The sequence below is a fragment of the Blautia sp. MSK20_18 genome (assembly GCF_020553125.1).
Classification (GTDB): domain Bacteria; phylum Bacillota; class Clostridia; order Lachnospirales; family Lachnospiraceae; genus Blautia_A; species Blautia_A fusiformis.
The window spans coordinates 115,344-173,014 of the sequence record NZ_JAJCGR010000003.1 but is presented as its reverse complement, the minus strand read 5'-3'; the positions used below and the strand labels follow the sequence as shown (position 1 = coordinate 173,014).

General features: G+C 48.0%; 57 protein-coding genes (2 of these 57 cut by a window edge). 53 read left to right on the top strand and 4 right to left on the bottom strand.

What is annotated here, in order from left to right:
* The 14 genes from LI091_RS03370 to LI091_RS03305 form a co-directional block, all read left to right on the top strand.
* Positions 1–329, top strand: the 3' end of a protein-coding gene (locus LI091_RS03370; protein ID WP_118753098.1) for an AAA family ATPase. The gene continues 931 nt to the left of window position 1, outside the view; 329 of the gene's 1,260 nt are visible here — the last part of the coding sequence; its start codon lies off the left edge, out of view; the stop codon is at positions 327–329.
* Entirely contained in the window at positions 323–1,138 is an 816-nt protein-coding gene (locus LI091_RS03365) for a hypothetical protein (protein WP_265190799.1), read from the top strand. The genes LI091_RS03370 and LI091_RS03365 overlap by 7 nt, the downstream gene beginning before the upstream one ends.
* Before the next feature lie 211 nt (positions 1,139–1,349).
* The gene (locus LI091_RS03360; protein WP_265190798.1) at positions 1,350–2,690 is read left to right on the top strand and encodes an MATE family efflux transporter; all 1,341 of its coding nucleotides are present in this window, start codon (positions 1,350–1,352) and stop codon (positions 2,688–2,690) included.
* A gap of 19 nt (positions 2,691–2,709) precedes the next feature.
* Complete coding sequence (gene cbiD, locus LI091_RS03355; RefSeq protein WP_265190797.1) at positions 2,710–3,939, top strand: cobalt-precorrin-5B (C(1))-methyltransferase CbiD; 1,230 nt, start codon at positions 2,710–2,712, stop codon at positions 3,937–3,939.
* 94 nt (positions 3,940–4,033) lie between these two features.
* The gene (gene cobI / locus LI091_RS03350; RefSeq protein ID WP_015524809.1) at positions 4,034–4,735 is read left to right on the top strand and encodes a precorrin-2 C(20)-methyltransferase; all 702 of its coding nucleotides are present in this window, start codon (positions 4,034–4,036) and stop codon (positions 4,733–4,735) included.
* 3 nt (positions 4,736–4,738) lie between these two features.
* The gene (gene cobM, locus LI091_RS03345) at positions 4,739–5,497 is read left to right on the top strand and encodes a precorrin-4 C(11)-methyltransferase (RefSeq protein ID WP_265190796.1); all 759 of its coding nucleotides are present in this window, start codon (positions 4,739–4,741) and stop codon (positions 5,495–5,497) included.
* A 3-nt stretch (positions 5,498–5,500) separates the two neighbouring features.
* Entirely contained in the window at positions 5,501–6,589 is a 1,089-nt protein-coding gene (locus tag LI091_RS03340) for a cobalt-precorrin 5A hydrolase (RefSeq protein WP_265190795.1), read from the top strand.
* Positions 6,582–7,313 (top strand): precorrin-3B C(17)-methyltransferase, encoded by a 732-nt coding sequence (gene cobJ, locus LI091_RS03335; protein WP_021650567.1) that lies wholly within the window; start codon positions 6,582–6,584, stop codon positions 7,311–7,313. The genes LI091_RS03340 and cobJ overlap by 8 nt, the downstream gene beginning before the upstream one ends.
* Positions 7,306–9,279: a precorrin-6A reductase gene (cobK, locus tag LI091_RS03330; protein ID WP_265190794.1), complete on the top strand. Its 1,974-nt coding sequence runs from the start codon at positions 7,306–7,308 to the stop codon at positions 9,277–9,279. Before cobJ ends, cobK begins: the two co-directional genes overlap by 8 nt.
* Complete coding sequence (locus tag LI091_RS03325) at positions 9,280–10,683, top strand: cobyrinate a,c-diamide synthase (protein ID WP_265190793.1); 1,404 nt, start codon at positions 9,280–9,282, stop codon at positions 10,681–10,683.
* Positions 10,670–11,647 carry an adenosylcobinamide-phosphate synthase CbiB gene (cbiB, locus tag LI091_RS03320; protein WP_015524814.1) on the top strand — a complete coding sequence of 326 codons (978 nt, stop codon included), beginning with the start codon at positions 10,670–10,672 and terminating at the stop codon, positions 11,645–11,647. The genes LI091_RS03325 and cbiB overlap by 14 nt, the downstream gene beginning before the upstream one ends.
* Before the next feature lie 27 nt (positions 11,648–11,674).
* Complete coding sequence (cobD, locus tag LI091_RS03315; RefSeq protein ID WP_110102259.1) at positions 11,675–12,727, top strand: threonine-phosphate decarboxylase CobD; 1,053 nt, start codon at positions 11,675–11,677, stop codon at positions 12,725–12,727.
* Positions 12,712–14,232 (top strand): cobyric acid synthase, encoded by a 1,521-nt coding sequence (locus tag LI091_RS03310; RefSeq protein WP_021650563.1) that lies wholly within the window; start codon positions 12,712–12,714, stop codon positions 14,230–14,232. Before cobD ends, LI091_RS03310 begins: the two co-directional genes overlap by 16 nt.
* 2 nt (positions 14,233–14,234) lie before the next feature.
* Complete coding sequence (locus tag LI091_RS03305) at positions 14,235–14,876, top strand: precorrin-8X methylmutase (protein ID WP_015524817.1); 642 nt, start codon at positions 14,235–14,237, stop codon at positions 14,874–14,876.
* Here LI091_RS03305 and pdxR read toward each other — a convergent pair.
* The gene (gene pdxR, locus LI091_RS03300; protein ID WP_022426793.1) at positions 14,873–16,189 is read right to left on the bottom strand and encodes a MocR-like pyridoxine biosynthesis transcription factor PdxR; all 1,317 of its coding nucleotides are present in this window, start codon (positions 16,187–16,189) and stop codon (positions 14,873–14,875) included. The two genes, LI091_RS03305 and pdxR, sit on opposite strands and share 4 nt — an antisense overlap.
* A 92-nt stretch (positions 16,190–16,281) precedes the next feature.
* Here pdxR and LI091_RS03295 point away from each other — a divergent pair, with 92 nt between their 5' ends.
* A complete protein-coding gene (locus LI091_RS03295) occupies positions 16,282–17,148 on the top strand; it encodes a pyridoxamine kinase (RefSeq protein ID WP_265190792.1) in 867 nt (288 codons plus the stop codon).
* A gap of 30 nt (positions 17,149–17,178) precedes the next feature.
* Here the strand turns inward: LI091_RS03295 and abc-f are convergent, their stop codons facing one another.
* Positions 17,179–19,095: a ribosomal protection-like ABC-F family protein gene (abc-f, locus tag LI091_RS03290; RefSeq protein ID WP_022426792.1), complete on the bottom strand. Its 1,917-nt coding sequence runs from the start codon at positions 19,093–19,095 to the stop codon at positions 17,179–17,181.
* A gap of 214 nt (positions 19,096–19,309) precedes the next feature.
* Here abc-f and LI091_RS03285 point away from each other — a divergent pair, with 214 nt between their 5' ends.
* The 33 genes from LI091_RS03285 to LI091_RS03130 all read left to right on the top strand — a co-directional run bounded on the left by LI091_RS03285 (position 19,310) and on the right by LI091_RS03130 (position 52,337).
* The gene (locus LI091_RS03285; RefSeq protein ID WP_021650558.1) at positions 19,310–19,957 is read left to right on the top strand and encodes a redox-sensing transcriptional repressor Rex; all 648 of its coding nucleotides are present in this window, start codon (positions 19,310–19,312) and stop codon (positions 19,955–19,957) included.
* Positions 19,958–20,018: 61 nt separating this feature from the next.
* Entirely contained in the window at positions 20,019–21,536 is a 1,518-nt protein-coding gene (locus LI091_RS03280; protein WP_265190791.1) for an NAD(P)H-hydrate dehydratase, read from the top strand.
* Positions 21,533–22,702, top strand: a complete 1,170-nt coding sequence (gene alr / locus LI091_RS03275) for an alanine racemase (RefSeq protein ID WP_265190790.1) — start codon at positions 21,533–21,535, stop codon at positions 22,700–22,702. The genes LI091_RS03280 and alr overlap by 4 nt, the downstream gene beginning before the upstream one ends.
* 156 nt (positions 22,703–22,858) lie before the next feature.
* Positions 22,859–23,206: a type II toxin-antitoxin system PemK/MazF family toxin gene (locus LI091_RS03270; protein ID WP_021650556.1), complete on the top strand. Its 348-nt coding sequence runs from the start codon at positions 22,859–22,861 to the stop codon at positions 23,204–23,206.
* A gap of 153 nt (positions 23,207–23,359) precedes the next feature.
* Entirely contained in the window at positions 23,360–24,103 is a 744-nt protein-coding gene (locus tag LI091_RS03265; RefSeq protein ID WP_110102267.1) for a YebC/PmpR family DNA-binding transcriptional regulator, read from the top strand.
* Positions 24,104–24,171: 68 nt separating this feature from the next.
* Positions 24,172–24,885 carry a ClpP family protease gene (locus LI091_RS03260; protein WP_022426789.1) on the top strand — a complete coding sequence of 238 codons (714 nt, stop codon included), beginning with the start codon at positions 24,172–24,174 and terminating at the stop codon, positions 24,883–24,885.
* 165 nt (positions 24,886–25,050) lie between these two features.
* Positions 25,051–25,938, top strand: coding sequence for a sulfide/dihydroorotate dehydrogenase-like FAD/NAD-binding protein (locus tag LI091_RS03255; protein ID WP_015524825.1), 888 nt, complete (start codon positions 25,051–25,053; stop codon positions 25,936–25,938).
* On the top strand, positions 25,938–27,332 hold the full coding sequence (gene gltA / locus LI091_RS03250; protein WP_021650554.1) for an NADPH-dependent glutamate synthase: 1,395 nt from the start codon (positions 25,938–25,940) through the stop codon (positions 27,330–27,332). Before LI091_RS03255 ends, gltA begins: the two co-directional genes overlap by 1 nt.
* A 180-nt stretch (positions 27,333–27,512) precedes the next feature.
* A complete protein-coding gene (locus tag LI091_RS03245) occupies positions 27,513–28,388 on the top strand; it encodes an undecaprenyl-diphosphate phosphatase (RefSeq protein WP_015524826.1) in 876 nt (291 codons plus the stop codon).
* 23 nt (positions 28,389–28,411) lie between these two features.
* On the top strand, positions 28,412–31,159 hold the full coding sequence (locus LI091_RS03240; protein ID WP_265190789.1) for an FtsK/SpoIIIE family DNA translocase: 2,748 nt from the start codon (positions 28,412–28,414) through the stop codon (positions 31,157–31,159).
* Positions 31,156–31,635: a 23S rRNA (pseudouridine(1915)-N(3))-methyltransferase RlmH gene (gene rlmH, locus LI091_RS03235; RefSeq protein ID WP_021650552.1), complete on the top strand. Its 480-nt coding sequence runs from the start codon at positions 31,156–31,158 to the stop codon at positions 31,633–31,635. Before LI091_RS03240 ends, rlmH begins: the two co-directional genes overlap by 4 nt.
* A gap of 115 nt (positions 31,636–31,750) precedes the next feature.
* The gene (groES, locus tag LI091_RS03230; protein WP_044960825.1) at positions 31,751–32,038 is read left to right on the top strand and encodes a co-chaperone GroES; all 288 of its coding nucleotides are present in this window, start codon (positions 31,751–31,753) and stop codon (positions 32,036–32,038) included.
* Entirely contained in the window at positions 32,038–32,532 is a 495-nt protein-coding gene (locus LI091_RS03225; RefSeq protein WP_320442564.1) for an MATE family efflux transporter, read from the top strand. Before groES ends, LI091_RS03225 begins: the two co-directional genes overlap by 1 nt.
* Before the next feature lie 29 nt (positions 32,533–32,561).
* Positions 32,562–32,717 carry a hypothetical protein gene (locus tag LI091_RS18440; RefSeq protein WP_320442563.1) on the top strand — a complete coding sequence of 52 codons (156 nt, stop codon included), beginning with the start codon at positions 32,562–32,564 and terminating at the stop codon, positions 32,715–32,717.
* Between the two features lie 283 nt (positions 32,718–33,000).
* Positions 33,001–34,572: an ABC transporter substrate-binding protein gene (locus LI091_RS03220; protein ID WP_022426786.1), complete on the top strand. Its 1,572-nt coding sequence runs from the start codon at positions 33,001–33,003 to the stop codon at positions 34,570–34,572.
* Between the two features lie 98 nt (positions 34,573–34,670).
* Positions 34,671–35,621: an ABC transporter permease gene (locus tag LI091_RS03215; protein WP_192925790.1), complete on the top strand. Its 951-nt coding sequence runs from the start codon at positions 34,671–34,673 to the stop codon at positions 35,619–35,621.
* A 13-nt stretch (positions 35,622–35,634) separates the two neighbouring features.
* Positions 35,635–36,468 carry an ABC transporter permease gene (locus tag LI091_RS03210; RefSeq protein ID WP_015524834.1) on the top strand — a complete coding sequence of 278 codons (834 nt, stop codon included), beginning with the start codon at positions 35,635–35,637 and terminating at the stop codon, positions 36,466–36,468.
* A 15-nt stretch (positions 36,469–36,483) separates the two neighbouring features.
* Complete coding sequence (locus tag LI091_RS03205) at positions 36,484–37,443, top strand: ABC transporter ATP-binding protein (RefSeq protein ID WP_022426783.1); 960 nt, start codon at positions 36,484–36,486, stop codon at positions 37,441–37,443.
* The gene (locus tag LI091_RS03200) at positions 37,440–38,417 is read left to right on the top strand and encodes an ABC transporter ATP-binding protein (RefSeq protein WP_265190788.1); all 978 of its coding nucleotides are present in this window, start codon (positions 37,440–37,442) and stop codon (positions 38,415–38,417) included. Before LI091_RS03205 ends, LI091_RS03200 begins: the two co-directional genes overlap by 4 nt.
* Before the next feature lie 77 nt (positions 38,418–38,494).
* Positions 38,495–39,715, top strand: coding sequence for an L-cysteine desulfidase family protein (locus tag LI091_RS03195; protein ID WP_173758753.1), 1,221 nt, complete (start codon positions 38,495–38,497; stop codon positions 39,713–39,715).
* Between the two features lie 44 nt (positions 39,716–39,759).
* A complete protein-coding gene (locus LI091_RS03190; RefSeq protein ID WP_022426781.1) occupies positions 39,760–40,551 on the top strand; it encodes an NYN domain-containing protein in 792 nt (263 codons plus the stop codon).
* Complete coding sequence (locus tag LI091_RS03185) at positions 40,548–41,510, top strand: tRNA dihydrouridine synthase (RefSeq protein WP_265190787.1); 963 nt, start codon at positions 40,548–40,550, stop codon at positions 41,508–41,510. The genes LI091_RS03190 and LI091_RS03185 overlap by 4 nt, the downstream gene beginning before the upstream one ends.
* Positions 41,507–42,052, top strand: a complete 546-nt coding sequence (locus LI091_RS03180; RefSeq protein WP_015524841.1) for a DUF2284 domain-containing protein — start codon at positions 41,507–41,509, stop codon at positions 42,050–42,052. The genes LI091_RS03185 and LI091_RS03180 overlap by 4 nt, the downstream gene beginning before the upstream one ends.
* 84 nt (positions 42,053–42,136) lie before the next feature.
* Positions 42,137–42,400 carry a YabP/YqfC family sporulation protein gene (locus tag LI091_RS03175; RefSeq protein ID WP_021650540.1) on the top strand — a complete coding sequence of 88 codons (264 nt, stop codon included), beginning with the start codon at positions 42,137–42,139 and terminating at the stop codon, positions 42,398–42,400.
* The gene (locus LI091_RS03170) at positions 42,400–43,605 is read left to right on the top strand and encodes a sporulation protein YqfD (RefSeq protein ID WP_173733553.1); all 1,206 of its coding nucleotides are present in this window, start codon (positions 42,400–42,402) and stop codon (positions 43,603–43,605) included. The genes LI091_RS03175 and LI091_RS03170 overlap by 1 nt, the downstream gene beginning before the upstream one ends.
* On the top strand, positions 43,598–44,623 hold the full coding sequence (locus LI091_RS03165) for a PhoH family protein (protein ID WP_022426778.1): 1,026 nt from the start codon (positions 43,598–43,600) through the stop codon (positions 44,621–44,623). Before LI091_RS03170 ends, LI091_RS03165 begins: the two co-directional genes overlap by 8 nt.
* Positions 44,620–45,114, top strand: a complete 495-nt coding sequence (gene ybeY, locus LI091_RS03160; RefSeq protein WP_015524845.1) for an rRNA maturation RNase YbeY — start codon at positions 44,620–44,622, stop codon at positions 45,112–45,114. The genes LI091_RS03165 and ybeY overlap by 4 nt, the downstream gene beginning before the upstream one ends.
* A gap of 63 nt (positions 45,115–45,177) precedes the next feature.
* Positions 45,178–46,227 (top strand): DUF3048 domain-containing protein, encoded by a 1,050-nt coding sequence (locus tag LI091_RS03155; protein WP_243238971.1) that lies wholly within the window; start codon positions 45,178–45,180, stop codon positions 46,225–46,227.
* Positions 46,228–46,261: 34 nt separating this feature from the next.
* Positions 46,262–47,125, top strand: coding sequence for a glutamate 5-kinase (proB, locus tag LI091_RS03150; RefSeq protein WP_044960851.1), 864 nt, complete (start codon positions 46,262–46,264; stop codon positions 47,123–47,125).
* Positions 47,126–47,141: 16 nt separating this feature from the next.
* Positions 47,142–47,363 (top strand): DUF896 domain-containing protein, encoded by a 222-nt coding sequence (locus tag LI091_RS03145; protein ID WP_044960849.1) that lies wholly within the window; start codon positions 47,142–47,144, stop codon positions 47,361–47,363.
* Entirely contained in the window at positions 47,341–47,901 is a 561-nt protein-coding gene (locus LI091_RS03140) for a 5-formyltetrahydrofolate cyclo-ligase (protein ID WP_022426775.1), read from the top strand. The genes LI091_RS03145 and LI091_RS03140 overlap by 23 nt, the downstream gene beginning before the upstream one ends.
* Before the next feature lie 43 nt (positions 47,902–47,944).
* Entirely contained in the window at positions 47,945–49,195 is a 1,251-nt protein-coding gene (locus LI091_RS03135; RefSeq protein ID WP_118623909.1) for a glutamate-5-semialdehyde dehydrogenase, read from the top strand.
* Positions 49,196–49,307: 112 nt separating this feature from the next.
* Complete coding sequence (locus LI091_RS03130) at positions 49,308–52,337, top strand: hypothetical protein (RefSeq protein ID WP_195273461.1); 3,030 nt, start codon at positions 49,308–49,310, stop codon at positions 52,335–52,337.
* Between the two features lie 91 nt (positions 52,338–52,428).
* Here LI091_RS03130 and LI091_RS03125 read toward each other — a convergent pair whose 3' ends face one another.
* Positions 52,429–53,160 carry an ABC transporter permease gene (locus LI091_RS03125; protein ID WP_021650531.1) on the bottom strand — a complete coding sequence of 244 codons (732 nt, stop codon included), beginning with the start codon at positions 53,158–53,160 and terminating at the stop codon, positions 52,429–52,431.
* A gap of 54 nt (positions 53,161–53,214) precedes the next feature.
* Positions 53,215–54,057, bottom strand: a complete 843-nt coding sequence (locus tag LI091_RS03120; protein ID WP_021650530.1) for an ABC transporter ATP-binding protein — start codon at positions 54,055–54,057, stop codon at positions 53,215–53,217.
* Positions 54,058–54,206: 149 nt separating this feature from the next.
* Here LI091_RS03120 and LI091_RS03115 point away from each other — a divergent pair, with 149 nt between their 5' ends.
* The 5 genes from LI091_RS03115 to LI091_RS03095 all read left to right on the top strand — a co-directional run.
* Complete coding sequence (locus tag LI091_RS03115; protein ID WP_235812344.1) at positions 54,207–54,740, top strand: hypothetical protein; 534 nt, start codon at positions 54,207–54,209, stop codon at positions 54,738–54,740.
* A gap of 77 nt (positions 54,741–54,817) precedes the next feature.
* Positions 54,818–55,711 (top strand): M14 family zinc carboxypeptidase, encoded by an 894-nt coding sequence (locus LI091_RS03110; protein ID WP_195273459.1) that lies wholly within the window; start codon positions 54,818–54,820, stop codon positions 55,709–55,711.
* Between the two features lie 482 nt (positions 55,712–56,193).
* The gene (locus LI091_RS03105; RefSeq protein ID WP_021650528.1) at positions 56,194–56,673 is read left to right on the top strand and encodes a signal peptidase I; all 480 of its coding nucleotides are present in this window, start codon (positions 56,194–56,196) and stop codon (positions 56,671–56,673) included.
* Positions 56,674–56,675: 2 nt separating this feature from the next.
* On the top strand, positions 56,676–57,323 hold the full coding sequence (locus LI091_RS03100) for a TasA family protein (protein WP_195273457.1): 648 nt from the start codon (positions 56,676–56,678) through the stop codon (positions 57,321–57,323).
* A protein-coding gene (locus tag LI091_RS03095; protein WP_021650527.1) for a hypothetical protein crosses the window boundary here: on the top strand, positions 57,320–57,671 show its 5' portion. It continues 233 nt past the right edge of the window; only the first 352 of its 585 coding nucleotides appear in the window; its start codon is at positions 57,320–57,322; its stop codon lies off the right edge, out of view. Before LI091_RS03100 ends, LI091_RS03095 begins: the two co-directional genes overlap by 4 nt.

Here is a 57,671-nt window from a genome sequence, read left to right as displayed (position 1 = left end):
TGATCAATATGCCGATGAACAGAGAACGAGCATTGCTTGCGATTGATGAACCGGAAACGAATTTACATCCTGCCTGGCAGAAGGTGGTTGGAAACTGGATTCAGACGGCGGGTACTTTTAAGCAGTGTTTTATAAGTACGCATTCACCGGATTTTTTGGATGTATTTACAGAAGAATTCATACATGGAAATGTTGCAGTATTTGTATTTCGTGATAAAGAAAAAATAAAAAAAATAACATATGCTGATATAGCGGAGGACCTTGGTGACTGGGAACTGGGAGATCTATACAGGACGAATGATCCGGCACTTGGAGGATGGCCATGGTAGATGTAATAGCGTGTTTTCTGACATGTGGATATACAGAAGCGGGAGCTATGCAGTTTTTTTTGAAAAAAATTAATGATAGATATGAATATAGACAGTGCCTTCCTAATAAGACCATAAAGAAAAAGGGAATGCCAAAGAAAATAGACGATAAAATGAGTGGACGGACAGGTGAGGCATTGCTGGAAAAGGTTTATGAGCTTATAGAAAAACACAGAGATGAGTATTCTCAATGCAGAGCAATTTTGGTGGAAGATGATCTTGATGGTAGATTTGCCGGATATTCGCAGAAAGAGGTTGGAGAATATAACCGGAAGATCATAGAGAAGATTCAAGATAAACTGGGGAAGAAATTGCCTGTTTTTGTGTTGTATGCTTCACCGGAGGCGGAGAGCTGGTTTATTGCCGACTGGGAGAACGGATATAAATATTTGTATTGCGATAGAGGTATCGTAGATGATGTAGAAAATGATGCCAGACAGTTTTTTGTATATCATCTGAAAGAATATATAGATAATGAGATTCTAAAGGAATATAAAGATAACATTGAAGAGTATGGCTATTTTGATGGTAAATATATCAAAATCAGTGATGAAATCATTGATGCAGTTCAGAGTGGTGTAAAAGAAAAAATCGGACAGCTTCCCAGAGCAAATAAAGATTATGTGGATCAGATCCGGAATTCAAGAAAGCTTTATTATTCCAAGAAACTTCATGGTCAGCGGATGCTGAAAAATATTCATCCGGATATTGTTGCTGACAAATGCAAACGCTTTTTCGGTGATACATATAAAGATTTATCCGAATTCTAAGAAGTCTGGATGCTACATAAAAAACACAAAATACAAAGACTGCCGCAGGTTTCACGCCTGCGGCATTTTGCAGTTTGTACAAAAAACACAGAAAATATATTGGAAAAAGAGCGGGAAAAGGGTATAATGTCAGAGAAAGTGTGATTGATAAAATACAGACGTTTTTTTCTGCTTTGTCAGGTCATAAATAAGTGAGGCGGGGGATGTAACAATGGAACAGCAGCATATGTTTACCAACCGGATGATCCGTAATCTTCTGGTGCCGGTAGTGCTGGAACAGATTTTGAATTCGATAATGGGAACCGCAGATACCATGATGGTCAGCAATGTGGGATCTGCGGCTCTTTCGGCGGTATCGCTGGTGGATTCCATCAATGTGCTTCTGATCCAGGCTTTTTCGGCGCTGGCAGCGGGAGGCGCCATTGTCTGCGCCCAGTATATCGGACAGAGGAATTATGAGAAGGCGAATATGTCTGCCAGGCAGGTGCTTTTTATCATCACAGCGATCTCTGTAGTGGTGTCTGCAGTCTGTCTGATCTTTCAGAAGCCGCTTTTGAGGCTGATCTTCGGTGCAGTGGATGCGGATGTTATGCGTGCATCGGAAACCTATTTCTTTTTCACGGCACTGTCATTCCCCTTTATTGCGGCTTATGATTCTGCGGCTTCGATCTTTCGTGCCCAGGAGAATACCAAGGGGCCTATGGCCATCTCCATGATCTCCAATATCATGAACATTGGCGGAAACGCGGTTCTGATCTGGGTTTTCCATCTTGGTGTTGCAGGAGCGGCGATCTCCACACTGGTTTCCCGTATTTTCTGTGCAGTGGTTGTTCTCTGGCAGCTGCGTAAGGATCGTCAGCCTGTCATTGTGAAAGATTACCTGAAGATCCGTCCGGACTGGAGCATGATCGGACGTATCCTGGGACTTGGGATCCCTTCGGGAATTGAGAACAGTATGTTTCAGCTTGGAAAGCTTGCCATCCAGTCTACGGTTTCCACACTGGGAACAGCAGCCATCGCAGCGCAGGCAATGACCAATATCCTTGAGAACCTGAATGGTATCGCGGCCATCGGAGTAGGTGTGGGCCTGATGACCATCGTAGGCCAGTGTCTTGGTGCCGGCCGCAAGGATGAGGCGGTCTATTACATAAAAAAACTCTGCGTCATTGCAGAGGCAGTTATTATCGTAAGCTGTCTGATCGTGTATATTTTGGTCAGACCGGTGACGATCCTTGGCGGAATGGAGAGTACCAGTGCGGAAATGTGCATCCACATGATCACATGGATCACCATCGTAAAGCCTGTGGTATGGACAATGGCGTTCGTGCCGGGGTATGGTCTTCGTGCAGCCGGTGACGTGAAGTTTTCCATGATCACCTCCTGCTGTACCATGTGGGCGTGCAGGTTCTGTCTCTGTGTTTTCCTGATCCGTGTCCTGGGCTTCGGGCCTATGGGTGTCTGGATCGGAATGTTTGCAGACTGGACTGTCCGTGGGATCATTTTTACCTGGCGTTTCCACAGCCGCAAATGGCTGGAGCACAAGGTAATCTGAAAAGGAGGGCATCGTATATATGAAGAATGGACTGGAAGACCAGTATGTCATAAAAAACAACAAGCGCCTCCGTTATGGCTACACAACAGGCTCCTGTGCAGCCGGGGCAGCCAGGGGTGCAGTCCGGATGCTGCTTTCGGGAGAGACTCTTTCCGAGGTAGAGCTTGATACCCCAAAGGGGATCACCCTCACATTACAGCTTCACGATATTACCCGGGGCGAAACCTATGTCTCCTGTGCGGTACAGAAGGATGCAGGGGATGATCCGGATACCACCAACGGGATCCTGGTCTATGTAAAAGCGGAGAAGTTTTCTATCTCAGCGGCAGAACAGGCCGGGCAGCAGCAGAAAGCAGAGAAATCCCGGCCTCAGATCATCCTGGACGGTGGGATCGGTGTGGGGCGTGTCACCAAGCCGGGACTTTCCCAGAACGTGGGCGAGGCGGCGATCAATCCGGTTCCCAGAGCCATGATCCTGCGGGAAGCCGAAGAGGCGGCCCAGGAATATGACTACGAGGGCGGTCTGAAGCTTACCGTATCCGTCCCTCAGGGGGAGGAGATTGCGAAGAAAACCTTTAATCCCCGTCTTGGCATTCTTGGCGGGATCTCCATACTTGGAACCAGCGGGATCGTAGAGCCCATGAGTGAGAAGGCTCTGATCGAAAGCATCCATGTGGAGATGAAGCAGCATTTCTGCCAGGGAGAAGATTTTATCCTGGTGACACCGGGGAATTACGGTGCGGATTATCTCAGGGAGCATATGTCCATTCCCTTTGAGAACAATATCAAGTGCAGCAATTATGTAGGAGAGACCATTGACATGGCCATTGATATGGGCGTAAAGGGCATTCTTTTTGTGGCTCATATCGGTAAGTTTGTAAAGGTTGCCGCCGGGATCATGAATACCCATTCCCACTGTGCTGATGGAAGGATGGAGGTTCTCTGTGCAAGTGCCATCCGTGCAGGGGGCTCTCTGGAATGTGCCAGAGAGATCCTGGAGGCGGGGACTACGGATGAGGCGCTGGCTGTTCTTGACAGCTATGGTATCCTAAAAGAGACTATGGCTGTGGTCATGGAGAAGATTCAGTTTTATCTGGACCACAGATCCTATGAGCAGATCCTTCTGGGTGCTGTGGTGTTTTCCAATGTATACGGACTGCTGGGGCAGACCCGGGATGCAGAGGAGCTGATCCATAAGATACAGGAGCAGGCAGTCGGGGTGGATGATATTTCATGCGTGAAACCCTGATCCGGATGGAGATTTTTGATCCGGGGACAAAATTTGATATAAATAACAGACAGGTTTTATCCTGTCTGGAAAATATAGTTAGGAGGAAAGAAATATGGCAGGTAAATTATATGGTGTAGGTGTAGGACCGGGAGATCCGGAGCTTCTTACCTTAAAAGCACTTCGTCTTGTAAAGGAGGCAGAGGTGATCGCACTTCCGGGACAGGTTCCGGAGGATACGGTAGCGTTTAAGATCGTGGAGGGGGCTTATCCGGAGCTTGGAAAGAAGGAGCTTCTTGCAGTTCCTTTTCCAATGTCCAAGGATCCTGAGGTGCTGAAGAGCTATCACGATGCAGGAGCAGATAAAGTCAAGGCTGTCCTGGACCAGGGGAAAGATGTGGTATTTCTCACACTGGGAGATCCTACCGTGTATTCCACATATCTCTATATCCATCACAGACTTGTGGCTCAGGGCTATGAGACGGAGATCGTCTGTGGCATCACATCCTTCTGTGCAGTTTCCGCCCGTCTGAACACCGGACTTGTGGAGAAGGCAGAGCCTCTTCATGTGATCCCGGCTTCCTATCAGATCGAGGATGCGCTGAAGCTTTCCGGTACCAAGGTCCTTATGAAGGCCGGAAAGAAGATGAAGGATGTGAAGGCGGAGCTGCTTTCCCAGGGGGCAGAGGCCATGATGATCGAAAACTGCGGAATGCCGGATGAAAAGATCTACCGGACCGTGGAGGAGATCCCTGAGGATGCAGGATATTATTCCCTGATCATTATCAAAGAAAACAAAGACAGAAGAGAGGAATAGATTATGGTACATTTTGTAGGAGCAGGTCCGGGAGCATCGGATCTTATTACAGTAAGAGGTAAACAGTATCTGGAAGAGGCAGATGTGATCATCTATGCGGGATCTCTTGTAAATCCCCAGCTTCTGGAGTATTCCAAGGATGTGTGCACCATCCATAACAGTGCAAAGATGACCCTTGAGGAAGTGATCTCTGTTATGGAGAGAGCAGAGGCTGAAGGTAAGATGACCGTTCGTCTCCACACCGGCGATCCATGTATCTATGGTGCGATCCGTGAGCAGATGGATATCCTGGATGAAAAGGGAATCCCCTATGATTCCTGCCCGGGTGTCAGTGCCTTCTGCGGAGCTGCATCTGCACTGAACCTGGAGTATACACTTCCGGATATTTCCCAGAGTGTGATCATTACAAGAATGGAAGGAAGGACACCAGTGCCGGAAAAAGAGAGCATTCAGTCCTTTGCCGCTCATAATGCGACTATGGTCATTTTCCTCAGTACAGGTATGCTGGAGGAGTTGAGCCGCAGACTGGTGGAGGGCGGATACCGTGAGGATACACCGGCTGCCATCGTCTACAAGGCAACCTGGCCCGATGAGAGGAAGTTTATCTGTACAGTGGGTACTCTGGCGCAGACAGCAAAAGAGAACAAGATCACAAAAACAGCGCTTATGCTGGTAGGTGATGCGGTCAATGCTGCAAGCTATGACAGATCCAAGCTGTATGATCCGGGCTTTACCACAGAGTTCCGTGAGGCTACGAAATAAAATATGAACATTTCCATCATTTGCTTCAGTATGACAGGGCTGGAGACAGGGGAAAGGCTTCAGAGGGCTCTGGAAAAAGAGGGTGAGAGTGTCACCCTTGCAAAAAAGAGCCGGTACCTTCCGGATCCGATCTCTGTTTCCACCTCCCAGTGGGCAGGGGAACAGTTCCGGGCAGGAAAAGAGGGTGTGATCTTTATTGGCGCCTGCGGGATCGCAGTGCGCAGTATCGCACCTTACATTGCCGGAAAAAAGACGGATCCGGCTGTGCTGGTGATCGATGAATGCGGAAAATTTGTCATTGCTCTTCTTTCCGGGCATCTGGGCGGAGCCAATGAGCTGGTTCTTCGCTGTGCCGGATATCTTAAGGCGGTGCCGGTTGTGACAACAGCCACAGATCTTCACAGCCGTTTTGCAGTGGATGTTTTTGCAAAAAAGAATGGCTGTGCTATTTTTCATATGAAGGCTGCAAAGGAGGCTTCTGCGGCCCTTCTTGCAGGAAAGAGCGTTGGCTTTTACAGTGAGTTTCCATGGGATGGAGAGCTGCCGGAGGGTCTGGTGCTTTGCGGAAAAGACGGAAGGCCCTCAGCTGCAGCGGATCCGGGGAATGGTGAGAAAGCCGGTGAGGCACCGGAAACAGGTATTGCGGTGACGATCCACAGAGGCTGCCTGCCCTTTAAAAATACAGTCCATGTGGTGCCGCCCTCTGCAGTTCTGGGAATGGGCTGCCGCAGGGGAAAGGATGCAGCCTCCATCCGGAAGGCGGCAGAGGAATGTCTGAGAGAATCGGATGTTTACAGAGAAGCGCTGAGCGCTATTGCCAGTATCGATCTGAAGAAGGAAGAGGTGGGACTTCTTTCTCTGGCAGAAGCCTGGCAGCTTCCCTTTCTGACCTTTACAGAGGAAGAGCTGAAGGCAGTGCAGGGGGAATTTACCCCGTCACAATTTGTAAAAAAGATAACAGGTGTAGAGAATGTCTGTGAGAGAAGCGCGGTTCTGGGTTGCGGACAGGGTACACTGATCAGAAAAAAAACAGGCCGGGACGGTGTGACCACCGCCCTTGCAGCCGGAAATCGGAGGATACGTTTTGAGTAAGATTTATGTTGTAGGAATTGGCCCGGGTGCGTATGACCAGATGACTGGAAGAGCGATCCGTGCATTAAATGAAAGTGATGTGATCATCGGTTACACGGTGTATGTGGATCTTGTAAAGGAGTATTTTGCAGGCAAAGAGTTCATGACCACACCGATGAAAAAAGAGGTAGACCGCTGTGTACTTGCTTTTGACGAGGCAAAAAAAGGAAAAACCGTTTCCATGATCTGCAGTGGTGACGCCGGTGTCTATGGCATGGCAGGTCTGATGTATGAGGTGGGAGAAAACTATCCGGATGTGGAGCTGACCATTATCCCGGGTGTGACAGCAGCCACAGGCGGCGCCGCAGTGCTGGGGGCACCGCTGATCCATGACTTCTGCCTGATCAGCTTAAGTGATCTTCTGACTCCGTGGGAGAAGATCGAGGCAAGGCTTCTGGCAGCAGCACAGGCGGATTTTGTGGTATGCCTTTACAATCCGTCCAGCAGAAAACGTAAGGATTATCTTCAGAAGGCCTGTGATCTGATGATGAAATACAAGTCTCCGGATACTGTCTGCGGCACGGTTGCCCAGATCGCACGTGACGGCGAGACTGCACAGGTTATGACACTGAAGGAGCTCCGTGATACAGAAGTGGATATGTTTACTACCGTATTTGTGGGAAATTCACAGACTAAGAATGTAAACGGCAAGATGGTAACACCAAGGGGATATAAGAATGTATAAAGCCATTGTTTTTGCAGGGACCACCGAGGGCTATGCGCTCTGTGAGTTCCTTGCGGAAAATCATGTTCCGGTCTATGCCTGTGCAGCTACGGAATATGGCGGCTCCCTTCTGAAGGAAAATGAATTTCTACATGTCAGCGCCGGAAGGCTGAAAACCGAAGATATGGAGGAGCTTTTCCAAAGGGAAGCGCCGGAGATCGTTCTGGACGCCACTCATCCCTATGCAGCAGAGGTGACCAAAAATATCCGGACTGCCTGTGAGAACGGAAGCATTCGCTATCAGCGTGTCCTTCGCCCGGAGGGGGAGAAGAACAGAGAAGCCATCTATGTGGAAAGCACGGAGAAGGCGGCAGAGCTTCTTTCCGGTACAGAGGGGAACATTTTTCTTACCACAGGAAGCAAGGAGCTGTCTAAATTTACAGTGATCCCGGATTACCAGGAGAGGCTTTTTGCCCGGGTGCTGTCCATCCCTTCCGTGATCAGCTCCTGCGCGGAGCTGGGGATCGAAGGAAAGCATCTCATCGGTATGCAGGGGCCATTTTCTACAGAGATCAACGAAGCCATGCTTCGACAGTTTCAGTGCAGCTATCTGGTCACCAAGGATACTGGTCTGGCAGGCGGATTCCCGGAAAAGATGGAGGCTTGTCAGCGCTGCGGCGTCACACCTGTGATCATCGGAAGACCATTGCAGGAGGAGGGGCTGTCCCTGCCGGAAGCAAGGGTATTTCTGGCAAGGCTGTTCGGCCTTACCCTGTCACAGAGGGTTTCTCTTGTAGGCATCGGCATGGGTGCGGAAAAAACACTGACCCTGGAAGGAAAGAAGGCCTTTGATGAGGCGGAGCTTCTGATCGGTGCAAAGCGTATGACAGATGCCGTACAGAGGCCGGGGCAGATGGTTCTCCATGAGTACCGCAGTGATAAGATCGTGGAGTATATCAAGACACATCCACAGTACCGTACCGTAGCCATTGCCCTTTCCGGCGATGTGGGCTTCTACAGCGGTGCAAGGAAGCTGATGGATCTTCTGGATGGCGATGTCAAGGTGATCTGCGGGATTTCTTCCGTTGTCTATTTTATGGCGAAGATCGGTCTTTCCTGGGATGATGCCAGAATCGTCAGCGCTCATGGAAGAGACTGCAATCTGATTTCCCTGATCCGGCATAACCCCAAGGTTTTTTCCATTCTGGGAACAGAGGATGGGGTAGCTCGTCTGGCTTCTCGTCTGGTTGCGTATGGAATGGGTGATGTGACCCTTTATGTGGGCGAAAATCTTTCCTACGAAAATGAAAAGATCTTTCATGCCAGGGCGGCAGAACTTACAGAATACCGGGGAGATGCGTTAAGCGTGGTAACTGCGTGCAATGAAAAGGCAGTACCTTTGCCCGCAGTTCACGGGATCTGTGATGAGGAATTTCTTCGTGGGAAGGCGCCTATGACAAAGGAAGAGGTGCGTACGGTTTCTCTGTCCAAGCTTCGTCTTCAGGAAAATTCTGTCTGCTATGATGTGGGAGCGGGCACAGGCTCGGTTTCTGTTGAGATGGCGCTTCGTGCCTGGAAGGGGCAGGTCTATGCTATCGAGAAAAAGGAAGATGCCCTTGCTCTTCTGAAGGAGAACAGGCGGAAATTTGCCACAGACAATCTGGAGATCGTGCCAGGTACTGCACCGGAAGCGATGGTGGAACTGCCTATTCCGACACATGCCTTTATCGGCGGGTCTTCCGGAAATATGAATGAGATCATCCGGCTTCTTCTGGACAAAAATCCGGGAGTACGGATCGTGATCAACTGCATCACGCTGGAGACTGTGACGGAAGCCATGAATGCCATACGAGATTTCAGCCTGACGGATGTGGATATCGTACAGCTGTCTGCGGCAAGATCCAAATCTATCGGAAGGTATCATATGATGATGGGTGAGAATCCGATCTATATCATTTCCTGCAGCGGAAGAGGGGAGGAGATTTAGGTGAAGATCCCGAGAATACTTCTTGCGGCAGGTGCCAGCGGAAGCGGAAAAACCCTGATCACCTGCGGGCTGCTTCAGGTGCTGGTGAACCGTGGCCTTAAGGTGGCTTCTTTTAAATGCGGCCCGGATTACATAGATCCTATGTTCCACAGCCGTGTGATCGGTACAAGATCCCGAAACCTGGATACGTTTTTTACAGATGGAGACAGAACCCGGTATCTTCTGGCAAAGAACGCATCGGACTGTGAGATCGCAGTGATGGAGGGAGTCATGGGGTATTATGACGGTGTAGGAGGGATCACCTCCAGAGCCAGCGCCTATGATCTGGCCTCCACCACAGATACACCGGTGATCCTGATCGTAAACAGCCGTGGCATGAGTGTTTCCCTGGCTGCCTATGTAAAGGGCTTTCTGGAATACAAAAAGGACAGTCATATCTGCGGCGTGATCTTTAACAAGATGTCTCCCATGCTGTATCCCAGAATGAAGAAGCTTCTGGAAGAGGAGCTTTCCGTAAAGGTGCTGGGATATGTTCCGAAGGTGGAGGACTGTGTGATCGAAAGCCGTCATCTGGGGCTGGTGCTTCCGGAGGAGATCCCGGAGCTGAAAAGCCGTCTGCAGAAGCTTTCCGAGGTACTGGAGAAAACCCTGGATATCGATGGGATCCTGGAGCTTGCAGGGGAAGCACCGGAGCTTGCGGCACCGGAGATGGAAATGCTGATACAGAAGGATACTGCCTTCGGATATCGTACAGAGGAAAAGGTGCGGATCGGTGTGGCGGATGATGAAGCCTTCTGCTTTTTCTATGCGGATAATTTAAATCTTCTGGAGCAGATGGGAGCGGAGCTGGTACGTTTTTCACCCATTCATGACAGAGAGCTTCCGGAGGATCTGGACGGGCTTCTTTTAAGCGGCGGTTACCCGGAATTAAACGGGGAGGCGCTGGAAGAAAATCAGGAAATGTGCACCCGGATCCGGGAAGTTATCCTGGATGGAATGCCTTGTCTGGCAGAATGTGGCGGATTCATGTATCTTCATCAGGAGATGGAGGATATGGAAGGAAAGCAGCGCAGAGTCTGCGGGGTGATCCCTGGAAGGGCTTACCGGACACCGAAGCTGAACCGGTTCGGCTATATCACCCTTACGGAAAAACAGGATTCCGGACTTGGTGAGATCCCGGCTCATGAATTTCATTATTTTGATTCCACAGATTGCGGAGAGGATTTTCATGCGGCAAAGCCGGCATCTAAAAGAGGATGGGATTGTATCCATGACCGGGGCAGGCTGATGGCAGGATTTCCGCATCTTTATTATTACGGAAATCCCAGGGTTCCGGCACGCTTTCTGAAGAACGCATTGGAATATAAGAAAGAACGGAGGCAGAAAAAAGATGCTGAAATATAGTCTTCCTGCACTGGTCATAGGATTTGTGCTGGATCTTCTGATCGGAGATCCCAGATGGCTTTATCATCCGATCTGCGTCATCGGCAATCTGATTGCAGTGCTGGAAAAGGTGATCCGGAAGATTTTTCCGAAAAATCACGGCGGTGAGCTGACAGGAGGCTTTCTGATCGTAGTGCTTGTCTGTCTGTTCAGCGGCGGGGTGCCGCTTCTGGTGCTTTATTATCTTTACCGGTATCTGCCGGTGGCCGGATTTGTGCTGGAGGTTTTCTGGTGCTATCAGCTTCTTGCCACCCGTTCCCTGAAGGATGAGAGTATGAAGGTTTATGACCGGCTGAAAAACGGAACTCTGGACGAGGCACGCTATGCGGTGTCCATGATCGTAGGCCGTGATACCAGAGAGCTTACGGAAACTGGCGTGACAAAGGCTGCTGTGGAAACCGTTGCGGAAAATGCATCCGACGGCGTGATCGCCCCCATGCTTTATATGGCTATCGGCGGGGTGCCGCTGATGTTTTTGTACAAGGGTATCAATACCATGGATTCCATGCTTGGATATAAAAATGACAAATATCTTTATTTCGGCCGTATTGCGGCAAAGCTGGATGATGTGGCCAATTATATCCCTGCCAGGATTTCTGGATGGCTGATGGTGGCAGGAACTGTTTTTACAGGAATGGATACAAAAAATGCGGCAAAGATCTACAAACGTGACCGGAGAAATCATGCAAGCCCCAACTCTGCTCAGACAGAGGCTGCCATGGCCGGAGCGCTGGATGTACAGCTTGCGGGAAATGCATATTATTTCGGGAAATTATATGAAAAACCCACGATCGGGGATCCGATCCGCCCGGTGGAGCCGGAAGATATCAAAAGGGCTAACCGGCTGATGTACGCGGCATCCATACTGGGTGTGGTTGTATTTGGACTGCTCAGTGCGGGGATCCGGTTCGGGTTATTAAGGTAACAATAAATACAGACAGGAGAATGACCAATGACAAAACACATACATGGAGGAGACGTATATAAACATAAAGACTGCCTGGATTTTTCGGCAAATCTGAATCCTTTGGGAACACCGGAAAGTGTGAAGCAGGCCATTATCCACAGTCTGGATCATATTGCACAGTATCCCCAGGTGGGATGCGGCGTTCTCAGGGAAAGGATCGCAGAATCGGAAGGGGTAAAAGCGGAAGAGGTAATATGCGGTAACGGAGCAGCAGAAGTGATCTTTACGCTCTGTCATGCAGTAAAGCCAAAGCGGGCTCTGATCCCGGCGCCTACTTTTGCGGAATACGGACAGGCTCTGGCCAGCACTGGCTGTGAGCTGGAATATTACATGCTGACGGAAAATGACGGTTTTGTGCTCAGTGAAGCATATCTGGATATCCTCCATAAGGGACTGGATATGGCTTTCTTATGTAACCCCAACAATCCTACCGGCATGCTGATCCCCCACAGGCTTCTGAAAAGGATCCTGGAAAAATGCAGAAAGCTGGATATCCTGCTGGTGGTAGATGAATGTTTCCTTGATTTTGTAAAGGAACCGGAAGAGTATTCTCTGAAGCGTTCTCTTTCCGGGTTCAATAATCTTTTTATCCTGAAAGCATTTACAAAAAGATATGCCATGGCCGGTGTGCGGCTGGGCTATGGCCTCTGTTCTGACAGAAAGCTGATGGAAAGGATGGAGCTCTGCGTTCAGCCATGGAATGTTTCCACCATGGCCCAGGCAGCCGGGCTCCAGGCACTTACAGAGACGGAATATGTAGAGGAGGGAAGACAGCTTGTTTTTCGGGAGGCACAGTGGCTGAAGGATGAGCTGGTCCGCATTGGGTATAAAGTATTTCCGTCGGAAGCAAATTATATTTTCTTTAAAGGACCGGAGGAGCTCTTTGACTTCTGTCTGCGCAAGCGGATCCTGATCCGTGACTGCAGCAATTATCCGGGACTTACAAAGGGGTATTATCGGATCGCGGTAAAGCGCCATGAAGAAAATGTAAAACTGATCGAAGTACTTGAGGGAGGTATATTATGGCAAAAGCAATAATGGTACAGGGAACCATGTCCAATGCCGGAAAAAGCCTGCTGGCTGCGGGACTTTGCAGGATCTTTAAGCAGGATGGATATCGTGTGGCTCCTTTTAAATCACAAAATATGGCGCTGAATTCCTTTATCACAGAGGATGGTCTTGAGATGGGACGGGCCCAGGTCATGCAGGCAGAGGCAGCCGGGATCCGGCCGTCTGTCCTGATGAATCCGATCCTTCTGAAGCCTACCAATGATGTAGGATCCCAGGTGATCGTAAACGGAGAGGTTCTTGGAACCATGAGTGCCAGGGATTATTTCAAATATAAGAAGACCCTGGTCCCGGATGTGATGAAGGCGTACAACGCTCTTGCAGCGGAAAACGATATCATTGTCATCGAAGGTGCGGGAAGTCCTGCCGAGATCAATCTCAAGGATGAGGATATTGTAAATATGGGTATGGCAAAGATGGCCAAGGCACCGGTCCTTCTTGTGGGAGATATTGACCGTGGAGGTGTTTTTGCCCAGTTGATCGGTACGGTGGAGCTTCTGGAGGACGATGAGAAGGCTATGGTAAAGGGGCTGATCATCAACAAATTCCGCGGAGATAAGACTATTCTGGACCCTGGTGTTGTCATGCTTGAGGAAAGAAGCGGGATCCCGGTGGTGGGGGTGGCGCCTTATCTGGATATCCAGGTGGAGGATGAGGACAGCCTGACGGAGCGTTTTGACCGGAAGCAGGAAGCCGGTGTCATTGATATCGCAGTGGTCCGTACACCAAGGATCTCCAACTTTACGGATTTTAATCCTTTTGAGAGCATTCCCGGAGTTTCTCTCCGCTATGTAAAACACCCGAGAGATCTTCACTCTCCGGACATGATCATCCTTCCTGGAACCAAGAACACCATGGGTGATCTGATATGGATGCGGGAAAGCGGAATGGAGGCAGCGGTTCTCAAGGAAGCCTCCAGAGGCAAGCTGATCTTTGGTGTCTGCGGTGGCTATCAGATGCTGGGCGAGACCTTAAGCGATCCTCATGGCGTTGAAAATGGCGGTTCCATGAAAGGAATGGGACTTCTTCCCATGGAAACGGTATTTGCCGAAAAGAAAACCAGGACCAGGGTGCAGGGGCATTTCGGTCAGCTGTCCGGTGTGTTTGCTCCTCTTTCCGGTGCGGAGATCGAGGGCTATGAGATCCATATGGGCGAAAGCATCCTGAAGGACAATGCAGGAACAGCCACGAAGATCACAGACAGCGTCAGCGGTAAGAAAAAAGAAGAGGGTGCTTTTGCGGGAAATGTGTGCGGAACCTATATCCACGGCGTTTTCGATAAGGAAGCATCTGCAGAGGCGATCATCCGCGTGATCGGCGAGAAAAAAGGTATTGATGTGGAAAATATGACAGGCGTGGATTTTGCGGCATTTAAGGAACAGCAGTATGATATCCTGGCTGCAGAGCTGCGGAAGCATCTGGATATGAAAAAAATCTATGAGATACTGGAAAACGGGATTACGGAGGAAGAATAGAAATGAAAGTTGAGCTTGAAAATGTAAAACCCATGGAGATCGAAAAAAGAAGCTTTGAGATCATCACAGAAGAGCTGGGGGATACTCCCCTGATTCCGGGAACAGAGCTGATCGTAAAACGCTGCATCCACACAAGCGCAGATTTTGATTATGCAAAAAATCTCTGCTTCTCGGAGGGGGCAGTGGAGATGGCCATGGACGCCATCCGCAATGGCGCCTGCATCGTCACAGATACCCAGATGGCAAAGGCTGGGATCAACAAGCGTGCACTTGCCCGCTACGGCGGTGAGGCTTACTGCTTCATGTCCGATGAGGATGTGGCAGCCCTTGCAAAAAAGAACGGGACTACCAGAGCCACAGCCAGCATGGACAAGGCAGCAGAGATGGATAAAAAGCTGATCTTTGCCATTGGAAACGCACCTACCGCACTGGTACGTCTTTATGAGCTTATTGAGAACGGAAAGCTTTCTCCTGAGCTGATCATCGGTGTGCCGGTAGGCTTTGTGAATGTTGTGCAGTCCAAGGAGCTGATCATGCACGCAGATGTGCCTTATATTGTGGCAAAGGGACGCAAGGGTGGAAGCAACATCGCTGCGTGCATTGTAAATGCCCTGCTCTACATGATCGATAACCGGAGAGATTAGGAGCCGGTAACCTCCTTCAGAAGCTGACAGGCAGGCAGAAAATCCTTGGATGGAATGGAGGAGCAGGAGAGGACCAAGGTGACCTCGGCTCCGTTTTCTCTGAGAACCTCCAGTCCCAGACCATGGTTCCGGGCTCTGTCTGTCAGTTCACTGCCTGTGAGAGAACAGGGGAGAGTAAGGGCAAGGCTGGTTCCTGCGGCTCCTGTTTGGATCTGGCAGTCCTGGCCGAAGGTTTCCCTGACAGCCTGGGAAAGAGCCTTCAGCTTCTGGGAATAAAGGCGGCGGAGCTTTCTTGTCTGGGAAGCCAGATGCCCGTCGCGGATAAACTGGCAGAGTGCGATCTGTTCTGCCTTGGAAGCAGTCTGATTATAAAAGGCTGCTTTTTTTGTATATTTTTCCCGGAGAGAGCGTGGCAGTACCATGAAGCTGACACGGATGGAGGGCAGCAGCAGCCTGGAAAAGGAACCGATATAGACAACGTTTTCACCACCTGCAAGACCGAAAAGTGAAGGCGTCGGCTTCTGGAAATAAACAAATTCGTTTTCGAAATCATCCTCAATGATCAGATGGTCATTGATCTCTGCATGACGGATCAGCTCCAGGCGTCGTTTTACCGGCATGATCTCGCCCCATTTCGTCATGTGAGCAGGAGAAACATAGATCACATCGCAGCTTTTGTCCCGGTAATGGACATCAAAGCCGTAATCCTGAAAGATGGTGCTGCATGTGGTGAAGGACGGTGTGGGGAACGAAACGGTTTTCCGTTCATGGATCAGAGGGCAGAGGATCTGGAGAAGGGGCTGGAGACCGGCCCCTACTACAATGTCATCCGGGGAGCAGATCACATTTCTGCGTTCCCGGATATAGTCTGCGAGAACCTCCCGGAAATCGCTTTCGCCCTGGGGTTCGCCATAAGAAAGCATACGGTCGCCCTGGCGGAGGGCGCTTTTGATGTAACGCTGCCACAGATCAAAACGGAAGCTTTCCCGGTCAACACCGGAAGAGGCAAAATCATAAAGGCAGGGCGTGATATCCTTATCCTGTTTTTCGGGGGTAAGCAGATGCTGCTTGGAAGCAATGCCGGTGACATAATAGCCGCTCTGTGCCCTGGCGATGATATAGCCGTCTGCTGCCAGCAGAAGATAGGCATTTTCGATGGTGGTACGGCTTAGCTTCAGCTCCTGGGCGCATTTGCGGAGGGAGGGCATTTTGCTTCCGGGAAGGAGACGGCCTTCCAGGATCAGCTTCCGATAATAGTGGTAAACCTCCAGATAAAGGTGTTCTTTTTTGTGTTCTGCAGATATATTTAACATAAGTATGATGATTTCCTTCCAAAAATGATTGCGTAAACCTGACAGTTCATTCTATAATATTACAGAAAAAAACTCAAGACTGGAGAATTACCATGAAAAAAATAGCAGTGATCAATGATCTTTCCGGGCTGGGGAAATGTTCACTGACAGCAGCGATCCCGGTGATCTCGGTGATGGGGGTCCAGGCGTGTCCACTTCCCACCGCTGTTTTAAGCAACCAGACCGGTTATGAAAGTTATTTCTGTGAGGATTTCACAGAGCATATGGAACCATATATGGAGCAGTGGAAAAAAAGAGGATTTTTCCCGGATGGGATCTATACTGGATTTCTTTCTGATGATAAGCAGGCAGACAGGATCCTGAAATTTATGGATGCGTTTGCAGGGAAGGATACTCTGATCCTTACAGATCCGGTGATGGGGGATGACGGCGCGGTTTATCCGATCTATACAGAAGAGCTCCGCAGCCGGTTCTGCGAACTGACACGTCGTTCCTATGTGATCACACCGAACCTTACGGAAGCCCTCCTTCTTCTCTACGGAAAAGAAAAAATGGAGGATATCTGGAAGGAACTGCAAAAGGCATCAGAGTCCCGGCGGATGGAAGAGATCCGGGAGATCGGGTGCGGACTTGCCCGGAAATTTTCACTTCCTGCCGTTGTGATCACCGGAGTGGATCACAGGGAGGAGGGGCAGCCTCTGAAAATGGGGAATCTTGTCCTGGAAAACGGAAACAGCTCCTGGGTATTCGCAGAGAAATCCGGCGGAAGCTATTCCGGGACAGGAGATCTTTTTGCATCCGTGCTAAGTGCAGGGCTGGTAAAAAGATATTCCATGAAAACCTGTGCAGAGCTGGCCGTGGATTTTATCTCGGCATCGATCCGGGATGCGGTGGAGGAAGGAACAGACCGTAACGATGGTGTATGCTTTGAACAGCATCTCGGCATGCTGCTTCCATAAAAACATAAGGGGATAAAAAAGAGCTGACCGTCAGGCCAGCTCTTCCCATTTTTCATAAAGCTCTTCCAGTTCTTCAGCGATGGCTGCTTTTTCGCGGCTCAGCTTTGTACATTCCGCTACATTGGTGCAGACATCCGGAAGGACCATAGTCTCGTCGATCTCGCTGTCTCTTGTTTCCAGCTCTTCGATACGGGCTTCGACTTTTTTCAGCTCGGCTTCCCGTTTTCGTTTCTTTGCCTGTTCTTCCTTCATCTGCTGCCAGGAAAGCTTGTTCTCGGAAACCGATTTTTCTTCGGCAGGTGCCTCCGGAGAAGTGCTTCCCGGTGCATAGGTACTGGTCAGCTCCTCCTTCTTTTCCAGATAGTAATCATAATCACCGATGTAATTTACCACTGCTTGGTTTGTCAGCTCCATGATCCTGGTCGCAGTCTGATTGATAAAGTAACGGTCATGGGATACATAAAGGACTGTACCGGTGTAGCTGACTAGTGCTTCCTCCAAGATCTCCTTGGAAGCAATATCCAGATGGTTGGTAGGCTCGTCAAGGATCAGGAAGTTGGCTTCGGAAAGCATCAGCTTTGCAAGGGAAACACGGCCTCTTTCTCCACCGGAAAGTGCGGAGATTTCCTTGAAAACATCATCTCCGGTAAAGAGAAATGCAGCAAGCATATTTCGGATCTCGGTCTCTGTGAGAGTCGGATAAGTATCGGAGATCTCCTGGAAAATCGTCTTGTCCATATGCAGAACATGATGTTCCTGATCGTAATAACCGATCTGCACCTTGGAACCAAGGGAAAATTTGCCGGCATCTGCCTCAATAAGACCGTTGATGATCTTCAGCATGGTGGTCTTTCCGGTTCCGTTGTTTCCGATCAGTGCCACACGCTCGCCGCGTTTGATATCAAAGGAGATATCGGAGAACAGGGTCTGTCCCGGAAAGGCCTTGGAAAGCGCTTCCACGTGGAGCACATCGTTTCCGCTTAACACCCGTGGTTCCAGCGAGATACGCATCCGGTCCTGGAGCTCAAGAGGCTTTTCGATCCTCTGTACACGGTCCAGCATTTTTTCACGGCTTTCCGCACGCTTGATGGATTTTTCACGGTTAAAGGATTTCAGCTTGGCGATAACGGCTTCCTGATGCTTGATATCCCGCTGCTGATTTAAGTATGCCTTGTACTGTGCATCACGAAGCTGAGCCTTCTTGAGAGCATAGGCAGAGTAGTTGCCGCTGTATACGCGGGTCTGTCCGGCTTCGATCTCAATGACCTTGGTGACTACCTTATCCAGAAAATAACGGTCATGGGAGACGATAAAAACAGCTCCCGGATAATTCAGAAGATAAGTTTCCAGCCAGGAGATGCTTTCCATATCCAGGTGATTGGTTGGCTCATCCAGAAGCAGGATATCCGGCTTGGAAAGAAGCATCTTGCCCAGCGCCACGCGGGTTTTCTGACCGCCGGAAAGAGTTTCGATCTGCTTGTCATAATCTTCCTCCGTGAAGCCGAGACCCTTTAAGACACCGGTCAGCTCACTTTTGTAAGCGTATCCGTTCTCCAGCTCAAACTGATGGGTCAGGCGGGTATAGGTTTCCATCAGACGGTTCAGCTCATCACCGGTCACCGTGTTCATTTCCTGTTCCATATTGCGGATACGGCGTTCCATATCGATGATGTGCTGCTTGGTGGTAAGAAGCTCCTCGTAGATGGTATGATGTCCGTGGATATCCTGGTACTGGGCAAGATAGCCGATATTTTTATCCCGGGCAAGCACCACGGTACCGGAATCAGCAGAAAGCTCCTGCATGATGATCCGCAGCAGTGTGGTCTTTCCTGCACCGTTGCATCCGATCAGAGCAGCCTTTTCACGGTCTTCAATGTGAAAGGATGCATCATTTAAAATTACTTTTTCGCCAAAGGCCTTGCATATATTCTGACATGATAAAATCATAAAAACTGTCCTCCTGTATAAAGAATCACCCCTGTTTATGCCTGAACAGGGAAAAATCCTCCACCTATTATAACGGAAACTGCCGGGATTTCAAAGAAAAAATCAATTATTAGAAAAATTATAAAGAAATTTGTACAGAATAGACAACTTTAATTGACAGGAAAATGTCAATTCGTTATAATTAACCTAGTGTAAGGTAAGGAGGAAAACTATCGTGGAGACAAAACAAATCTCGAAAGCGGTGATTAAGCGTCTGCCACGCTATTACCGCTACTTAGGAGAGCTGATGGAAGACAATGTAGAACGTATTTCTTCCAATGAGTTAAGTAAGAAGATGCATACCACAGCTTCTCAGATCCGTCAGGATCTTAATAATTTCGGCGGTTTTGGGCAGCAGGGGTATGGCTATAATGTACACTATCTTTATACAGAGATCGGTAAGATCCTGGGACTAGATACCGTTCATCCGATGATCATCCTGGGTGCCGGTAATCTGGGACAGGCACTTGCCAATTATGTGGATTTTGAGAAGCGCGGGTTCAGGCTGGTTGGTATCTTTGACGTAAATCCTGTGCTTGAGGGCATCGCAGTCCGTGGACTTGAGATCCAGATGCTCAGTGAGCTTCCGTTTTTCCTGAGAGAGAATAACGTGGAGATCGCGATCCTGACACTTCCCAAGAATAAAGCCAAGGAAATGGCAGATATTCTGGTGGAGAACGGGATCAAGGCAATCTGGAATTTTGCACATCTTGATCTTGAGACACCGGATGATGTGATCGTAGAGAACGTTCATCTTTCCGAGAGTCTGATGACACTGTCTTATAATCTCAGCAAATACAGGCAGGAACATGTGGATAAGTAAGAATTGTTAAGCTGCCGGAAACGGCAGCTTTCTCTATGACAGAGGGGAGGCAGAAGACAGAATGAAGAAGCTTGTTACCTGCAAAGAAATGAAGGATCTGGACTCCACAACGATCCGTGAGATCGGAGTTCCCTCCGAGGTTCTGATGGAGCGGGCAGCACTGAAGGTGGTAGAGGAAACAGAAAAGTATCTCCAGAAGGACGAAAGGATCCTGGTAGTCTGCGGAAGCGGAAACAATGGCGGTGACGGTATCGCTGTTGCCAGATTGTTCCATCTGAAGGGGATCCGGGTAGAGTTTTATATGGTCGGAAACAAAGATAAAATGACCAGAGAGACAGCTCTTCAGTATAAGATTGCTTCCGGTTATCGTGTCCCGGAGGTGAATAACCCGCAGTGGAGTGAATATACTACTATAGTAGATGCCGTGTTTGGGGTAGGCCTGACGCGTCCGATCGAGGGGCATTATGCTGATATCATCCATGAGATGAACAGTGCGAGGGCCAAAAAGATCGCAGTTGACATCCCGTCAGGAGTGAACGGAGATACTGGCCTGGAAATGGGAATTGCCTTCAGCGCCGATCTGACTGTCACATTTGCCTACCGGAAAAGAGGTCTTTGCTTTTATCCGGGAAGACTGTATGCAGGAAGGATCGTTACCGCCGATATCGGGATCTATGAGCAGGAAGCTGTGACTGCATCTGCCGCCTGTCTGGAAAATAAAGATCTGAAGCTGTTTCCGGAACGTGATCCCGGCGGAAACAAGGGTACCTTCGGAAAAGTGCTCTTTGTGACCGGAAGTGAGGGAATGTGCGGAGCCGCTTATTTAAGCGCCAGTGCAGCACTTCGTGCCGGTGCGGGAATGGTAAAGATCCAGACTGTGGAAGCCAACAGGATCCCACTGCAGATACTCCTTCCGGAGGCTATGGTCTGCAGCCGCTTTGATCAGGAATCCAATGAACAGCTTCTATCCTGGTGTGATGTGATCGTGATCGGACCGGGACTTGGAACATCAGTGGCCAGCCGTGAGAGAGAACAGTGGTTTCTCACGGCGGCTGCCCGGGAGAAAAAGCCGCTGATCCTGGATGCGGACGGCCTGAACCTTCTGGCTGCACATCCACAGTGGTACCAGTATCTGGGAGAGCATGTAGTCCTGACACCGCATATCGGAGAAATGAGCCGGCTCAGTGGCAGAACGATCCAGGAGATCCAGCATGAGATCGCAGATACTGCACTGAAATCTGCTGCGGAAACAGGCTCTGTGTGCGTATTGAAGGATGCATGTACGGTGATCGCAGATGAAAAAGGCCAGATGTATCTGAATCTTTCCGGTAATTCCGGAATGGCAACTGCAGGAAGCGGAGATGTGCTTTCCGGGATCCTGGCAGCAGTGTTATGTATGTATCTGAAAACGGAGGAACAGCCTCCCATGGTTTTAAAGGCCGCGTTAGGTGTTTATCTTCACGGACTTTGCGGTGATCTTGCAGCCGCTGAAAAAGGAAAGCGCAGTATGCTGGCAGGAGATATCATAGAATATCTGCCCAAGGCATTAGCTATAGGTGAAGAGGAGTCGGGATTATGAAAAAATACGAGAGAGTAAAAGCACTGGTATCACTGGATGCCATTGCCCACAATTTTGAGGAAATGTATAAAAATGTCAAAGAAGGGACAAAGATCATCGCTGTGATCAAGGCAGACGGTTATGGCCATGGTGCCAGAGCTATTGCCCGTCTGATCCAGGACTATGACTATATCTGGGGATTTGCAACAGCTACGGCAGAGGAGGCACTGGAGCTTCGGCATGCAGGGATCACCAAGCCTGTCCTGATCCTTGGCCTTGTATTTGAGGAATATTATGAGGAGCTTGCAGCCAATGATATCCGGATCACCATATCGGATCTTAATACAGCGGCAGAATATGCAAAAGCAGGTGCACGCATTGGAAAAAATGTACATATTCATCTGGCTCTGGATACGGGAATGACAAGGATCGGATATGCGGATATTCCGGAAAATGCGGTAAAGATCGAAAAAATCTCAAAAATCCCGAATCTGGTGATCGAGGGAATGTTTACCCATTTTGCCAGGGCGGATGAGACCGACCGTTCTCCTGCACTGGTGCAGCTGGACCGTTATCTCCGTTTTGCAGAGCTTCTGGAAAAAAGAGGTGTTCATATTCCGGTACGTCACTGCTCCAACAGTGCAGGTATCATCCGTGTTCCGGAAGCAAATCTCAATGTCGTTCGTGCCGGCATCACCATTTACGGTATTTATCCGTCAGAGGAGGTAGAACGTGATATTGTGAAGCTGACACCTGCAATGGAGCTGAAAAGTCATGTATCCTATGTGAAAAATGTGGAACGTGGAACAGCGGTAAGCTATGGAGGAACGTTTGTTACAGAACGCTTTACCAGAATGGCAACGATCCCCGTAGGTTATGCAGATGGCTATCCGAGACAGCTTTCCAATAAGGGCTGGGTCCTGATCCGGGGCAAAAAAGCTCCGATCCTCGGACGTGTCTGCATGGATCAGTTTATGGTTGATGTCACAGATATCCCGGAGGTGAAGGCCGGGGACGAGGTCACCCTGATGGGAAGAGATGGAGAGGAATTTATCAGTGTGGAGACACTGGGAGATCTTTCCGGAAGATTTTCCTATGAATTTGTCTGTGGGATCAGTAAACGTGTTCCGCGGGTTTATATCAAAGACGGTAAGGAATGCGGAGAAGAGGAGAGCTTTTTCCAGTAGATCCGTAAATACCCGGATCCGGAAAACGCCGGGTCAGACATAAGGCCGGTAAAAAAGTACCACGCATGGTATACACAAAGAAATTGTGGAAATACTTATCTGTAAAAAGGAATACGGCTTGCAAATAAGCCGGACCAGAATCGGAGTGTGAATTGTGTGGTTATAAAAAGAGGGGATATTTTTTATGCGGACTTAAGACCTGTAGTGGGCAGTGAACAGGGCGGCATCCGTCCGGTGCTGATCATCCAGAACGATGTGGGCAACCGTCACAGTCCCACAGTGATCTGTGCGGCAATTACATCAAAAATGAATAAGGCAAAACTGCCGACACATATTGAGATCGATGCATCCGCCTACGGGATCGAAAAGGATTCCGTGATCCTTCTGGAACAGCTCCGCACCATCGACAAGCGGCGTCTGAAGGATAAGGTGTGTCATCTGGACAGTGCTATGCTTGATAAGGTGAATCATGCGCTTGAGATCAGTCTGGAACTGACTTTTTAGGGGAACATGAGGAATTTTGACCGGTTTGTTTTCTGATTCTTGACGAAATCTTTCATAAGTGCTATATTAAACCGAGTTGCAATTATGTAAAACGGTACCCAAAATGAGCAGGGCACGAAAGAAAATATACGGTAACAAGGAGAGGAAGATACCATGTCAGGACATTCAAAATTTGCCAACATCAAACATAAGAAAGAGAAAAATGATGCCAAGAAGGGTAAGATTTTCACAGTCATCGGCCGTGAGATCGTTATGGCAGTAAAGGCCGGCGGCCCGGATCCTGCAAACAACAGCAAGCTTCGTGATGTCATCGCAAAAGCAAAAGCGAACAACATGCCGAACGATACGATCGATCGTGGAATCAAGAAGGCAGCAGGTGCGGATTCTGCAGACAGTTACGAGAAGGCTGTATATGAGGGATATGGTCCGAACGGTGTTGCTATTATCGTAGAGACTCTTACAGATAACAAGAACCGTACTGCAGGTAATGTACGTAACGCGTTTACCAAGGGTAACGGAAGCATCGGAACACAGGGATGCGTATCCTTTATGTTCGACCAGAAGGGCCAGATCATCATCGACAAGGAAGAACTTGAGGATGAGTGCGGTGAGATGGATGCGGACGAGCTGATGATGACAGCTCTGGATGCAGGTGCTGAGGACTTCAACGAGGAAGAGGACAGCTTTGAGATCATCACAGCACCGGACGATTTCAGTGCTGTACGTGAGGCTCTTGAGAAAGCCGGGATCCCGTTTGTAGAAGCACAGATCGCCATGATCCCGCAGACCTATGTGGAGCTGACGGATGATCAGGCTATCAAAGATCTTCACAGAACACTGGATCTTCTTGATGATGACGACGACGTTACTGACGTATGGACAAACTGGGACGAATGATCTCTGAATAGAAAGTAATATTTTGCATATAATACCTCCAGAATTTCAGATTCCGGAGGTATTTTTTTATGGAAAAACAGAGCGAAGAGGGAAAACAGAAGGAACTGGACCGGGAAGCGAGCCAGAACGAACAGATCCGGGAAACCGGGCAGGCAGTGCTCGATGGAAATTCCCGGAAGCATAAAGTGGAGCTTCTGACGGTGATCGGGGAAATCGAAGGTCATGAATCCGCGCCGTCTCACAGCAAAACAACCAAGTATGAGCATGTACTGCCAAAGCTGGCTCTCATTGAGGATGATGAGGAGATCGAGGGGCTTCTGATCCTTTTAAATACGGTAGGAGGAGATGTGGAGGCAGGGCTTGCTATTGCGGAGATGATCGCGTCTCTAAGTATCCCTACGGTTTCTCTGGTGCTGGGCGGGGGACATTCCATAGGTGTACCCATGGCGGTATCAGCAGATTATTCCTTTATCGTGCCAAGTGCTACCATGGTGGTCCATCCGGTACGCCAGAACGGAATGTTCATCGGCGTGGCGCAGTCCTACCGCAATATGGAAAAGATCCAGGACCGGATCATTGCCTTTGTATCCGGACATTCACATATCACGGCAGAACGGATGGAGGAGCTGATGCTGGATACTTCCCAGCTTGTAAAAGATGTGGGGACTATGCTGGAGGGTGAGGAAGCGGTAAAGGAAGGACTCATCGATGAAGTAGGAGGGATCCGGGAGGCACTGGACCGATTGTATACCCTTATCGAAAGGAAAAAAACACAGAAATAACCAGTTTTGTATGTGGCTTTTGATGATGCTAGTTGTATAAGGCTAACATGGTTGCGCTGTGCTGTGGTAAAGAATTTTGACAGAAATTGTAAATCTACTCTTGTCATATGCTGATTTTTAGCGTATTATTAATAAAGGTTTATAATTTGCGCGAGGAGGAAGACCATGTATAAGGTTTTAAAAGCTGAAACGCTGGCAGCTAAGATCCATCTTATGGTTGTGCATGCACCACGTGTGGCAAGCCACTGTCTGCCAGGACAATTTATCATTGTGAAACTTGACGAAAAGGGAGAGAGGATCCCGCTTACCATCTGCGATTACGATCGCGAGGCCGGTACAGTTACCATCGTATTCCAGGAGATCGGAGCATCTACCATTAAGATGTCCGCACTGAAGGCGGGAGATTCATTCCGTGATTTCGTAGGACCTCTGGGATGTCCGTCTGAGTTCGTCCATGAGGATATCGAAGAACTTAAGAAGAAAAAAATGGTATTCGTAGCCGGTGGTGTCGGTACCGCACCTGTTTATCCGCAGGTTAAATGGCTCCATGAGCACGGCATCACAGCGGATGTTATCCTTGGTTCCAAGACTAAGGATATGGTTATCCTTGAGAAAGAGCTTGGCGCTGTTTCCAATCTTTATGTTACAACAGATGACGGTTCCTATGGCCGTTCCGGTATGGTAACAAAGACTCTTGAGGATCTTGTGACAAACGAGGGCAAGCATTATGACGTCTGTGTAGCGATCGGACCGATGATCATGATGAAATTTGTCTGTCTTCTTACCAAGAAGCTTGGTATCCACACAATTGTCAGCATGAACCCGATCATGGTTGACGGAACCGGTATGTGCGGCGCTTGTCGTCTCCAGGTCGGTGATGAGATCAAATTTGCCTGCGTAGACGGACCGGAGTTCGACGGACATCTCGTTGATTTCGATCAGGCTATGAAGAGAAGCCAGATGTATAAGACCCAGGAGGGCCGTGCATTACTGAAGCTTCAGGAAGGCGATACCCACCACGGTGGATGCGGACATTGCGGAGGTGACAACTAATGGCAGATGCAAAAATGTTAAAAAAAGTTCCTGTAAGAGAGCAGGATCCGAAGGTACGTGCGACAAACTTCGAGGAAGTATGTCTTGGATATAATCAGGAAGAAGCAATGGAAGAGGCACAGAGATGTCTTGGCTGTAAGAAACCGAAATGTGTAGAGGGATGTCCGGTATCCATCAATATTCCGGGATTTATCGAGCACATCAAAGAAGGCAACATGGAAGAGGCTTACAAGGTGATCGGTTTATCTTCCGCACTTCCGGCTATCTGTGGTCGTGTATGTCCGCAGGAATCCCAGTGTGAGGGACAGTGTATCCGCGGTAAGAAGGGCGAGGCTGTTTCTATCGGTAAGCTGGAGAGATTCGTTGCAGACTATGCTCTGGAGCATGATATCAAACCTGCAGGAGCAGAGGTTAAGAACGGACATAAGGTTGCAGTGATTGGTTCCGGTCCATCCGGACTTACCTGTGCAGGTGACCTTGCAAAGGCAGGATACGATGTCACTGTATTCGAGGCTCTTCATGAGCTTGGCGGTGTTCTTGTTTACGGTATTCCGGAGTTCCGTCTTCCGAAGCAGAAGGTTGTTAAGAAAGAGATCGAGAAGGTCAAAGAGCTTGGCGTTAAATTCGAGACAAACGTTGTCATCGGTAAATCCACTACCATCGATCAGCTGATCGAGGATGAGGGCTTTGAGGCTGTATTCATCGGTTCCGGTGCAGGACTTCCGATGTTCATGGGTATCCCGGGTGAGAATGCAAGCGGTGTATTCTCTGCAAACGAGTACCTGACAAGAAGCAACCTCATGAAAGCATTCGATGATTCCTATGATACACCGATCGCAGCAGGCAAAAAGGTTGCAGTTGTCGGCGGTGGTAACGTTGCCATGGATGCTGCAAGAACAGCGCTGAGACTTGGTGCTGAGGTACATATCGTATACAGAAGAAGTGAGGCAGAGCTTCCTGCACGAGCAGAGGAAGTTCATCACGCTAAGGAAGAGGGCATCATCTTTGATCTTCTTACAAATCCGAAGGAGATCCTCGTTGATGAGAACGGCCACGTAAACGGTATGAAGGTTGTCAAGATGGAGCTTGGTGAGCCGGATGCATCCGGAAGAAGACGTCCGGTAGAGATTCCTGGTTCCGAGTATGATATGGATGTAGATACTGTCATCATGTCTCTTGGTACTTCACCGAACCCTCTGATCTCTTCCACAACCAAGGGCCTTGACATCAACAAGAGAAGATGTATCGTTGCCGAGGAAGAAACCGGTAAGACATCCAAGGACGGCGTATATGCCGGTGGTGATGCCGTTACAGGTGCAGCTACCGTAATCCTTGCCATGGGTGCAGGTAAAGCTGGTGCAAAAGGTATCGACGAATATCTGAAAAATAAATAAGCAGAAAGTCTGTTTATAAACAGATCCTCCGACTGTGTTTTCTGATGCAGCCGGAGGATTTTTTTTCTTGCAGATTAAAAAAAGAACATTTGTTTGAAACTTTTGCCAAGTGAAGATTGTAAGTTTTACTCAGTTATGCTATAATGTGTTGGAAAAAATTTAAGAAAAGGAAATATCATTATGTCAGTGATACATGCGATTATATTGGGAATCATTCAGGGAATCACCGAATTTCTGCCGGTGAGCAGCTTCGGACATCTCTGTGGAGTGCAGGATCTTTTGGGCGGTACCAGAGGCTCCGGTGTGCTTTTTGAAGTGATGCTCCATCTGGGAACTATGATAGCTCTGATCCTTGTTTTTCTGAAGGACATCAAGAAGATCGGGATCGAGCTGATCGGAATGATACTGGATCTGATCGGAAATGCCAATATTTTTCTCTATAACCGTAGGACTGGGAAAGAGCTTACCTACGCAAAGATCATAAGCGGAACTTACCGGAAGCTTACTGCCCTGATCATGGTATCCACCATTCCTACAGTCCTGATCGGATATCAGTGCAAACGACTTGTTGTGCGAAGCGCATCCTCACACATGTTTTCCGGGATCGGAATCCTTCTTACAGGTGTGATCCTCCTTGTTGTGGACTACAGTAATGTCAATGGCAGCAAGGGAACAAAAGAAACCAGCTTCGGAGATGCTATGTGGATGGGTATCTGTCAGGGCCTTTCTGTGTTTCCGGGACTTTCCAGGCTTGGACTTACCATGAGCGCAGGACTTTTCTGCGGCCTCGGACGGAAGTTTGCAGTGAAATATTCGCTGCTGATGAGCATTCCGGCTGTGGTGGGAGCTTTTTTTGTGGAGATGGGAGAGTTCACTTCTGTTCATATGACTGTTGGCCAGGGATTTACTTATGTTCTTGGAATGATCGTGGCCGGGATCACAGGCTATCTGGTGATCCGTTTTATGCTTAAGCTTTCGAATCAGGTCAGACTGCGTTATTTTGCATTTTATTCTTTTGCAGCCGGAATCCTTATTCTGGCAGCGAATTATATTTGATATCAACTGGGAGGAGTCTGACAATGGCAGCTTCAAAAACGACAAAAAAAAGAAAAAGAAAACCTGCGGCGAAGCAGCAGCCTGTCGGTAACCGCTTTCAGACAGAGATCTTGATCCTTGTGATGTTTGCGGCCTGCCTGATCCTGATGATCAGTGCATTTGGTATGGGAGGGATCGTAGGAAATGCCATCAGTGCCGTATGCTTTGGCATCATGGGACTTTGTGCATATATTTTCCCGATCCTGCTTTTTGCCGGAGTTACGTTCCTGATCGTGAACAATACCAACCGCCTTGCCTACAAAAAGGTACTGGCGGGCGTGGTATTTTTTGTGTTCCTCTGCGGCTTTCTTCAGCTGATCACAGAGGGCTATACGCCAAGTACCACGTTTTCGGATTATTATTCACTGAGTTCGGAATACCGTACCGGCGGTGGAGTATTCGGTGGTGCAGTATGTATTTCCACAGCATCCGCTTTTGGCGTTGTGGGCGGAACTGTGATCATCGTTCTGGTGCTTCTTGTGTCTCTCATCATCATAACACAGAGATCCTTCTTCGGATTTATGAATAAGATCCTGGACTTTTTTACAGATGCAGCAAGAGAGGGCAGAGAAGTTTATCTTGAGGGACAGCCGGACAGAGAAAAGCAGAAGGAGCTTCGCAGAAAGATCCGTGCGGAAAAAAGAGCGGAGAAGATCCGCCGGCTGGAAGAAGAGCTGGAGGAAGAAGAACTTGCCCTTACAGAGAAAGATCCGGAAAATATCTCAAAAAAACAAAAGAAAAAAACAAGAAGATCGCAGAAAGAAAGACAGGCTGCGGTGAAGGCGAACCGGGAAGGAGAATTTAATCTTCCTTCTTTCCTTGATGAACAAAAGGCTGTACTTCCGGCAGATACAGATCTGACAGAAGAGGATCCAGGGCTTGATGAGAAACCGGAGGAGCATGCTCAGCCGCTGGAATTCCAGATCCACCGTTCACAGTCCCAGCCGGCCTGGGAAGAGTCGGAGGAGCCGGATTTCGAAAGAGAAATGCAGGAAGCCGAAGAGGAGGATGCTTATTCCGGCTACGAGGATGTAGATATTCCCGAGATGCAGCAGATCCTGCCGGCAAAGACAGCTGTAGCAGCAAAAGCTTCCCGGGAAACAGGAAAGGCAGCTGCTCCCGCTGAGATAAAGGAGGATCCTCAGCCGGAAGCTGAACAGAAAGCATCCCATCAGCCCTCCAGAAACCCGAAGTCATCTCAGACAGAGATCGAGCATGGGATCAGAAATATCCAGCATGAGATCAGCCAGGGAGAAGCTCCGGAGAAGAAACCATATCAGTATCCGCCGCTGAAGCTTCTGAAGCGCGGAGATGGCAGATCTCAGGGAGATTCCGATGCACATCTGCGTAAAACAGCGCAGAAGCTTCAGGAAACCCTGCATAATTTCGGCGTCAATGTAACCGTTACCAATGTGAGCTGCGGACCTACCGTTACCCGCTATGAGCTGCAGCCGGAAATGGGTGTGAAGGTCAGCAAGATCGTTGGTCTTTCCGATGATATCAAGCTGAATCTTGCTACACCGGATATCCGCATCGAGGCACCGATACCGGGAAAGGCAGCCGTGGGGATCGAGGTTCCGAACAAGGAGAACAGCCCGGTCATGCTGAGGGATCTTCTTCAGTCAGAGGAGTTTAAAAATGCGAAATCCAAGCTGTCCTTTGCAGCAGGTAAGGATATTGCCGGAAAACCGGTAGTGGCAGATATTGCCAAGATGCCGCATCTTCTTATCGCCGGAGCAACCGGCTCCGGAAAATCCGTCTGCATCAATACGCTGATCATCAGCATCCTTTATAAGGCTACACCGGATGAGGTGCGTCTGATCATGATCGATCCGAAGGTGGTGGAGCTCAGTGTATATAACGGGATCCCGCACCTGTTCATTCCGGTGGTCACAGATCCGAAGAAAGCGGCCGGTGCGCTGAACTGGGCTGTTTCCGAGATGACCAGCCGTTACAATGCCTTTGCGGAATATGGGGTACGTAATCTTGGAGAATATAACAAAAAGGTTGCTAATATGCGGGTCCCGGAGGGAGAAAAGGCACCTGAGAAGATGCCGCAGATCGTGATCATCGTGGACGAGCTTGCGGATCTTATGATGGTTGCGCCGGGAGAAGTTGAGGATGCGATCTGCCGTCTGGCCCAGCTGGCACGTGCAGCAGGTATCCATCTGATCATTGCTACCCAGAGGCCATCTGTCAATGTCATCACAGGTCTGATCAAGGCCAATATGCCGTCCAGGATCGCATTTTCCGTATCTTCCGGCGTGGATTCCAGGACGATCCTGGATATGAACGGTGCCGAGAAGCTTCTTGGCAAGGGCGATATGCTGTTTTATCCGCAGGGGTATCAGAAGCCGGCCAGACTGCAGGGCGCTTTTGTTTCAGATGAGGAGGTCAGTGCAGTCGTAGAATATGTTTCTGACAAAAATCAGGGTGCTGTTTATGATACCTCCATTGAGAAGCAGGTCAATACAGCCGGTGTCCCGGGAGGAGCCGGCGGCGGTGACAGAGATGTCTATTTTACAGAAGCCGGTAAATTTATCATTGAGAAGGAAAAGGCCTCCATCGGTATGCTCCAGCGTATGTTCAAGATCGGATTTAACCGTGCGGCAAGGATCATGGATCAGCTTTGTGACGCAGGAGTGGTAGGTCCGGAGGAAGGAACCAAGCCAAGGAAGGTTTTGATGTCAGCAGAAGAATTTGAGAATTATCTGGAGGAGAACGGCGGATGAAAATAAGTATCCTGACAGTAGGGAAGATCAAGGAAAAATATCTGCGGGATGCCATTGCGGAGTATTCCAAGCGCCTCGGGCGTTACTGCAAGCTGGAGATCATAGAAGTGTCCGACGAAAAAACACCGGATAATGCCAGCGAAACAGTAGAAGATGCCATTCGGAACAAGGAAGGGGAGCGTCTTCTTAAATATATCCGGGATGATGCGTTTGTGATCACTCTGGAGATCGGAGGCGAACAGCTGACCTCTGAGAACTTCGCACGGAAGATCAACGAGCTGGGAATACGTGGGACCAGCCATATCCAGTTTGTGATCGGCGGCTCTATCGGTCTTGGAAAAGAAGTACTGAAGAGATCAGACTATGCTTTAAGCTTTTCGAAGATGACATTTCCTCATCAGCTGATGCGTGTGATCCTTCTGGAACAGATCTACCGCAGTTATCGTATCATCAGCGGAGAGCCCTATCATAAATAATATCATACTACATATCTGCAAATATCTTGACAATTTTCGGATATGTAGTATGATAAAAAAAGAGTAGCACTCAAAGCTCAAGAGTGCTAATAATCACAGAAAGAAGGAAATGAATATGGCATTAAAACCAGTTGCAGACAGAGTTATCGTAAAATATTTTGAGACAGAAGACAAAACCGCATCCGGCATCGTACTTCCGGACAGCTCCAAGGAGAAAACCCAGCAGGCAGAGGTTATCGCAGTAGGTGGCGGTAAGGTCGTAGACGGTAAAGAAGTACCGGTACAGGTAAAGCCGGGCGACCGTGTGATCTACGGAAAATACACAGGAACCGAGATCAAATATGAGGGTGAGAAATATCTGGTGATCAACGCAGATGATATCATTGCTATCGTAAAAGACTGATGAAGAATTTTTATCGTAATTTTCTGAAATTATGCTCCATGCTGGTGTTGCAGAATGTAGTGACCTTAAGTGTCAATCTTGCTGACAACATTATGCTTGGAGCCTTCAGCGAAACTGCATTATCCGGTGTGACCACCGTAAACCAGGTACAGTTCGTCTTTCAGCAGCTGCTTATGGCTCTGGGAGACGGACTTGTCATATTCGGAAGTCAGTACTGGGGAAAGAAAGAGACAGAGCCGGTAAGGAAGATCGGTGCCTGGGCCATGCGCACAGGCTTTTTTATTGCCCTTGTGCTGTTTATCCTGGCCAGTCTTTTTCCAACACAGCTGCTGGGGCTTTTTACAACAGACCAGACGATTATCGAAGCCGGTCTTTCCTATCTGGCGATCATCCGGTTTACTTACTTTTTCTTTGCGGTGACGCAGATCCTGCTTGCTACACTGCGCTGTGTGGAAATTGCAGGGGTTGCCTTCGGGCTTTCGTTAATGACTTAAGTGTAGTAATGGTAGGAATGTCCTATCAGATGCCGACAAATGGTGGTATCATCCGGGGAAGCGGAAGCATCGCTTATTCCATGAAGGTGGACCTGATCAGTACCTGGGGGATCGTGATCCCTCTGTGTGGTCAAGGCATCTCCGGCAGTGGTGGTATGCTGCCTGAATGCAGATCAGATCTTTAAATGCGTGCCTGCATTTTTGAAGTGCAATTACGGACACTGGATCAAAAATATGACGAATTAAGGAAATATATATAGATCAGAGGCAAGATACAGAAAATTTATCTTGACGCCTGTGTGATCTGTATGTAGAATAAATACAAGCTTTAACGAAATGCAGTAAAAAAATCTCTGAAGAGCCAGGGACAGCTTGACAAAGGTAATATGGTATAGTATTATCTTACCTATATCATATTAAACTGGTGGGAAAAGAGGAATACTCACTGAAACACAGGAGGAACAGGAAATGAGAAAAAAAGTACTGGCAGCGCTTCTGGCAGCTGCAGTGGCAGGAACAACTGTTATGTCAGGAATGACTGCTTTTGCAGCAGAAACAGAAGGAACCAAGGCGGAAGGCGGAAATATTACCATTGCAGAAACAGCAGATCCGCAGAACATCAATCCGCTTTATGTTGTGGATCAGACAAGCTTCGATATGATGCAGGCACTGTACAGCCCGTTTTTTGAGATCGTGAACGGAGAGATGTATTACGGAAACGGACTTTGCGAAAGTGTAACAGCCAATGATGATGCCAGCGAATTCACACTGAAGCTCAAAGACGGACTGAAATGGCATGACGGTCAGCCGATCACAGCCGATGATGTGGTATTCACCATGCAGGTGCTGGTAGATGAGAAGCAGAATGTTCCGTATTCTTCTTACGGATACGTTAATGACAAGGCAGTAGAGGCAGAGAAGGTTGATGACCTTACAGTCAAGATTTCCCTTGGATCATCTTCCGCAGGATTTCTTGGTGGACTGAGCCAGGTTTACTGTATTCCGAAGCATATTTATGACGGCGTGGAGAATATCGGAGAAAGTGATCTCAACAATGAACCGGTGGGAAGTGGTCCTTTTAAGTTCGAGGAATACAAATCCGGAGAGTATTATAAAGTAACAAAATTCGATGACTATTTTGATGATGTAAATCTGGATTCCATCACCTTCAAGATCGTAAAGGATTCCAGCTCCGCCAATGCGGCACTTGCAAGCGGAGATCTGGATGCACGTCTGATCAGCGCAGATGATTACGATACCGTCAGTGCTTACGATAACGTAAACATCAATACCTATAATTCCGGACGTGTCAACGCCATGTTCATGAATGAGCTGAACGAAGATCTTCAGGATGTAAAGGTACGTCAGGCGATTGCATACGCACTGAATAAAGAGGAGTTCTGTCAGTTTGCTTTCCTTTCCGAGGATTATGCAGAGCCTGCAGATTCTATTTTTACACCGGATACACTCTACTATACAAAACCGGACAATACCTACGACAATGATCCGGCTAAAGCACAGGAGCTCCTTTCCGAAGCAGGAAAGACAAGTCTTTCTCTGAATCTGATGTATATCTCCACAGATAAGACAATGGAGAGTGAGGCTCTGTATGTACAGTCTGCCCTTGCCAATGTAGGAATCACCATCAATCTTCTTCCTACAGATGAGTCTACCTTCAAGAATAAGACAAAGGATACGGAGTGCACAGATTATGATCTGGTACTGAGCTTCTACACTCTGGGAGAAGAGCCGAGCCTTTATGCAGACATGAGTTCTTCCGTCAGCCGTTCCAACTATTCCAGGATCAAGGATACAGATCTGGATGCATTGTGGGAAGAGGGCAACAGCACTGCAGATGAGACAAAACGTGGCGAGATTTATAAGGAGATCCAGAATACGATCAATGATAACATGTATATCTATCCGATCGCTTATTCCAATGGTTTCTATGCGGTAAGTAAAGATTTCGGAGGCTTTGATGAATGTCTGTTAAAAACTATTTATTATGATTATTCCAAGATCTATACATTGGAGAAATAAATAATTTTATAGCGGATGAATACCGGAAACAGAAAGAGGCTGACGCGTTTTTGCGCCAGCCGATTTCCTGTTTTCGGGGAAAATAAAGGAGGTACATTTTGAAGAAGATCGTAAACCGTCTGATACAGTGTATTCTGACACTGTTTATTGTCTCTGTTCTCTGCTTTGCACTGACAAAAGCAGCGCCCGGAGATCCTGTCCTGACTTATGTGGAACCAAATATGAGTGAAGAATATATCCAGAACCTGAGAGAAAGCCTGGGACTTACAAAGCCTGTCTATGAGCAGTACTTTCTGTGGCTGGGAAGGATCCTTCACGGGAATTTCGGAAATTCCCTGATGAATAACCGACCGGTCCTGACACAGATGCTGGAGAGGCTTCCCGCAACCGTGATCCTAATGGGAATCAGCATGCTGCTTGGTTTTCTCATTGCCATTGTACTGGGCCTGTATTCCGGAAAGAATAAAAATGGTGTTCTGGATAAGATCACCAGCATGTTCTGTTATGTAGGTATCTCCATTCCTACGTTCTGGTTCGGTATCATGCTGATCTATCTCTTCAGTGTGCATCTCCATATCCTGCCAAGTATCGGTATGCATTCAGACGGCAACCGTTCCTTAGGAGATTTGATCCTGCATATGGTCATGCCCTGCGCAGTTCTGACCTTTGCAAATGCGTCACAGTACATCCGGTATTTAAGAAGCAGTACCATTACGGAAATGTCCTCCGATTATGTTATGGTGCAGAAGGCTTATGGAATGAAAGAGTCTGGAATCCTTTTCCGGCATGTACTGAAAAATGCCATGCTTCCTATGATCACAGTTCTCGGAATGAGCCTGCAGTCTCTGGTTTCCGGTGCCATTATCACCGAGCAGGTTTTTGCATGGCCGGGAATCGGTCAGCTGGCAGTGACCGCTGTTATGCAGTATGATTATCCCCTGATCATGGGAATCACCATGTTTACCGCGCTTCTCGTGGTGCTCGGAAATCTTCTGGCAGATATCCTGTATGCTGTCTTTGATCCGAGGATCCGCAAAGCAGGATGTTAGGAGGTAAAGGGACATGAGAGAAAATATCTGGAAAAATATCAAACTTGGTTTTAAGACAAATAAACTTGCAGTGGCAGGTGCAGCAGCGATCATCCTGCTGGCACTGATCTCCATTTTTGCCTTTTTGTATCCGGTAGATCCCAATGCCATCAGCGCCACAGAGCGACTGAATGCTCCATCCATGGCACACCTTTTCGGTACGGATGATATGGGACGGGATTATCTGGCTCGCTGTATTTACGGAGGAAGAGCATCCCTTCTGGTGGGCTTCCTTTCCATGGTGCTTTCTACAGCCCTTGGTGTGATCATCGGTTCCATCAGCGGTTTTGTGGGAGGAACGGTGGATGCAGTGCTGATGCGTCTGGTGGATGCACTGATGAGCCTTCCGACATTCCTGATCATGATCGTTATGAATGCCTTCCTGAAACCGGGACTTCAGAACATTGTCCTGATCATCGGCTTTCTGACCTGGATGAATATTGCCAGGATCGTCCGTGGCGAGACCATTTCCCTGAACGAGAGAGAGTATGTCATCTATGCAAAGATCTCCGGACAGAAGAAATTCTCCACCATTGTACATCATATCCTGCCTAACATCATGCCTACCATTATCGTGGCTGCAACCATGAACATTGCCAATGCCATCCTGATGGAATCTGCACTGAGCTTTTTCGGCCTGGGTATCCAGCCGCCTACGGCTTCCTGGGGAAGTATGCTGAGCAATGCACAGCGCTATATCCAGCAGGCACCGTATCTGGCTATTTTCCCCGGAATCCTGATCCTGATCACGGTCGTCAGCTTCAATTATCTGGGAGAAGTATTAAGAAAAGTATTCGAGCCCAAGTAAGGAGGACATTTACATATGGAAAAATTACTGGAAGTAAAAGATCTGAAGGTGTCTTTCTTTACAGACCTTGGAGAGACACAGGCAGTAAAAGGTGCAGGCTTTGCCATCGGTGAGGGGGATTTTTTCGGGATTGTAGGAGAGTCCGGAAGCGGAAAAAGCGTGACCACCAAATCCATTCTCCGTCTCGGACCATCCAACTGTAAGATCATGGGTGGTGAGATCCTGTTCCGGGGAGAAGATATCCTGAAGAAAAATGAAGCAGAGCTCCGTGAGATCCGCGGTGGTGAGATCGCCATGATCTTTCAGGATTCTCTTTCCGCACTGAATCCGGTTTACACTGTTGGCAATAAGATGGTAGAGCTGATCCGGCGCCATACCAATATGAACAAAAAAGAAGCAAAGGCCCGGGTGCTGGAGCTTCTCACAGCCGTTGGCATCACAGACCCGGAAAAGGCTATGAACAGCTATCCCCACGAGCTTTCCGGCGGTATGCGCCAGCGTGTGATGATCGCCATGGCCATGAGCAGTGACCCGAAGATCCTGATCGCAGATGAGCCCACCACAGCCCTGGACGTTACGATCCAGGCGCAGATCCTTCATCTGCTTCTGGAACTTCAGAAAAAAAACAATATGAGCATCATCCTGATCACCCACGATCTGGGCGTTGTAGCGCAGACCTGTAAACGGGTAGCTGTCATGTGTGGTGGCTACGTGGTGGAAGAGGGAACTGTAGAAGAAATCTTTCTTCATCCGGGACATCCCTATACACAGGCACTGATCGCAAGCATGCCGCGGGTGGGAGGTACCTTTGAACAGTTTCTGGAGAGAGATCTTTCGGACGGAAACGGTGATCTGTGTCCCTTCCTGAATCGCTGTAAATATGCGGACAAAACCTGTGAAGCCTGTCTTCCGAAATATTATGAGGCTTCAGAGGGACACAGGATATTCTGTCACAGAAGGGAGGAGAAGAGATGAGCAAGCCCTTAATTGAAGTAAAAGATCTGAAAGTATATTTTAAACAGAAATCTCCGAAGCTTCTGTCCTTTAAGCCGGGCATACTGAAGGCCGTGGATCAGGTAAGCTTTTCGATTGAAAAGGGGAAAACCTTCGGTCTGGTAGGAGAATCCGGAAGCGGAAAATCTACCATCGGAAAGGCAATCCTACGTTATCATAAACCCACAGGCGGTGAGATTTTTTATGAAGGAACAGAGATCGGAGCCATGGGGGAAAAAGAACTGCTTCCATACCGCAAAAAAATGCAGTCCGTTTTTCAGGATCCCTATTCCTCTCTGGACCCAAGCCATACAGTGCAGGATATCATCTGTGAGCCTATGGAGATCCATAAAATGTACACTCCAAAGGAACGTAAGGAGCGTGCAAAAGAACTGATCCGCGTGGTTGGCCTCAAAGAACAGGATCTTCTGAAGTATCCTCATGAGTTCTCCGGCGGACAGCGTCAGAGGATTTCCATTGCAAGAGCACTTTCCGTACAGCCGGAATTTGTAGTCTGCGATGAGCCCATTTCTGCACTGGATGTTTCCCTGCAGGCCCAGATCGTCCAGATGCTTCAGGATCTTCAGGAAAAATACGGGCTGACCTATCTGTTCATCAGCCATCAGCTGCAGGTGGTCCAGAAGATCTGTGATGAGATCGGGGTGCTTTATCTTGGAAATCTCATGGAGATCGCAGATGCAGATAAGCTCTATTCCAATCCGCTGCATCCTTATACAAAAATGCTGATCTCCTCGATTCCGGTTCCGGACCCGAGAGTCAAAACTCTGGATCAGATCGTTACGGATACCGGAGTACAGTCCAGATCTATCGGGGGCTGCCGCTTCCATAACCGCTGTCCGTGGTGTGAGGAACGCTGCAGACAGGAATCCCCCGCACTTCGTCAGGTGGAGCCGGGACATATGGTAGCATGTCATAAATATCAGGAAAAGAAATAATCATAAAATACGGGAAGGTAAATAAAAAAGTGGACAAAAATATATATAAAAACTATCTGGCGATCCTCCGTGAGGAGATGATCCCGGCTATGGGATGCACAGAACCGATCGCTCTGGCCTATGGTGCGGCAAGAGCAAGAGAGATCCTTGGGAAAGAGCCGGAGCGTATCGTAGCAAAATGTTCCGGAAATATCATCAAAAATGTGCGTTGTGTGATCATTCCCAATTCAGGAGGCTTAAAGGGGATTCCTGCAGGTGTGATCCTTGGGGCGGTGGCAGGAGATGCCTCACTGAATATGGAAGTTCTTTCCAAAGTCGATGAAAAGGGCAGGGCACGCTGCCGGGAACTTCTGGAGGCAGATATCTGTAAGGTGGAGCTTCTGGACACGCCGGTAGTCCTTCACATTATCATCGAAATGTATGCCGGTGAAGATACCGTCAGCCTGGAGATTAAATACGATCATATTAACGTGACCAGGATCAGCAAAAACGGAGAGATCCTCCTTGATGCAGATAAAGCAGTGGAAGAAAAGGAAGAGACGGACCGCGGCCTGTTAAATCTGGAGGATATTCGGGAATTTGCAGATACCGTAGAGCTTTCCGATGTAAAGGAGCTTCTGGATGCGCAGATCAGAAGCAACATGGCCATTGCTCATGAGGGAATGACCGGAAAATACGGTCTGGGTATCGGGCGCGTGATCCGTGAAAATTATTCTCACGATATGCTCACCAGAATGAGAAGTCTTACTGCAGCGGCTTCTGAGGCACGTATGGGTGGCTGTGATATGCCGGTTGTCATCAATTCCGGAAGCGGAAATCAGGGAATTGCATGCTCTGTTCCGCTGATCGTCTATGCAAGAGAGATGGAGCTGCCGGATTACAGCCTCTACAGGGCTCTGGTGTTTTCCAATCTCCTCACAGTTTATCAGAAGCAATATATAGGGAAGCTGTCTGCCTTCTGCGGTGCGGTATCGGCCTCCTGTGCAGCCGGAGCTGCCATTACCTATATGGTAGGCGGAGATATTTCCCTGATCAAAAAAACGATCGAGAATACCCTTGCCAATATTCCGGGAATCATCTGTGATGGGGCCAAGATTTCCTGTGCTGCCAAGATCGCAGCCTGTCTTGACGCAGCCTTTCTGGCGCATCATCTTGCCATGAACGGGCAGTCTTATGCACCTTATACAGGAATTCTCCAGGAAGAAACCGCAGAGACCATCAGCTGTGTGGGACAGATCGGAAAAGACGGTATGAAGGAAACAGACAGAGAGATCCTCAAGATCATGCTGGAGCATTAATCCGCATCGGAGACGGCACAGATTAAACAGAAAAGGTTGGATTTATGGACAACGAATTAAGAATTGCAATACTGATCGATGCAGATAATGTATCAGACAAATACATCAAGATCATCGTGGATGAAGTGGCAAACATCGGCATAGCCACCTACAAACGGATCTATGGAGACTGGACCAGTGCACGGCTTTCCTCCTGGAAAAAGGTTCTTCTGGAGGATTCCATCATTCCTATCCAGCAGTACAGCTATACCACTGGAAAAAACGCCACCGATTCGGCGATGATCATTGATGCCATGGATATTCTGTATTCCGGAAATGTGGATGGATATTGTATTGTTTCTTCGGACAGTGATTTCACCCGTCTGGCAGCAAGGCTCCGGGAATCCGGAATGCTGGTCCTGGGTATGGGTGAGGAGAAGACGCCGAAGCCGTTTATTTCCGCATGCAACCAGTTTAAATATCTGGATCTTCTCTACCGCAACCAGCAGGAGGAAGAGAAGAAGGAAGATCTGGCTACTGCAGCAGAAGCTAAAAAATCCGGAAACAGCAGTAAACAGAGCAGCTCCGGCTCCAGGAAGAACAAAGATCTCAAGCGGGTACGCAAGGCCATTAATGCCATCATCGAGAAATTTTCTGACGAAGAGGGATGGCTTTCCTCCGGACAGCTGGGCGATCAGCTTGGGAAACGACTTCCGGATTTTGATGTGCGTAATTACGGATATTCCAAGCTGACCCCCTTTATCAAATCTCTGGGAAATTATGAGACAGGCAGGATCCCCACAGGAAGCGGAGGGAGAAAGCAGATCTATTTCCGGATGAAGGAGGATAAACAATGAAGAATTATCTGGCACCTATGGAGGGCGTAACCAACTGGGTTTACCGGAATGCATATCATGACTGTTTTTATCCTATGGATAAATACTTTACGCCCTTCATCACTGCCAAGCCCAATAAACGTCTCAGCAGCAAGGAGATCAAAGAGGTATCACCGGAAACCAACGGAGATCTTCCGGTGATCCCCCAGATCCTGACCAACAATGCGGAGGATTTTGTGAAAACAGCCCATATCTTCCGGGATGAATACGGACACAGGGAAGTAAATCTCAATCTGGGATGCCCCTCGGGAACTGTCACAGCCAAGGGAAAAGGTGCCGGTTTCCTGGGCGAGCCGGATAAGCTGGAACGTTTTCTGGATGAGATCTTCGAAAAGACCGGGATGGAGATCTCCATAAAAACGAGAGTGGGAACGGATTATGAGGAAGACTGGGAACGGCTTCTTGAGATCTATGGCAGATATCCGCTGAAGGAGCTGATCATCCATCCACGCCTTCTGAAGGATCATTATAAGGGGGTTCCCAGATATGAACTGTATGAGGAGGCAAGGGAAAAGCTGAAGGTTCCCCTGGGATATAACGGGGATATTTTTTCAGTGGAGGCTTATCAGGAAATCCGGGAGAAATTTCCGGATGCAGACAGCGTCATGTACGGAAGAGGCCTGATCGCAAGGCCCTATCTTCTGGATGCCATTATGCAAAAAGAAGATGGAGAGGATCACCAGGAAGAATACCGGAAAAAGCTGCGGCAGTTCCATGACCGTCTTTACCGGGATTATCAGGAATATCTTTCAGGAGAACGAAATGTACTTTTCCGCATGAAAGAATTGTGGAGTTATATGGCACCAGGCTTTACCAATTATGCCAAATATCTGAAAAAGATCAAAAAATCCCAGCATTTTGGTGACTATGAGGCAGCAGTTATGAGCCTTTTTGGAGAACAGGAGATCTTAAAGGTATGAACAGTATAAAAGAAAAATTTGATGAGTTTATTTCCCAGTATCCCATTTTTGAGTATCGTGTGCTGGATACCGGGGATATTAAAGTACAGTCACGTGTGCGTACGATCTGTAAACAGGAATGTGAACGTTATGGAAGCACATGGGCCTGTCCTCCGGCAGTGGGAGAGCTGTCAGAATGCGAAAAGAAGATCCGGAGCTATCCGAAAGCAGTTTTCTTTTCCAGCGTTGCGGAGGTATCGGATATCATGAACATGAAGGAGATGCTTTCCACAAGAATGGAACACGAAGCGCTTACAGAGAAGGTACGTGATTTTCTGGAGGGAGAGGGCTATGAGACCTTTACGCTTTCCACGGAATCCTGTGACTTCTGTGAACGCTGTGCCTATCTGGACGGAAAACCATGCCGTTTTCCGGAGCATATGCATCCATGTCTGGAAAGCTATGGCGTGGTAGTCAGTGAGATCGTAGAAAAGGAAGCTATGGAATACAATCTGGGTGGAAATACCATCCTCTGGTTTTCCATGGTGTTGATCCGCAGATAAAAGACAAAAAGCAGATACAGCGAAAGATACATAAGAAGAAATCCTCCGGCATAAATTAATGATAAAAGCCGGAGGATTTTTTTAATGAGAAAAATGTCAGCTTTTCTGGAGCTTCCCGGGGAACCGGCATTTCGGGAGGTGCAGGTGATACTTACGGGAAAACGCCGGGCAGTGATCGAAAATTACCGGAATATCCAGAGCTATACAAGGGAGGAGATCCTGATACTGACACCTTCCGGCAGACTTGTGATCCGTGGGAAAAACCTTGTGATCCCCTGCTACACAACCCTTGAACTATGTATCCGCGGGCAGATCGAAAGCATTACGCTGGAGGAGGGAAATAAGTAATGGTCCCAGGTTTTGTGCGGGTTTCTGTTAAGGGACAGCAATGTCAGCGGTTCGTGAACCTTTGCAGAGGCAGGGAAATGGATCTGAAAAGGATCATCCGCACCGGTGAGACGGAGCTTCAGCTGACTATGAAGGTAGCGGATTTTCTGCAGATCTCGCCACTGCGGAGAAAAACCGGGGTACATATCCACATCCTGAAAAAAAGAGGACCTTTGTTTTTTCTGCTTTTCTGTAAAAGAAGAAAAATGATCCCCGCGGGGTTTCTGGCAGTTTTCTGCCTCCTTTTTTTTCTGTCAGGCAGAGTGTGGAACGTTGAGGTCCGGGGAAATATTTTAAATCCCACACCCCAGCTGATGAGCTTTCTGAAAGAGCAGGGGGTCTGTTTCGGAGTATCCAGAAAGAAGATCAGTTGCAGTGCACTTGCAGCTTCCCTGCGAAGAGAATTTCCGGAGATTACCTGGGTGTCAGCCGGATTTTCGGGAACGGGCCTGCGTTTTGATATCCGGGAGGGAACTGCCGGAGAAAAAGCAGAGCCGGAAGAAAGATCATGCAGTTTGTTTTCAACCCTGGACGGTGTGATCGATTCCATGGTCACACGGCAGGGAACTCCTCTTGTCAGGGCCGGGGATGAAATAAAAAAAGGCCAGGAACTGGTTTCCGGGATCGTGGACATCACCGATGACAGCCAGGAGGTCATCCGCTATGCATATGTTCAGGCAGATGCGGATATTTACATCCGACATACCATTGCCTATTACGATACCTTTCCGTTGGACATAGAGAAAAAGGTACGGTCCGGTAAAAAGAAAACAAGGCTTTTTTTTCAGCTGGGAAACTGGTTTCTGGACTTTTCCTCTCCTCTGAAACAAAATGAGGAACGCCTCGTCAGCCGGGAACCTCTTTTCAGTATCGGGATTTTTCGTTCTCCTGTTACCCTGGGGATCGCTGCGATCGGGAAGTACGAAGTACAGAAAGAGCAGCTGACAGAGGATGCCGCAAAAAAACAGGCCATACAAAGGCTTTATGCCTATGAAGAAAAATTAATAGAAAAAGGGGTTCAAATATCTGAAAATAATGTTAAAATAGAAATAAATCACCAGGACTGCGTCAGCAGAGGCACTCTTACCGTCATTGAACGGACCGGAAGAGAAGCCCCCACAGAAAAAAAGACGCAGCCAAAAGAAAGGACACCAGAGGATGGCTAGCAGCATTATCGAATTATATGTGGATGTGCCGGCAGACCGCCAGGCGAATATTTTCGGACAGTTTGACGAGCATCTGAAGCTGATCGAACGTACTCTGAACGTAACCATGATCTTCCGTGACGGTTCTCTTAAGATCCTGGGAAGCCAGGAGGGAGCCACACAGGCTAGGGCGATCGTGGAGGAACTGAACACACTTGCGGGCAGAGGCAATACCATCACACAGCAGAATGTGAATTACGCACTTTCCCTTGCCATGGAGAAGATCGGCTCCGTGATGGAGGAGATCGACAAGGATTTTATCTGTAATACCATACAGGGCAGACCCATCAAGCCCAAGACTCTCGGACAGAAGGATTATGTGGAACAGATCCGTAAGAAGATGATCGTGTTCGGTGTGGGACCTGCCGGAACCGGCAAAACCTATCTTGCCATGGCTATGGCAGTAACTGCTTTTCGCAATGAGGAGGTTTCCAGGATCATTCTTACCAGACCCGCCATTGAGGCAGGCGAGAAGCTGGGATTCCTTCCCGGCGATCTCCAGAGCAAGGTCGATCCCTATCTGCGTCCTCTTTATGACGCATTGTATCAGATCATGGGCGCAGACAGCTTTGCCAAAAACATGGAGAAGGGGCTCATCGAGGTTGCCCCTCTTGCCTATATGAGGGGACGTACACTGGATAATGCCTTCATCATCCTGGATGAGGCACAGAATACCACACCTGCCCAGATGAAGATGTTCCTGACCAGGATCGGCTTCGGTTCCAAGGTGATCATCACAGGAGATGCATCCCAGAAGGACCTTCCCAGGGATGCCACATCTGGTCTGGATGTGGCGATGAAGGTGCTGAAGAAGATCGATGACATCGGATTCTGTCAGCTGACCAGCAAGGATGTTGTACGTCACCCACTTGTACAGCAGATCGTACAGGCCTATGACGATTATGAAAAAAAACAGAAGCCTGCCAAATCCAGGAAGGATGACAGGTATGCTGTAAAAAATAAGGAGTACAGAAGATGACCATAAATATCGAATATGAGACAGATCAGGAGTTAGGCATTGACTATGCTGCCCTTGCATCCCAGGTTGCGGACAAGGTTCTTGAAATGGAAAAATGTCCCTATGACGGACAGGTCAATCTTGTCCTGACAGACAACGAGGAGATCAAGAGGGTAAATACAGAATTCCGGAATATCCAGGCTCCTACGGATGTGCTGTCATTTCCTATGATCCCCTTTGAGACACCGGCGGATTATTCCGTTGTGGAAGAGGATGAGTCCTATTTTGATCTGGACAGTGATGAACTCCTTCTTGGAGATATCATGATCTCCGTGCCCAAGGTTTTTGCCCAGGCAGAGGAATACGGACATAGTGTGACAAGGGAATTCTGTTTCCTGGTGGCACACAGTATGCTGCATCTTCTGGGCTATGATCATATGACAGAGGATGAGGCAAAGGTCATGGAAGCCAAGCAGGCAGCGGCACTGAAGGAGCTGGGGATCAACCGCTAGACGGGCTGTCCCACGGAAAAGCTAAGCGGAAAACTCTTCCGCTTTAAGAAAAGGAGGTAATATATGAGAATGAAAAAGACAGGTATCCTGGCAGGTATCACAGTTGCATGCATCTGCATTGCCCAGACTGTTCCCGCTTTTGGAGCAGGGCAGGATCTGGTAGGCTTTGTCCCCAATGAGGAAAAGCAGGAAGAAACCCAGGTAAAGAGCTATCTTACCGGCGAAAATGTTCCGGAGAGCATTGGACGGAGAAGACCGGTTGCCGTGATGATGGGTAACAACAGTGTCGGAGCTCCGCAGAGTGGGATCGGACATGCCGGTGTTGTCTACGAAGCGCCGGTGGAAGGTAATATTACCCGTCTTATGGGCATTCTCGAAGATTACGATGAGCTGGAACGGATCGGTTCCGTTCGCAGCTGCCGTGACTATTATCTCTTTTATGCCAACGAATTTAATGCGATCTATGCCCACTACGGACAGGCTGCCTATGCACTGCCTTATCTGGAGCAGCATGTGATCGATAACCTTAACGGGATCCAGATCGGCAAGCTGGCTTTTTTCCGCACAACAGACAGGAAGGCACCTCACAATGCCTATACAGATGCCAGCCACCTTCAGGCAGGCATAGATGCTATGGGATACAGCCAGGAATATAAAGAAGAATATACCGGACATTATCTTTTTGCAGAAGATGGTACAGAGACTGTACCGGATGGGATCACAGCCAGCCTTGTGAAGCTGGATAATTTTACTGACAATCATCCTTGGTATGAATACGATGAGGAGACAAAGGAATATAAGAGATTCCAGTTTGGCAAGGAACATGTGGATCAGCTGGATAATGAACCGCTTACCTGCGACAATATCATCCTTCAGTATTCATCCTGCCCGGCCTACGATGGAAACGGCTATCTGAATATTGATGCCATTTCCGGCGGAGAGGGCAAGTTTATTACCAGAGGCAGAGCCATTGATCTCCGCTGGGAGAAGGATTCTCCATGGGGGATCACGCATTATTACGACGGAAATGAACAGGAGATCCGCCTGAATCCGGGTACTACCTGGGTGGAGATCGTACAAAATGACAGGATTGATTCCGTTACTTATCAGTAAGACTAATATACAGGTATCAGGAGAAACAAAAAACATGAACGCAAATTACAGGGAACGACTGAAAGACAAGAAACGCATCGTTATCAAGATCGGATCATCATCACTGATCCACGCAGAAACAGGAAGACTGGATTTCCGTAAGCTGGAGATCCTGGCCAGAGAGCTCAGTGACCTTCACAATCAGGGGAAAGACGTAGTGTTGGTATCCTCCGGAGCCATTGCGGTAGGTGCAGCTGCACTGGGTATGAAGGGAAAGCCGGCAGAGCTTGAGAAAAAGCAGGCCTGTGCAGCTGTGGGACAGGCCAGGCTGATGACCATTTATCAGAAGCTTTTCGGGGAATACAATCAGATGGTGGCACAGATCCTGATGACCAAGAATACCATGGTCAACAATACCAACCGCAGGAATGCCCAGAATACCTTCCAGCAGCTTCTGGCAGAAAAGGTGATCCCCATTGTAAATGAGAACGACTCGGTATCCTCCTACGAATTCCAGAACCTGGTAAAATTCGGAGACAACGATACCCTTTCCTCTGTAGTTGCTGCACTGATCGATGCGGATCTTCTGATCCTCATGTCCGATATTGACGGTCTTTTTACAGACGATCCCAATTCCAATCCGGATGCACAGTTTATCGACATTGTAGAAAACATGGATGACAATATGCGTAAGCTTGGCAAATCCTCTACAGGAAGCAATGTCGGTACCGGGGGAATGGCAACCAAGCTTACCGCTGCGATCATCGCAACTGCGGCAGGGGCGGACATGGTCATTGCCAACGGAAACGACTTCCACAACATCCACAGGATCGTGGAAGGCAGGAGCTGCGGAACATTATTTGTAGGAAACAAGAAGGAAGAATTCTTCCTCATTGATTATATCGAAAAACTGCTTTAAGGAGAGTATCATTATGATGGACAATATCAAGATCGACAGGATCAACGCACTGGCACATAAACAGAAAAGTGTAGGTCTTACCGAGGAAGAAAAGGTGGAACAGGCGAAGCTTCGGAGAGAATATCTGGATGCAGTGAAAGGAAATCTCCGTGCGCATCTGAATAATATCGATATCAAAGAAAAGGATGGCAGCATCACCAATCTTGGAGAAAAATATGGAAGAAAAAAAGGAAATTAGAAAAAAGATCTTCAAAGCCAGAAAAGAACATACCGATGCCTGGATCCGGGAAAACAGTCTCCGGATCACAGAGGCCCTGACACAGCTTCCGGAATACCGGAATGCAGAACGGATCATGGCATACGCAGATTATAACCATGAAGTGATCACACGCTATATCATCGAGCAAGCCTGGAAAGACGGCAAGGAAGTGGCAGTGCCAAAGGTTTTCGGAAAGGATATGGTATTTTACAGACTGACCGATTTCAGTCAGCTAGAATCCGGCTACTTCGGGATCCCTGAGCCAAAGGAAGACGGAGAAACGGTTTCCTGGGAAGAAGCCATGATGGTCATGCCCGGGGTGGCTTTTGACGTGAATTGCAACCGGGTAGGCTATGGCGGCGGTTTTTATGACCGCTTTCTGGAAAAACATCCGGAGGTCTGCCGCGTTGCAGTAGGATTTTCCTTCCAGATCCTTCCGGAGGTTCCCACAGAGCCTACGGATATCCGTCCGCAGGTCATTGTGACGGAAGAGAATATATACCGCGATGCACAGTAAGATATTGCTGTAAAGACAGAAAGAAAGGCAGGAATATTTGGAAATGAATGAAATGCTTGAAAAATTGGGACAGAATGCGAAAGATGCGGAGACAGTCCTTCGAAATCTTTCCACAAATGACAAAAATAAAACCCTGGAAGCTGTGGCAAAGGCTCTTGTCGCTCATACCGATGAGATCCTGAAGGCCAATGCCCTGGATGTGGAAAACGGCAAAAAGAATCAGATGCCGGAAGGACTGATCGACCGTCTGATGCTGACACCGGAGCGGATCGAAGGAATGGCAGACGGACTTCGTCAGCTTACCGGTCTTGAAGATCCCATCGGGGAAGTTACCGGTATGAAAAAACGTCCCAACGGACTTCTGATCGGACAGAAACGTGTTCCCTTAGGTGTGATCGGCATTATTTACGAAGCACGTCCCAATGTTACCTCAGATGCATTCGGTCTCTGCTTCAAAACCGGAAATGTCGTGATCCTGAAGGGTGGAAGCGACGCGATCCATTCCAATACTGCCATTGTCAACTGTATCCGTGAGGCATTAAAAGCCTGCGGCATTACCGAGGATGCTATCCAGCTGATCCAGGATACCTCCAGAGAAACGGCTGCGGAATTTATGAAGCTGAACCGGTATGTGGATGTACTGATCCCACGTGGCGGAAGAGGACTGATCAAAGCAGTGGTAAACCAGAGTACGATCCCTGTCATCGAGACCGGAACCGGAAACTGCCATATCTATGTGGACGAGACTGCAGATCTTCAGATGGCAGCGGATATTGTGATCAATGCAAAGACCCAGCGTGTGGGCGTATGCAATGCATGCGAGTCCCTTCTTGTAAACCGTAAGGTGAAGGACGATTTTCTGCCGGTACTGGCCGGACGCCTTAAGGAGAAGCATGTGGAGGTCCGTGCAGATGAAGCAGCAAAGGCTCTGATGCCGGGAGCAGTTCCTGCAACAGAAGAGGACTGGGGAACGGAATATCTTGACTATATCCTTTCTGTAAAGGTAGTGGATTCCGTGGAGGAAGCCATTGCACATATCAATAAATATAATACAAAGCATTCGGAGGCCATCATTACCAATGATTATACCCATGCCCAGAAATTCCTGGATGAGGTAGATGCAGCGGCAGTTTATGTGAACGCTTCTACCAGATTCACCGATGGAAACGAATTTGGATTCGGTGCGGAGATCGGGATCAGCACCCAGAAGCTCCATGCAAGAGGCCCAATGGGACTCCTTGCACTGACCACCACCAAGTATATCATTTATGGTAATGGACAGGTACGTCCGTAAGACAGATAAAGTAAAGCGGATTCTTTGGTCCGCTTTACTTTTTTGAAGCGTTGTGCTATACTTTTTTGTAATTGGATTTAAACAGACTAACTCATAACAGGAGGACTTATAAATGAAAAAAAAGCAGCTTTTTGCAGTCTTGCTTGCAGGTTCCATGACTGTTGGAATGGCACCTGCCGCAGCGTTTGCCGCTGAAGATACCGGAGCGGTAACAGAGGCAGAAGCACCGACTGCAGACGAGAATACAGAAACACCAGATGACGGAGCGGCTGTGGATGACCAGTCACAGAGTGAAGCCGACGCCCAGGCAGAGGCCGAAGCACAGGCAGCAGCCCAGGCCCAGGCAGAGGCCGAAGCACAGGCAGCAGCCCAGGCCCAGGCGGAAGCAGAGGCCCAGGCAGCAGCCCAGGCTCAGGCGGAAGCAGAGGCCCAGGCAGCAGCTCAGGCTCAGGCGGAAGAGGCGCAGCAGGAGCAGACGGAAACTGTAACAGGAACAACAGTAACCGATGAAGCTGGATTAGCAGCAGCTATTGCGGCAGCTCCTGGCATTGACATTAATAATGTTAATAAAGACAATCTTACGACGATCGTTATCAGTGGAACAGTTCAGATTACGACACCAGTAACGATTCCGAAAGATAGAGGTATTTTGATCGTTGGAAAAGATGATACATCCATGATACAGCGTGCAGCCGGCTTTACTGGTAATCTGTTTGACGTAAGCGGTGCACTTTATATGCTTGATAATAGCGATAGCACACTTGTTGTTGATGGTGGCTCTGTTAATGGTGTACCGGCAGCAGGATCTTTGATCCATGTAGCCAGTGGCGCAAAATTTTCAATGTCAACAGGTCTCACGCTAACTAATAATAAGGTCGTAGCAGATGCAACAACAGCAGATACAACAGCGGCAGCTATTTTTAATGAAGGTGGAATCGTTCATATTTCAGGCGGTACGATTGAGAATAACAGTTCAGATAGAGGTGCTGTCTATAGTACAGGAAAAGTATTTATTGAGAAAATTGATAAGATGGCAGAACCGATTATCTCCAAAAACACAAAAGCGGATGGAACAACACCTGCCAATATCATTCTTGCTGGAGAAGGCCAGCTTGCTGTAAACGGTGCTATAACAGATCCTCAGATTGGATTTTCTGTAGAAAATGCTGAAGAGAGGGTGCTGAATTCATCTGCGGTAATTGTAAAGGGTGAGGACTGTCCTGATAGTGATTATCCACAGGCACTCAGTGTACTGGCTGGAAAATATGAAGATGTTAATTATAAAGTTAATCCAGAGAATGGTCAGCTTGTTTCCAACAAACCAGTCGTTACCGTTACTGCTAAGAGCGAAAAAGCAAATACGGTTACTGCAAGTATTAAATCTGACAAGGCCGGTACATATTACTATAAATGTGTAGCAAAAAATACCGAAGCTCCGGCCATTGGTGAAGCTATCAAAGGTGAAAAAGTTGAAGCCGAAAAAGCAGTTTCTCTGAATCTTACTGATGTTAAAGACACGTCCATTGATCTTTATGTATGGGTAATAGCAGATGACGGATCTGTCGGTGAAGCTGAAAAACAGACGATTGATGTAACACAGCCACAGAAGCCAGACGATCCGAAACCGGCAGCACCAAAGGTTACAAAAATCAGCGCAGAAAGTAAAACTGCAACAACTGCAGAAGTAGTTCTTCAGTCCGATAAGAGCGGTACATGCTATTATAAATGGGTGGCAAAAGGAGCTAAAAAACCTTCCATTAGCACAACTAAAGACAGCAAGGTTGCGATCACTGCAAAAAAAGATTGTAAGATTAATCTGAAAAATCTGAAAGGTGATGCGATTGATCTCTATGTACAGGTAGTAGCGGAAGATGGATCAGAGTCAGCAGTAACAAAGATTGCAACTGTTACTTTGACTGCGAAGATTTCCAACGTAAGCTACAAATGGAAAGGTCATACATCTGCTACTGTAACTATGCGTTCTGATAAAGCTGGTGTGTACTATTATAAATGGGTAAATCGTGGTTCCAAAGCTCCGACAGTTGATAAAATGAGCAGGGGAAAAAATGTTTCTGCAAATAAGGATTTCACGATCAGTTTGAAAGATTTGGATGCAAATAATGCAATTGATGTTTATGTGTGCATCAAAGGAACTGATGGAACTGTAAGTACACCAAAGAAGATTGCATTGGATGAAGCTAAGCGTCCGGCAAATGTCAGATGGGTTGGATTTTCATGGATCAACCATACATCTGCGAATGTTACTCTTATTTCGAATAAGAGCGGTACCTGTTATTATAAATGGGTTTCTCGAAACAGTGATGGCACGTCTGCCACTCCGAAAGATCTTACATCTACCGGAAAACAGACAACATTTACTGCTGATAAGAAATTTAATATCGGTCTTGAGGATTTAGATTCTGATAATCCAATTGATCTTTATATCCAGATCAAAGATAAGAATGGTGTTTTGACGAATCCATTGAAAATAGCATTTAAAGAAGATTCCAGACCGAAAGTTGCAGATCCAACTCCGACTGACACACCGGATGCATACATCCCAAATGTAAAAGAGAGCGTAGTACAGGGACTGGATGAGGCAATTCAGTTCTATCCGAATCAGTTCTATCCATTTACTGTAATTGGTGCTGGAACAACCAATCAGGATCCAAATGAGGGTGATGTGAAATGGGTTCCGGTTTACTGGAGTACAGCTGCAAACCCAAAACAAAGCCAGATTCATACAGCATGGAAGATTGGTTCCGGCAAGGGAATCAACAAAGACGCTACATACAACCTGTACGTATTCTTCAAGAAATACATCTACACTGGTGGTCAGTGGCAGGAGACAGACACTATTGAATCCGCAGTATATCAGTTTAGATCTGCAAAACTGACACCTACCGGAACTCCGGGAGCAGACGGTACATATGGTACCGGCGGCCAGACAGGTTCTGATCCGGATGCAACCATAACAGGAGAGGCATCTGCAACATCCTCCAATGGAGGCAACGGAACCAGATCTAAGAATGCAGTATCAACAGCCGATAACTCACCGATCGGAACCATGTCCGCACTGGCAGTGGCATCCCTTCTTGCAGGTGGATATGTGATCGTGAGAAGAAGAAAAAAGGACATCTAAACGCACAATAGCCAAAATAGCATAACAAATAAAAAAATCATCGGTTTTCCGAAAGAACAGGAAAGCCGGTGATTTTTTTGTAAAGATAAATTTACAGATTTTTTTTCTTATAGATAAACCAGGAAGCTGCAATGCTGAATGCAATTAGATAGACTGTCAGGATCAGGACACTGAGGTAATTGACTCCACCGCCGGAAGCAATGGTACGGATCAGATGACTGGTCTGTGACAGTGGAAGAGCAGCTACAAAATTCCCAAGAAAGCCCGGGATCTTCTCTGTAGAGAAGAAGGTGTTGCACAAAAAAGCCATTGGCATAATGATATAGTTGGAAAAACGAGGTACATCCGCATGGTTTTTGGCAAGGAAAGAAACCACAACGCCGATGGCTGAAAATACAGCACCGTTGAGGAACATCACCAGCAATGACCATCCGTTGAACACAAGACCGGTTCCGATCGGCATGGTCAGAAGAAGGATGATCCCTCCTGCATAAAGACCGCGGAGACTGCCTCCGATAATCTGTCCGGCAATAAACTGCCACAGAGGTGTCGGAGATATCATAACCTGGTCAAAGGCTTTCTCGTAAAGACGCTGTACATTCAGATTCTGTGCGATAGCATTAAAGCTTCCGTTCATTGTAGTCAGTGAAACTACACCAGGGATCAGGAAATTCAGATAAGGCTCTCCATGTGAGGAGGTCTGGATCCCCATTCCAAAAACGATCAGATACATCAGCGGCGCGATCATGGCCGCCAGCGTGATCTTATAGAAATCCCTTCGGAACTCCACCCATTTTTCCCATAAAATAGTAAGTATTCCCATGATAATTCATCGTCCATTCTGTTAAATTATAAGATAACTGTGGCTGACGCCGGCTTATCGCTGCATCAGATGCCTGCCTGCGCGCTCCACAAAAACATCCTCCAGAGTTGTCTCACGAAGGGTGCACTGTCCGTCCAGAGAGGACAGAAAAGAGATGGCCTCTTCCCGACTGTGGAAGTAGTGGCTTTTTGCCCCTTCCGGTGTTTCCTGATCTACGGTGTATTTGCCCAGGCCGTCGATCAGGCCCGATGGAGTATTGATCTCCTCCAGCTTTCCGTGATCCATAAGTGCTACCCGGTTGCAGAGAGACTGTGCCTCTTCCATATAGTGGGTTGTCAGAAGAATGGTCAGATTTTTTCCGTTCAGCTGACGGAGAAGATTCCACATCTGTCGTCTGGATAGCGCGTCCATACCTGCAGTGGGCTCGTCCAGAAGAAGGATCTCCGGACTTGTGAGAAGTGCCCGGCATACCATAAGCTTTCGTTTCATACCACCGGAAAGCTTCCTTACAGTCCGCTTGCGGAAGGGAAGAAGTCCACAGAAATCCAGAAGCTCTTCAGTTTTCCGTTTGATTTCTTTTCGTGGCATGAAATAAAGACGGCCCTGATATTCCATGATCTCGTCCATGTTCATATCCTGGCGCATGGAATATTCCTGCGTGATCACGCTGATCTTGCGCTTCAGATCCGGTCGGTTGCGTCCAAGTGTCTGCCCGTCAATGAGGATTTCGCCCTCTGTGGGCAGGAGCAGAGTGGAAAGCAGACTGATCGTGGTGGTCTTTCCGGCACCGTTGGGTCCCAGCAGACCGAAAAATTCGCCGGTTTCTATGCGAAGATCCAGAGAATCCACAGCAGTAAAACTGTCGAATTTTTTTGTGAGATTTTTTGTTTCGATCATCTCTGTTCATTTCCTTTCGTTTGTATGCAAATTTCACTCTATTATACTGGAAAAGAAGAGACATTTCAACAATTCTGAGATGTTCTTTACAGAAAAGGAGCGTTGTGCTATAGTGATACGAAGGAAAAATAAAAAACGGAGAGAAAACCATGAAACACAGGATGAGAACAATAATGCTGCTTCTTCTGACTATGCTGCTGCTATGCCCGATACAGGTTCTGGCTGCAGGTGGAGAGAACGCAGTGAAGACAGATCTGGAGGACGGAGAATATTCCATACAGGTGGAGCTGGAAGGCGGAAGCGGAAAAGCCAGCGTTTCTTCCCCCACATTGATGCTGGTAAAAGAGGGGAAGATGTATGCACGGCTCCAGTGGAGCAGCTCCAACTATGATTATATGATCGTAGATGGGGAAAAATATCTCAATGAGAGCGAGGAAGGCAGAAATTCTGTTTTTACTGTCCCGGTAACTGCCCTGGATGATAAGATGGAAGTGATCGCAGATACACTGGCCATGGGCGCCCCGCATGAGATCGATTATACGCTGACCTTTTATGAGGCTTCTATTGGCTCCAAGGGCCAGCTTCCTCAGGAGGCAGCGAAAAGAGTGGTTGCAGTTGCGCTGGTGATCATCATCGGCGGCGGTATCCTGAATTATTTTGTAAACAAAAGGAATCGGTGTTAAACCGGTTCTTTTTTTATGCCCTTTCGCATAATATACATAATAATGAACATGTATAAAGACGGAAGGAAGGGAACATCATGGATACAGTACAGGATAAAACCTACGAAGCAATTTATTATTCACTGTGGGAGGCAGCTAGGCGTTACAGTAGCTTTACGCAGTTTCGGGTGATCGGAAAAAGCCACGATGACCGGATGATCCCTATGCTGGAGATCGGACAGGGAGATGCCTGTATTTTCTGTGTGGCCGGCTTTTCCGGAACGGATGGACAGATGACGGACAGGCTTACCAGGATGGCACTAGAGCTTTGCAGAATATATGAATGCAACTGGACCGTGGACGAGCTTTATGAGGTAAAAAAGCTCCTGGATCAGACCAGGCTTTGTATCATACCGGTGGTCAATCCGGATGGATATGAGATCTGCCGGAAGGGCTACAATACTGTGCGAAATCCCATTTTCCGTCAGATGCTGAAAATGCAGGATGTTCCCTGTGATGAATTCGAGGGAAATGCAAGAGGAATGGATACTGCACGGAATTTTCCTACTACCTTCTGCAGCAGAAAAAAGATCCATCAGCAGCCTGCCAGTGAAAATGAGACACGTGCACTGATCCGGATCTTTCAGGAATACGGAGGACGTGGCCTGCTGGTTTTCTGCGGATATGGAAAAAAGGTGGTTTATTATCGGCGGGATCAGAATTTTTCCACAGGTCAGAGATGCTACCGTCTTGCACGTCACCTGAAAAAATGTACCAGGGGAAAGCTGGAGCAGCTGGCAATAGAACAAGAAGCGCAGAACGGGCGAAGGAGCACAGGCAGGCCGGAACAGTATTACGGAGAAATGATCCGCCAGCCGGCTTTCCGGATCGAATTGCCGGTAAATTCCGGAAATAAAGAAGAGGAAGAACGGGAAATCCGTGATCTGATGCTGCTTCCATTGGAATATATTTACTCTCTGGTACAGCTGTAAAAAAATCTGGCGTTGCACGGATGCAGGGTCTGTCAGCTTATGAAAAATAGGGTGACAGACATACCCGCTGAGAAGCCAGTGTCGAATCCTGTCGGACGAATTTGATTGACTTCCGGATCTGTGGACCCTATAATAATATCATCTGAAACAAATCTTTTTTAACAAATGTCGCAGGAATCCTTCACCTCTGTAAGTAATGAGAGGAACTGCACATCTGAGCATATCTGCTCGAATAATTTCCATTCAGTATTTTTGCTGTATTATTATTTTGATCATGCTTGTCCTCACTTCAAAATCTGTGAGTTTAAGTGATGGGAGCATGTTGCGAATTGCCATATTGACTGCTATACAGGGAGGACTTTTTTATGGCTCAATTTATGTGGGGCAGGTCTCCGCCGGAATTTTCCTGATATCCGAACACTGTTTCTTTCCCTGCAGAGGGAAGTGATCATCAAATATCGTATGTAGAACAGAATACAGGAATGAAAATATTTTTTCGATGTATCGGCAACACGGTTCTGGGACTGATGCTGGTGATGGCATTGGTGCTTCTTATTCCCGGACTTTTCGGGATCCGGCCCTATGTGGTCTATTCCGGATCCATGGAACCTGAGATCCCAACCGGAGCTGTGGTTTTTACAAAGGAAGGAGAGTTTTCTCCGAAAAAGGGAGATATCATTACTTTTCATAACGGAGATACCGTTGTCACCCACAGAGTGGTTAAAAAAGAAAAGGATATCTTTATTACAAAAGGTGACGCCAACAAGACAGAAGATCCTGTTCCCGCAGAGGCGTCACAGATCATCGGGCGGGTAGTCTTTCACCTGCCTTATCTGGGCTACGTGATCCATTTTCTGAAAGCCCGGATCCCTTTTGCCGCAGTTTGCATAGCGGCATGTCTGTCAGTACTCTTTGATCTGGCATATACCCCAAAAAAGAAAAAAATACAGGGAGGAATTTAATCATGATGAAAAACAGAAAACTGGTAAAAGGAATCGCACTTGCTGCTGTGATCACTGCACTGGCAGCCGGAGGAACAGCTGCATATCTCACGGATTTTGAAACGGCAACCAACAGCTTTACCGTAGGAAAAGTGGATATCGACCTGGATGAGCCTAACTGGAAACCGGAGGACAATACAGATCTGGTTCCTACTCAGGTGATCCGGAAGGACCCCTATGTAGCAAATAAAGGAGTAAATGAAGCATTTGTCTATCTGGAAGTTTCTGTTCCGGTCCGAAATGTGATCACGGCAGCCAAGGATGGCACCAGAAATGCACTTGCAAAAACAGAGCTGTTCAGCTTCACCAAAAACAAGGACTGGACACAGCTGGAGCGGACCGAAGTGGGGCAGAATATGGTCTACACCTATGTATATAACCACATCCTGAAGCCGGGAACAAAGACTACAACTCTTTTTGATACAGTAACCTTTGCCAATATCATCGAAGGTCAGCTGGATACACAGCAGATCGATATGCCGGTACGGGCTTATGCGATCCAGGCTACCAATACTGGGGATGACAAGACTACGGTTCTGGAGCAGGCAACTGCTGCTTACCAGAAATATGTAAATCAGAATAAAGGACAGGCCGGTGGTGTCACGAAATGAATAAATTAAAAAGACCCGTTTTCCTTCTCCTGACAACAGGGCTCCTGTGCGCAACAGGGACTGCGGCGTATTTTTCAGACTTCGAAAAAAAGATAAATTCTGCTGCAGTGGGGTATGTGACAACGGAGATCGAGGAAGATTTTCCGGATCCTACACCTACGCCTATGGAGAATGGTCCGTCCTACAGAAAAGAGATCCGGATCGGAAATTTTTCCGGCAGTGTGAAAGGGTTCCAGGCAGACTGCTATGTGAGGATGTCCCTTTCCTACTCCAATGACGATATCGGCAGAGGCGTGAAATTAACAGGTCTGGATACGGCAAACTGGGTGTATAACAGTCAGGACGGCT

Coding starts and splice junctions, on each gene's coding strand:
- LI091_RS03145 (WP_044960849.1), top strand. CDS start 47,142: ATGGACAATATCAAGATCGACAGGATCAACGCACTGGCACATAAACAG.
- LI091_RS03170 (WP_173733553.1), top strand. CDS start 42,400: ATGGTCCCAGGTTTTGTGCGGGTTTCTGTTAAGGGACAGCAATGTCAG.
- LI091_RS03210 (WP_015524834.1), top strand. CDS start 35,635: ATGAGAGAAAATATCTGGAAAAATATCAAACTTGGTTTTAAGACAAAT.
- LI091_RS03305 (WP_015524817.1), top strand. CDS start 14,235: ATGAAAGTTGAGCTTGAAAATGTAAAACCCATGGAGATCGAAAAAAGA.
- rlmH (WP_021650552.1), top strand. CDS start 31,156: ATGAAAATAAGTATCCTGACAGTAGGGAAGATCAAGGAAAAATATCTG.
- cobI (WP_015524809.1), top strand. CDS start 4,034: ATGGCAGGTAAATTATATGGTGTAGGTGTAGGACCGGGAGATCCGGAG.
- pdxR (WP_022426793.1), bottom strand. CDS start 16,189: ATGTTAAATATATCTGCAGAACACAAAAAAGAACACCTTTATCTGGAG.
- LI091_RS03220 (WP_022426786.1), top strand. CDS start 33,001: ATGAGAAAAAAAGTACTGGCAGCGCTTCTGGCAGCTGCAGTGGCAGGA.
- LI091_RS03180 (WP_015524841.1), top strand. CDS start 41,507: ATGAACAGTATAAAAGAAAAATTTGATGAGTTTATTTCCCAGTATCCC.
- LI091_RS03255 (WP_015524825.1), top strand. CDS start 25,051: ATGTATAAGGTTTTAAAAGCTGAAACGCTGGCAGCTAAGATCCATCTT.
- LI091_RS03360 (WP_265190798.1), top strand. CDS start 1,350: ATGGAACAGCAGCATATGTTTACCAACCGGATGATCCGTAATCTTCTG.
- LI091_RS03240 (WP_265190789.1), top strand. CDS start 28,412: ATGGCAGCTTCAAAAACGACAAAAAAAAGAAAAAGAAAACCTGCGGCG.
- LI091_RS03280 (WP_265190791.1), top strand. CDS start 20,019: ATGAAGAAGCTTGTTACCTGCAAAGAAATGAAGGATCTGGACTCCACA.
- cobK (WP_265190794.1), top strand. CDS start 7,306: ATGTATAAAGCCATTGTTTTTGCAGGGACCACCGAGGGCTATGCGCTC.
- LI091_RS03175 (WP_021650540.1), top strand. CDS start 42,137: ATGAGAAAAATGTCAGCTTTTCTGGAGCTTCCCGGGGAACCGGCATTT.
- LI091_RS03365 (WP_265190799.1), top strand. CDS start 323: ATGGTAGATGTAATAGCGTGTTTTCTGACATGTGGATATACAGAAGCG.
- ybeY (WP_015524845.1), top strand. CDS start 44,620: ATGACCATAAATATCGAATATGAGACAGATCAGGAGTTAGGCATTGAC.
- LI091_RS03200 (WP_265190788.1), top strand. CDS start 37,440: ATGAGCAAGCCCTTAATTGAAGTAAAAGATCTGAAAGTATATTTTAAA.
- LI091_RS03295 (WP_265190792.1), top strand. CDS start 16,282: ATGAAAAAAATAGCAGTGATCAATGATCTTTCCGGGCTGGGGAAATGT.
- LI091_RS03265 (WP_110102267.1), top strand. CDS start 23,360: ATGTCAGGACATTCAAAATTTGCCAACATCAAACATAAGAAAGAGAAA.
- LI091_RS03120 (WP_021650530.1), bottom strand. CDS start 54,057: ATGATCGAAACAAAAAATCTCACAAAAAAATTCGACAGTTTTACTGCT.
- LI091_RS03260 (WP_022426789.1), top strand. CDS start 24,172: ATGGAAAAACAGAGCGAAGAGGGAAAACAGAAGGAACTGGACCGGGAA.
- LI091_RS03110 (WP_195273459.1), top strand. CDS start 54,818: ATGGATACAGTACAGGATAAAACCTACGAAGCAATTTATTATTCACTG.
- LI091_RS03100 (WP_195273457.1), top strand. CDS start 56,676: ATGATGAAAAACAGAAAACTGGTAAAAGGAATCGCACTTGCTGCTGTG.
- groES (WP_044960825.1), top strand. CDS start 31,751: ATGGCATTAAAACCAGTTGCAGACAGAGTTATCGTAAAATATTTTGAG.
- LI091_RS03115 (WP_235812344.1), top strand. CDS start 54,207: ATGAAACACAGGATGAGAACAATAATGCTGCTTCTTCTGACTATGCTG.
- LI091_RS03245 (WP_015524826.1), top strand. CDS start 27,513: ATGTCAGTGATACATGCGATTATATTGGGAATCATTCAGGGAATCACC.
- LI091_RS03135 (WP_118623909.1), top strand. CDS start 47,945: ATGAATGAAATGCTTGAAAAATTGGGACAGAATGCGAAAGATGCGGAG.
- cbiB (WP_015524814.1), top strand. CDS start 10,670: ATGCTGAAATATAGTCTTCCTGCACTGGTCATAGGATTTGTGCTGGAT.
- LI091_RS03190 (WP_022426781.1), top strand. CDS start 39,760: ATGGACAACGAATTAAGAATTGCAATACTGATCGATGCAGATAATGTA.
- cobD (WP_110102259.1), top strand. CDS start 11,675: ATGACAAAACACATACATGGAGGAGACGTATATAAACATAAAGACTGC.
- cobM (WP_265190796.1), top strand. CDS start 4,739: ATGGTACATTTTGTAGGAGCAGGTCCGGGAGCATCGGATCTTATTACA.
- LI091_RS18440 (WP_320442563.1), top strand. CDS start 32,562: ATGCCGACAAATGGTGGTATCATCCGGGGAAGCGGAAGCATCGCTTAT.
- alr (WP_265190790.1), top strand. CDS start 21,533: ATGAAAAAATACGAGAGAGTAAAAGCACTGGTATCACTGGATGCCATT.
- LI091_RS03130 (WP_195273461.1), top strand. CDS start 49,308: ATGAAAAAAAAGCAGCTTTTTGCAGTCTTGCTTGCAGGTTCCATGACT.
- LI091_RS03195 (WP_173758753.1), top strand. CDS start 38,495: ATGATCCCGGCTATGGGATGCACAGAACCGATCGCTCTGGCCTATGGT.
- LI091_RS03340 (WP_265190795.1), top strand. CDS start 5,501: ATGAACATTTCCATCATTTGCTTCAGTATGACAGGGCTGGAGACAGGG.
- cbiD (WP_265190797.1), top strand. CDS start 2,710: ATGAAGAATGGACTGGAAGACCAGTATGTCATAAAAAACAACAAGCGC.
- abc-f (WP_022426792.1), bottom strand. CDS start 19,095: ATGATTTTATCATGTCAGAATATATGCAAGGCCTTTGGCGAAAAAGTA.
- LI091_RS03310 (WP_021650563.1), top strand. CDS start 12,712: ATGGCAAAAGCAATAATGGTACAGGGAACCATGTCCAATGCCGGAAAA.
- gltA (WP_021650554.1), top strand. CDS start 25,938: ATGGCAGATGCAAAAATGTTAAAAAAAGTTCCTGTAAGAGAGCAGGAT.
- LI091_RS03105 (WP_021650528.1), top strand. CDS start 56,194: ATGAAAATATTTTTTCGATGTATCGGCAACACGGTTCTGGGACTGATG.
- LI091_RS03205 (WP_022426783.1), top strand. CDS start 36,484: ATGGAAAAATTACTGGAAGTAAAAGATCTGAAGGTGTCTTTCTTTACA.
- LI091_RS03165 (WP_022426778.1), top strand. CDS start 43,598: ATGGCTAGCAGCATTATCGAATTATATGTGGATGTGCCGGCAGACCGC.
- proB (WP_044960851.1), top strand. CDS start 46,262: ATGAACGCAAATTACAGGGAACGACTGAAAGACAAGAAACGCATCGTT.
- LI091_RS03125 (WP_021650531.1), bottom strand. CDS start 53,160: ATGGGAATACTTACTATTTTATGGGAAAAATGGGTGGAGTTCCGAAGG.
- LI091_RS03225 (WP_320442564.1), top strand. CDS start 32,038: ATGAAGAATTTTTATCGTAATTTTCTGAAATTATGCTCCATGCTGGTG.
- LI091_RS03155 (WP_243238971.1), top strand. CDS start 45,178: ATGAGAATGAAAAAGACAGGTATCCTGGCAGGTATCACAGTTGCATGC.
- LI091_RS03185 (WP_265190787.1), top strand. CDS start 40,548: ATGAAGAATTATCTGGCACCTATGGAGGGCGTAACCAACTGGGTTTAC.
- LI091_RS03140 (WP_022426775.1), top strand. CDS start 47,341: ATGGAAGAAAAAAAGGAAATTAGAAAAAAGATCTTCAAAGCCAGAAAA.